The following is a 56,421-nucleotide window of genomic DNA, read 5'->3' as shown; positions in this document are numbered from 1 at the left end:
GTGGATTCCAAGAAGTAAACGTCGCGATGGGGGGCACGCTGTATCCCGAAATTCGCGATCTACCCGGGCGCGATAACCATCGCATGCCCCCCGATGGCACGTTGGATGAAAAATTTGCGCTGCGTCACAAGGTGGCATTCACGCCGGATGGCCCTTTTCAGGCGCTGATGGGGGCGCAAGACGTCATGACAAATACGCTGCACGGGCAGGGGATCAAACAGGCTGGTCCGCGTGTGGTGATCGATGGGCATGCGCCCGACGGCACGCCCGAAGCAATCTATATCGCGGATGCGCCGGGCTTTACGCTGTCTGTGCAATGGCACCCGGAATGGAACGCGGGCGATGATCCGGTGTCGCGTCCCTTGTTTGAAGCCTTTGGCGCCGCTTGTCGCGCATGGGCTGCACGTCCGGTTGCCATGGCCGTTTGACCAAAGCTGTTGCGACAACCCACCTTATGCGGCTTAAGCTGGGGGGATGTACCGCGAAACCCGTGTGAATTCTTGACACTGGTGGCCAGTCGGTTCAACGCTGCGATATGATTGATTTTCGCCCTGTTGGATATGTTATTGGTCTGCTCGTTGCGGCGCTTGGTGTGACGATGCTGGCCGCGTTGGGTGCGGATGCAATCGCGCAAAACGGGCATTGGCCGGTGTTCTTTGAAAGTGCGGTCATTACGACTTTGACCGGTGCTTTAGTGGCCATGGCTTGCGCAAACGGGCTTGCTGAGGGCTTAACGTTGCGACAGACGTTTTTGCTGACCACGCTTGTCTGGTTGACCTTGCCGATATTCGGGGCCTTGCCCTTTATGATCGGGGTGCCGCATGCCAGCTTTACCGATGCGTTCTTTGAGGCCATGTCCGGGTTAACGACGACAGGGGCGACCACATTCGACGGACTGGAAATGCTGCCCGATGGAATCAAGCTTTGGCGGGCGATCTTGCAATGGTTGGGCGGCGTTGGGATCATTGTCGTGGCGATGGTTTTCTTGCCCGAATTGCGGGTCGGCGGAATGCAGATTTTCCGATCTGAAGCATTTGATACTTTTGGTAAAATCCTGCCGCGCGCCGGGGAAATCGCCAGCAATATTGCGGTGATCTACATCGGTTTAACGGTGACTTGCGCGCTTGCCTATGGGGCGGCGGGTATGGATCCGTTTGATGCGATGGCGCATGCGATGACAACAGTTTCGACAGGTGGAATGGCCAATTACGACAGCTCGTTTGGCAATTTCGGGGCGGCGACACATTACATTGCAGTCGTATTTATGATCCTTGCGGCGCTGCCATTTGTACGCTTTGTTCAGCTTATGGCAGGGACCGCACAGCCATTGTTGCGTGACAGCCAAATCCGGGTGTTTCTAGCGATCCTCAGCATCTGCGTTTTGCTGATCACATCGTGGGTCTGGGGGCGCGAAGGCGAATTCACCGAAGTTGCATTCCGCGAAGCGCTCTTCAATGTCGTGTCGATTATGTCAGGTACGGGCTATTCCAACGCGGATTACATGACATGGGGTCCGTTCCCTGTCGTGCTGTTCTTTTTCATTGGCCTGATCGGCGGCTGTGCGGGATCAACTGCATGTTCGGTCAAAGTCTTTCGCTACCAAATCCTGTTTGCCTCGATCAAAGCACAGGTTCGCCAAATCCACTCACCACATGGCATTTTTACGCCACGGTTTGAGGGGCGGACCATCAGTGAAGACGTCATGAGTTCGGTGATGGCCTTTTTTGTGGCCTTTGTTTTACTACTCGGCGTGACGTCAGTGTTGCTCGCGATGACGGGACTCGATTTCATCACGTCGATTTCTGGGGCCGCGAGCGCAATCGCGAACATTGGTCCCGGTTTAGGGCCCGAGATTGGCCCGGCCGGGAATTTTGTGCACATCAATGATAGCGCAAAATGGGTGCTGTCCGCAGCGATGTTTATCGGACGGCTTGAGATCATGGTGGTACTGACCATTCTTTCCATCAAGTTTTGGAAAAACTGATGCCGATCGTCTAACGACTTTGCCCTTCACGTCACAACATTGACCCCGATGAGCAAAGCTGACTTTGGGATCGGCTACAGCGAATGGCGGGATTGAGCCCGAAGTGTCAGATGCAGCAAAGTGCAGGCATGACTGCTATTCACATTTCGCTAGCGCAATGATGATACCGCTCGTGTTTTACGCACCGACGTCACCCTCTGGCGTTGTGCTGCCATAGCAGCCCGAAGTCACGCCTGATCGCCTTCAACGGACAGGCGCAGAGGCCCTAATTCCTCTTGTGATTGTTGGAAAAAATTCAAGCCTTATAAGGGTATTGCGTTCCGCTCAGCAGCACGACCCAACGAGGGGAGGGCCGAAAAATAATTTATCGTCTCTGCCGCATTCTATATTCGATGGTGCGTCACGCCGGGTAGAACGTATCGCTCTTTTATGTCGGCATAAGAAGTAGGTTTAGCGTCGGCAGATGCAAGGTCACTACCATTCTCACCCTTTAGGTAGTTCCACGTATCTTGCATCTGTTGCCTAGCAGCGTTTATTTGTTCTTGATCAAGGTCAATGTCTTCTAATTGGGTACCATAAATCCCCGAAAAGTCGACCCACGTTATTTCATCTATATCCACAATGGAACGAACATAACCAAAAGCTGTGGCTTGTTGGATTTTTGTCTTCAAAGATTCTGCTGAAATAGAGTAAGCCCAAGCCATAAAGTCCACTCGATAAATTGCAAATTCGGTGGCATAAACGTAATATCGATCAATCTGAGATTCACGCCCCTCGGCCGCACCCAAAAAGGTTTGCAGGGCTTTGCTTAGCGCGTTAAAAATGCCTGCAATTACATCGTCTACGTGGCCATCGAGAAAGGAACTAATAGTCTCATCGATTACATCCGGAATACTCCCAGCGTTGTCTGATGAATAAGCGAGCGCCTGGCCTTCGCTGGCTATTATACTGGAAATAGGGATAGACTGGTCTGGACCGGTTCCAGCATCCAGTAAGAGTAATTTTATGTCACTAGCAAAGAGATCCTTTTTGGTCTCCGCCAATCCATTGAGAGCGTCTAACGCCTCTCTCTCTGCTTGGGCCAGGTCTGATGATCCGTCGATGGTATCTATTACGCTTGAAAATACAGCCATTTTTCGTTCCTGATTGCGGGTGATTAACTAAAAGTTGCACAAACACTAACAAAACAACCCACGGTTATTAAGTCGGTGTTTCAAAAGCAAGTGAATAATTTTGGTTGCTGTCGCAAACTTTTGATCCGTCGGCATAAAGGTCCCAAATCCAGCACAGGAATTAGCGACGCTTGCAGTTCAACGGACGCTCACGTAAAGGTCGGGCTTCGCATCAGTCTTCCAATCGACCATCGGGTCATTCCAAATTTCAGTTCTGTGGTTCTTCAATAAGCACTGTCAGAGTTGTCTGTTATAAATGCGGCGAACCGGATTTTGCCCGTAAGCAGACCTAAGCACAGCCGCAGCGAAAGGGCGCTTTGTCCGCAGAACAGGCATAGGAAACGGTCGCACTTATTGCTCGGCCTGGGTCACAAATGGTGTGCGTTTCTTCACCGACTACCAGCAGCTGACCAATACAGTGATATCGGCTGCGTTGCGTGTCATCTGCACTGGGCTAATCTCTGTCACTGAGTCACTGATCGTCGTCGGGATTGCGTGTGTTTCCATCAGTGCAACGATTTGTGTCGCATCAAGTGAAAAGTTGACCTCGGCGGGTAGAACTTGTGAATTGCCATCGATCCGTGGCAGCAGCATACCAATAACAGCGCCGTGGTTATCGAACACGGGACCGCCTGCATCACTTGGTTGCGGCAAAATTGACAGGCGCCCTATCCGATCATCGCCCGTCAGGCTGCGGATATCGATAACTTGTCCAAAGGTCAGGGTCGGTGCGCTCAGAACGCCATCATAGGGGTAACCCCCGACGACAACCTGATCCTGAAGGCGTGGCGTAGCAGTTTGGAAAGCGGCGGTGCCATGTGGGGTGATTTCGGTGGTTGGGCGTAAGAACGCCACACCTAATTCCACATCGCTTGCGATCACTTCGGCATCCGTTTCGCGGTCAATCGTGATGCGGTCACATTGCGCGATGACTTCAGGTGTCGTGGCGACAACACCGTCTTGGGAAACATAGAAGCCAGAGCGCGACAATGTCGGCTGACGCACCGTGAGACCGGAGACCAAATCAATGGATTGATCTTCACCGGGGGGGACGATCGCCGGATCAAGTGTGCCATCAAGACGTTCAAAGCTGGCTTTCATGATGTCGAGCACACGGGTGCGGCGTGCGTCATCGCCCGCTGGCCAAACGAGCGTAAACCCTTTGATATCGTTACCTTCTAGGCTGACCGAAGTATAGGAATGCAGATCATCGCTGATGCCTTCGATCTCAAACCCGGTGCTTGTCAGGTTGCGCGGTCCGTCTGTTGGCACGATATCCAGCACCTGCATGATTTCATACAGACCGACAAGGCGCCCCGCATCACCCGATTGCGAAATGAACAAGACTTGCGCCTGAGGTTCCGCAACACTGGGGTCAAAACGCACGAAAGGCGGCTTATATTCGGTGAAGGCGACAAGCCCTGTCGGGATTTGCATCTGGATGCCAGAGGCGTCGTCGCGCACAAGCCGTAAATCGGTGCCCTCGAGCACACTATTGTACTGTTCAAACAGTTTGGCGCGCTGGCGGGTTGTCAGAACCCCGGTAGGCTCTTCATTGTTTGCGACCTGCCAAGCTTCCATCGCAGCGCGGGTACCACGGCCAAATGATCCGTCAATGGCGGCATTGTAATGCCCGGCCCAGCGTAGTGCGACTTGCAGTTCCTCTTTCGCGGGGCGCTCCAGCGCGGCTTCGCTTGCGCGGGCCTCGGCAACGGTTTCATCACTTGGCGCGGCTAGCGGCGCTGGCGCGGCAACTTGCGTGACAGGGTCTACCGTTGCTTCCGACGTATCGGGTAGCCGCGCTGGTTCTGGCGCACGGCCCCCAATGGGCCAGTATTGCTGCTGAAAACGGCGTCCGTCTTTGACAAAGCTATCGCTTGGAATTACGCGCAGGCTCAGCAGTGTTTCCAACGCAGTTTCCGCGTTTGATTCTGTGTAGGGGCCGATAAAGATACCGTAGAACCCGTCACCCAAGTAAAAGCCGTGCACATCGTCGAGCGTGCTTGCGTATTCACGCGCGCGGGTTTGTGCGCTGGTCAATGCGGTTTGGGCTTCTACTTGAACCCAAAAATGTTCTTGTGCCGCCGCTGAAACCGTCGAAACGCTCAATAGGACAAACGCTGCAATTACTTTGATCATTTCCACTCCGAAGGCACTTTAAGACACAATACTGCATCACTGGCGCGGGATTATGTCGGGCGCAAGACTTGGCGCCATAATTTTTACACATTCCGAACATTTTTTGACAAGCCGTTGCCCAATTGACCCTTTGGGCGCAGCAGCCTATTGAACGCATAATTGTAGATGAGGGTCATCATGGCAGACAAACCACGCAGTTTTCAGGAAATTATCCTGCGGCTTCAAACTTATTGGGCCAGCAAAGGCTGTGCCATTTTGCAACCCTATGACATGGAAGTCGGCGCAGGCACGTTCCACCCGGCGACAACCCTGCGCGCGCTCGGGTCCAAAGCATGGGCCGCCGCCTATGTGCAGCCGTCACGCCGCCCGACCGATGGGCGCTATGGTGAAAACCCGAACCGTTTGCAGCATTACTACCAATATCAGGTCCTGATCAAACCCAGCCCGCCGGATTTGCAAGAACTCTACCTTGGGTCGCTCAAGGCCATCGGGATCGACGCATCCCTGCATGACATCCGCTTTGTCGAAGACGACTGGGAAAGCCCGACACTTGGCGCATGGGGGCTGGGTTGGGAAGTCTGGTGCGATGGGATGGAAGTCTCGCAGTTTACATATTTTCAACAAGTTGGCGGCTATGACTGCAAACCTGTATCCGGTGAATTGACCTACGGGCTGGAACGGCTCGCGATGTATATCTTGGGCGTGGACCACGTGATGGATATGCCATTCAACGACCCGCAATCACCAAGCCCGCTGACGTACCGCGATGTGTTCAAACAAACCGAGGAAGAATACGCGCGCTGGAACTTTGACGTGGCGGACACCGATATTCTGCTGCAACATTTCAAAGATGCCGAGGCCGAATGCCAGCGCATTCTTGAACAGCCAGCCGAAGACCCCAAAACCGGCAAACGCATCATCATGGCACACCCGGCCTATGATCAATGCATTAAAGCCAGTCATTTGTTTAACCTGCTCGACGCGCGCGGCGTGATCTCGGTCACCGAACGCCAAGCCTATATCGGTCGCGTACGGACGTTGGCCAAAGCATGCGCCGATGCATTCGTTCAAACCGAAGCCGGCGGGGCGGCAGCCTAATGTCCGGGGTTCGTATCGCAATTGTGGGGATCATCATGTCAGCATTGGTCGCGGGCGTCGCGCTTTATTACCTTCAGGTCTATGCGTATTACGTCGAAGTGGACGCCGCAGATGCGCAGGTCGAGCTGACATCTGTTGTCACAGGCGAGGCCGAGCCGATCATTTACGACAGCTTTGATGCCATCGATTCTGACAGTAGTCCAATCCGCTACCGCGCTTGTTTCACCACCGTGCTAAGCCAAGCTATGTTGACCGAAACCTATGTCATCGCGGATGAGGCGGAGCCGCGCGTCGCGCCCGGTTGGTTTGACTGTTTCGACGCTGACCAAATCGGCGCGGACCTTGAAACCGGGGACGCGATTGCGTTTTTGGGCACCGAAAACATCCACTACGGGATTGACCGCATCGTTGCCGTCTACCCCGATGGCCGCGCCTATGCGTGGCATGAAATTAACGCCTGCGGCGAGGTTGTCTTTGACGGCAATCCTGTCCCCGAAGGCTGCCCTCCAAAACCCGAAAGCCAGAACTAATGCCTGATCTGCTGATTGAACTCTTCTCCGAGGAAATCCCCGCCCGTATGCAAACGCGTGCGGCCGATGATCTGAAAAAACTGGTGACGGATGGTCTGGTCGAGGCTGGATTGACATATGCGGGCGCTGCGGCCTTTTCGACGCCGCGCCGTTTGGCATTGTCGCTTGATGGGCTGTCAGCGGAAAGCAAGGCCACCCGTGAAGAACGCAAAGGCCCCAAGGTCGGCGCGCCTGACAAAGCGATCGACGGATTTTTGCGCGGGGCAGGGGTGACACGCGAAGACCTAGAAATCCGCGACGATAAGAAGGGCCAAGTATACTTTGCCGTGATCGAAAAACCGGGCCGCTTGGCCGCCGATATCATCGCCGAAGTGCTTGAAAAAACGATCCGCAATTTCCCATGGCCGAAATCGATGCGCTGGGGTGACGGCCCGTTGAAATGGGTGCGCCCCTTACATTCAATCATCTGCATTCTGTCGGACGAGGCAGGCGCGCAGGTCGTGCCGCTTGATATCGATGGCATCACATCGGGTGACAGTACGCGCGGGCACCGTTTCCTCGCGCCGGATGCATTTAGCGTCACGGGCTTTGATGATTACGAGGCAAAGTTAAAGCGCGCCCATGTGATCTTGCGCGCCGATGAACGTGCGGAACTCATCTGGCATGACGCCACGAACCAAGCCTTTGCGCTGGGGCTTGAAGTGGTCGAGGATCGCGGATTGTTGGCAGAGGTCGCCGGGCTGGTCGAATGGCCGGTTGTGCTGTTGGGACAGATCGCCGACACCTTCCTTGGGCTGCCGCCCGAGGTGCTGCAAACGTCGATGAAAGAGCACCAGAAGTTCTTTTCCGTGCGCAACCCGAAAACAAGCCGGATTGAACGGTTTGTGACCGTCGCAAACATGGAAACCGCCGATCATGGTGCGACTATTTTGGCGGGCAACCAAAAGGTGCTGTTCGCCCGTTTGGCGGATGCAAAATTCTTTTGGGAAAACGATTTGCGTGTGGCAAAGGCGGGGATGGACCCATGGCTGGAAAGCCTGTCGAACGTGACCTTCCACAATAAGCTAGGCAGCCAAAAAGACAGGATTGAGCGCATCGCGGCACTTGCGCGCGAAATCGCACCTGCGGTTGGCGCAGACCCGGAATTGGCCGAACAAGCAGCACGTGTGGCCAAGGCCGATCTATCGTCAGAAATGGTCTATGAATTTCCTGAATTGCAAGGGTTGATGGGGCGTTACTATGCGACCGAGGCAGGACTGGACGCATCTGTCGCCGCCGCCTGCCAAGAACACTATTCCCCGCTAGGCCCATCCGACGATGTGCCAACCGCGCCTGTATCCGTAGCCGTGGCATTGGCCGATAAAATCGACACGCTGACCGGGTTTTGGGCGATTGACGAGAAACCGACCGGGTCAAAAGACCCGTTTGCGCTGCGTAGGGCTGCGCTCGGGGTTATTCGGTTGGTGCTGGAGAATTCAGTTTCGTCTAAATTACTACCTGTGTTTCAGTTAACTGTGCTGAAGCATATGGCCCGTGTGCGTGGCTCAGAGTATGCTATGATGGCCGATAAGGCGGCACTTGCTTTGATAGAGGCTGGGAAACAGAACGAAGCTGCTCGAGTTTTTGAGGCACTGCGCGCCGAGGCTGCCGACACCAGTGACGAAGAAGCGAACAAGAAGCTATTAGCGGCGATGAACGCGATGGCAGCAGACCTCCTCTCCTTCTTCCACGACCGCCTCAAAGTCTTTCTCAAGGACAAAGGTATTCGTCACGATATCATCGACGCTTGCATTGCGATGCCGGGGAATGATGATCTGACGTTATTGGTTAAACGGGCAGAGGCTTTGGCGGAAACATTGGCCACGGATGATGGTGAAAACCTTATTCAAGGGTTCAAGCGCGCCAATAACATTCTGACGCAGGCCGAAGAAAAAGACGGTGTTGAATATTCCTATGGCGCGGACATTAAATTCGCCGAAGATGACGCCGAAAAGGCGCTGTTTGCCGCCCTTGATGCCGCAGATGCAAAGATCGCGCCTGCAATGGCTGCTGAAGATTTCAGCACAGCCATGACCGCGATGGCGGCAATTCGCCCCGCAGTTGACGCATTTTTTACTGATGTGCAGGTAAACGCCGATAGCCAAGTGTTGCGTCGTAATCGCCTTAACCTCTTGTCACGTATCAGAAATCTATGCTTGTCTGTCGCTGATTTGACCAAGATAGAAGGATAGTCACAAGACTGTTAAGTTTCCTTTGCCTATTCGGTAGGCAACCCTCTATGCTGCACCGACAGTATGGGGGTTCGCCGCAGTGCAGCAAATGACAGATATCCAGCCATTGACCTTGATCACGCCCACGGCTGCGATGTCGGCGGATGTGCATGGCGGGCGGGCCAAATGCCTGCAACGGCTGATCCGCTTGGATATGCCTGTGCCTATGACGGTTGCGCTGTCTTTTGACTCTGTGCGCGAGATCGCAGTAGGGCAGATGCCGGAGATGGTGGCGTTGCTCGCCCCGTTTGGCGATGCGCCACTTTTGTCAGTGCGCCCATCCAGCCTTGATCCTGACTGGGGCGGGCCGGGTGCGATGCTGCATGTTGGCATGAATGATGCGCGCCACGCGGAATTGGTGGAACAGCTTGGCGAAGCTGAAGCGACCAAGATCTATCTGCGGTTTGTGCAGGCCTATGCGGTGCATGTGGCGCGGCTTGATCCAGACGCGTTTTATCTGCCAGACGTCGCCGATGCGGCCAGCCTAAGGGCGATGTTGGACACCTATGAGGTCGAAACAGACGAGGTGTTCCCCCAAGATGTCGGTGTACAATTGGCCGAGGTTTTGCGATCAATGGCCCGCGCATGGGATGGCACAACCGCGCGATTGCTGCGTCAGGCAAAGGGCGCCCCTATCGATGCAGGGCTGGGCCTTGTGGTGCAGGCGATGGTCTTGGGTGTCGGGCCCGACGAAAGCGGCTCTGGCGAGATTGAATTTGTTGACGCCCAATCTGGGTTGCCGCGCGTACGGGGCCGCTATCTGCCCCAAAGCAACGGCAGGCCGGGCCTGCGCGAGGCGGAAGGCGCGATTTATCTGTGCAAAGATGGTCGCGGTCCATCGCTCGAGGAATGCTGCCCTGCGGTATTCGCCCAATTGTTGGCACATGGGGCTTTGGCCCGCCAAAGGCTGCGCGAAGAGATGCAAATCAAGTTTACGTTGCGCCGTGGAGAGCTGTTTATTCTGGATGCGATCCGGGTGCAGCGGTCGTCGCGTGCCACTGTGCGGATTGCGGTTGCCTTGGCACAGGATGGCATCATCCCGCGCGAAGAGGCCGTGATGCGGGTTGAACCCGCGGCCCTGTCAGAATTGCTGCACCGTCAGGTCGACCCAAACGCCAAGCGCGATTTGATCGTGCGCGGCATTGCCGCCAGTCCGGGCGCCGCGTCAGGGCGTATTGTGTTAACTGCGGCTGAAGCCCAGGCAAGTGCTGCCCGCGGCGAAGCCTGCGTGCTTGTGCGCCGCGAAACCACCCCCGAAGATATTCGCGGCATGCATGCGGCGCAGGCTGTGCTGACCATGCGTGGCGGTGTGACCAGCCACGCGGCGGTGATCGGGCGCGGTTTGGGGCTGCCGTGCGTTGTGGGCGCGTTTGATCTGACGATTGACCGGAAGAAATCTGTGATCAGCGGCCCGGACGGGCGCAAATTTGCCAAGGGCGATGTGATTACCGTTGACGGGACCACGGGCGAAGTGCTTGCTGGCGCGCCCGCCATGCTTGAAGCTGCCCTTGATGGGGCCTTTCAGACCTTACTTGAATGGGCCGATGATTATCGTGATATCGGCGTGCGCGCGAATGCGGATACCCCTGCCGATGCCCAAGCTGCCCAGAATTTTGCTGCCGAAGGGATCGGGCTGTGTCGCACGGAACATATGTTCTTTGACGGGGATCGGTTGGGGGTCATGCGCGAAATGATTTTCGCCGAAAGCTCTGATGATCGGCGCGCGGTGCTGGATCGTTTGTTGCCGATGCAGCGTGACGATTTTGAGGCCCTGTTTACGATTATGGCAGGCAAAAGCGTTTGCGTGCGCCTGTTTGACCCGCCGCTGCATGAATTCCTACCTTCGGACAAAGCTGGCCTGCGCGATTTGGCAGAACAGCTTGCGCTGCCGCTGTCTGATGTCACCGAACGGGTGAACGCGCTGTCTGAATATAACCCGATGCTCGGCATGCGCGGTGTGCGTCTTGGGATCGCGATCCCTGAAATCTATGACATGCAAGCCCAAGCGATCTTTGAGGCGATGGTGGCAGTGGGCGAAGCAGGCGTTGATATTTCTGCAGAAATTATGATCCCGCTTGTCAGCGCGATGCGTGAAGTGGAACTTGTGAAAACCCGTGTTGATTCCGTTGCAAATGCAGTACTAAGCAAAAGCAAATCCGCGCTTAATTACCGCCTTGGCGTGATGGTTGAAACACCGCGCGCGGCCTTGCGGGCGGAAGATATCGCTGAATATGCGTCATTCCTATCGTTCGGGACAAATGATCTGACGCAGATGACCTACGGCCTGTCACGTGATGATGCGGGCCGTTTCATGTCAGCCTATGTCCAACAAGGCGTTTACGCCGAAGACCCGTTCCACACGCTGGATGTCGAAGGTGTCGGCGAACTTGTCGCGCTGGGGGCAGAGCGGGGCCGAAAAGGCCGCAAGGATGTAACCTTGTCGATTTGTGGCGAACATGCGGGCAGCCGAACGGCGATTGCGTTTTGCCGGGAACATGCGTTTGATTACGTGTCCTGTTCACCTTTCCGTGTGCCCGTCGCGCGACTCACTGCGGCGCAACTGGCGCTTACGGATCAACTTAATGCAAAATTAGCCAAATAATGTTGTTGCATTCGCTTTGAAAATGTTCTGATATTGCGTTAGATGTCGTAAGTGTCGCTATTCCGTGGCGTCTTTTGTCGCGCCCCCGTTTGAGGGGGTGGACGTGGCGATTTCTTTCCCCTAAAGACACCGACGCTTGCGTGGGGCATTGCCGCGTGGTCTCCGTGGTGGGAAAATATGACGTTTCTTAAATCAGTTTGGGTCGCGGTTGTTGCGGCATCGGTTTCCTTTAGCGCGTCAGCCGCGTTTGCGGATGAAGTTTTGGCAAGCCGCCTTGGTGCGATCCTTGGTCAAGAACGCGATGCGCTTTCTGTTGTCCCCGATAGCCGACTGAGCTTGCTGACGAGCCTCCCCCCAGCTGACGAACGTGGTGTGCAAACTCAAACTGGCGAAATCTACAACGCAGAATATCTTGCGACACAGTCCGTTGCGACGGGCGATACGCAATGGGAATGTCTGGCCGAGGCGCTATATTTTGAAGCGCGTGGCGAAAGCGTTGAGGGTCTGTTTGCCGTCGGTGAGGTGATCTTGAACCGCGTGGACAGCAGCGCCTATCCGGGAACGCTTTGCGGCGTGATTAACCAAGGAACAGGGCGTCGCTATGCTTGCCAGTTTACCTATACTTGTGATGGGCGCGCTGAAGTGATCAACGAACCACGCGCTTGGGAACGTGTGGGCAAAGTTGCGCGTATCTTGATTGATGGCGCGCCGCGCGTGCTGACTGGTGGTGCGACGCATTACCATACCAAAGCGGTGAGCCCATCTTGGGCGCAACGGTTCCCGCGCACCGCGTCAATTGGATCGCACTATTTTTACCGCCAGCCAGTGCGTACCGCGTCTAAATAGCGTCGCCATTGCTACGGCGAGTGTCGTGGCCTGCGGTTGCCCGACCCGTATTTGATCTATATGCGATCCACAATTGACGTTGATTGACGGGACGCGCCTATGACAGATGAAATCCGGCTAGCATTTGCGCATCCGAGCGAACGTGCAGAAGCCAGCAGCCAAACCCCATGTGACCGTATTTCTCTGCGCGACTATACCGTGCAGGTCGAAATCGGTGCGTTTCAGCAAGAGCGGGGGCATTTGCAGCGGGTGCGTTTCAATGTTGTCGTCGAAGTCTCGCCGCTTGGCGTGATCGACGACGATGTCGACCGTATCTTATCCTATGACAAAGTCACCGAAGCCATCGGGATCGAGCTTGAAGCTGAGCGGATCAACCTGCTTGAGACCCTCGCTGCACGTGTGGCTGAACGGATATTGCTGGAACCGCAGGCCGAACGCGTCTTTGTACGGATTGAGAAGCTGGATCGCGGCCCGTTTTCGCTTGGGGTGGAAATCATGCGCGCACGCGATGGCATCGCTGACGCGGGGCAATCCCATGTAGAGGCCCCGCATCCGCGTGTGGTCTATCTGTCTAACGGCGCTATTGCCTCGCCGCATTTGGCCGGGTGGATTGACCAGCTGTCTGATCGGGATGCCCCGTTGATTATTTGCGTCGGGTCGGCTGATGTGGCCGCGCCGCAATCGCAAAACGCGCTGGCGCAACGCCGTATTGATTTGCTCGCGATTGAACAAAACGCGTGGTTGCTCGCCAGTCGTGATCGCCGCTGTATGGTGGTGGGCACGCGGACCGAATTGGATTGGGCGATGAAGAACGATCAAATCTGTATTTGGGCGCCTTCAAAGATTGTGCTGGATGCGGTGGATGGCCCTTCGGCGAGCCCGCGTGACGCGGGGCAGCTTGTGGCGTGGTTTGCCCAAGAAATTGATGCCAAGGAACTGCTTGTTATTGGCGACGATGCGCCGACATGCTCTGTGCCGACGCGGGTGAATGACGGCCATAACAAAGTGCTGGTATGACGATCTACTACCAGCCGATTGTCCGTATGGGGGCAGATCGTGCGCTCGGCGCATATCGGCTTGCAGGGGGCGCATGTTGGTTTGATCAGGCAATTATGCGTCGCCGTGGGCAGGCGGACCAATGGATCGCAGCGGATGACATCCCGCCCGCAGTGTTGGCCCGATTGACGCGCACATCTCGCCCGATTGCAGGCATGGACATGGATCGCCCGCATTTGATGGGCATCCTGAACGTGACACCTGATAGCTTTTCTGATGGCGGGAAGTTTTGTGCCGCCGATGTTGCCGTATCCCATGCGGTTGCGATGGTGCAGGCGGGCGCGTCGATTATTGATATTGGCGGCGAAAGCACGCGTCCGGGTGCTGAAACCGTAGCTGTAGAAGTTGAAATCGCGCGCACCGCGCCTGTTATTGCGGCGATCCGCGCGCAAAGCGATCGCCCAATCTCGATTGATACACGCAAAGCACCGGTCGCACAGGCTGCGATTGCCGCAGGTGCCAATTTGGTCAATGACGTCTCTGCGCTGGCGTATGATATGGCCACCGCTGCAGTCACAGCCCAAGCCGGAGTGCCTGTCTGCCTGATGCATGCCCAAGGTGCGCCTGCCACGATGCAACAAGATCCGCGTTACGATGACGTTTTGCTAGATGTGTATGACTATCTTGCACAGCGTATCGACCATGCGGTTGCAGCCGGTATTGCGCGCGACCGCATCGTCGTTGATCCGGGGATTGGCTTTGGCAAAACGCTGGATCACAATTTGGCTTTGCTACGTGGATTATCGTTGTTTCACGCCTTGGGGTGTCCGGTACTGTTGGGCGCGTCGCGTAAAAAATTTATCGGCACGCTGGGCGGTGGGCAAGATGCCGCAGATCGCGTGCCGGGATCGGTTGCCGTGGCCTTGCACGGCGCGCGTCAAGGGGTGCAACTGCTCCGCGTTCACGATATAAGCGCCACCAAACAGGCGCTTGACCTGGAATGGGCAATCAACGGGGCAGTTTAAAACATGGCACGTAAATTTTTTGGCACGGATGGCGTGCGCGGCAAGGCAAACACCTATCCAATGACCGCCGATATGGCGTTGAAAATTGGGGCCGCCGCCGGGCGTTATTTTCGCAATGACGGCTCCAATGGGCACCGCGTCGTGATCGGCAAAGATACGCGCCTCTCTGGCTATATGTTTGAAAATGCGCTGACAGCCGGGTTGACCAGTACGGGCATGAATGTGCTGTTGCTAGGGCCTGTGCCGACACCGGCGGTTGGGCTGTTGACCACGTCGATGCGCGCAGATGTGGGGATCATGATTTCCGCGAGCCATAACCCGCATCATGACAATGGCATTAAATTCTTTGGGCCGGACGGGTTTAAGCTGTCTGATGAGGCCGAAACAGAAATCGAAGCATTGATCGAAAGCGACATCACCCCAGCGCAGGCCGAAAATATCGGTCGGGCGAAACGTGTGGATGATGGGCGGTTTCGCTATGCCGAACGGATCAAATCCACCTTCCCAAGTGGGATGCGGTTGGATGGGCTGAAGGTTGTGATTGATTGCGCCAATGGCGCCGCACACCGTGTCGCCCCCGAAGTTCTCTGGGAGCTAGGCGCCGAAGTGATCCCTGTTGGGGTGGCGCCCAACGGTTTGAATATCAATGAAAACTGCGGCTCAACGAGCCCGCAGGCGGCCGCTGCAAAAATTCTTGAAACAGGGGCCGACGTGGGTATTTGTCTTGATGGCGATGCTGACCGGGTGATGATGATCGATGAAACCGGCCAAGTGGCTGATGGCGATCAACTGATGGCGCTTTTGGCGGGGCGTTGGGCGGATCAAGGGCGGTTGAACGGCGGCACGCTGGTCGCGACGGTGATGTCGAACCTTGGGCTAGAGCGCTATCTTGATGGGCGCGGGCTTAATCTTGCGCGTACGGCGGTCGGCGACCGCTATGTGGTCGAAGCGATGCGCGCAAATGGCTGGAACCTTGGCGGAGAGCAATCGGGTCACATCGTGATGACCGATTTTGCGACAACCGGCGACGGGTTGCTTGCGGGGCTGCAATTCCTTGCCGCGATGATCGAGACGGGCAAGAAGGCGAGCGCGCTGAGCAAGAGCTTTGAAACCGTCCCGCAGATGCTCAAAAACGTGCGTTACACGGCGGGGCAAGACCCGCTTGCGGCGCAATCCGTGCAGGATGCGATTAAAGCGGCTGAAGCATCGCTGGTTGGTAAAGGGCGTCTGCTGATCCGCAAATCAGGGACCGAACCGCTGATCCGTGTGATGGCAGAATGCGAAGACGATGCGTTACTCGCGCAAACCGTCGATGGCATCGTGGCCGAAGTCGCGGCGGCCATTTAGACCGCCACGCTTTTGACGTACTAGGTTTTTGGTGCCGTGATTTCGGCCAGTAGGCTTGTAATGATATCCGGTGCCATTTTCATCGCCTTTGCGAGCCCGCCGACGAATTCCTTTTCTTTACCTGCAAAGTGTCCGTCTGCCGCAACAACAAGAAGAACGCCGCGCATCATATCAAGCTGTTCTTCTTTGCTGCATCCTTTGATTAAGGCGCTATAACCCGCATCGTTCAGGCCTGTGTTCGCAAGGTCGGTCATTTGTTTTACAGTGTCTTCAGAAAACACCTCGCCGGTCATTTGCTCTGCGACGGATTTGATCGTTGCGATCTCTGATGGATCAACGCGCCCATCAGCTTTTGCGGCGTGGCACATCGCGTCAAGAATTGCTTTTGCCCCCCGCGATCCATTTGCCATCAACGCCAATCGCTGTTTCTTGCGCGCGGCTGCTTTCGCTGCCTTGAGTGCGGCAAAGATCAATAGCAGGCCAATCGCGCCGAAACCCCAAAAGCCGCCGGCGATTTCTGCAAGCGATAGTTTTGGCACCGATGGGATATCCGTATCGATCACGCCTGCCGCTTGGGCAAGTTTAAGTCCTTCGGCGTCAAAATCATAATAGCTATCGGTCTGACAGCCGTTTTCAGCGATTGCATAGCCTTGCATCGAGCGCCAGAAGTTGACGAAAATAACGGATTTAGTTTCCACCAAGTGACACAGTGCGAGTGGTTTATCAGGGGTGCCTAATTCGGTTGGTGCAACAAACAATAGCTCTTGTGCCGTGGAATAACCACCACCGCGCCGGGCCTCGGCTTGTGTAGCGAATGAGGTTAATAGAAATGCGGCCATAAGGCCTGTGAATAAAGATCGCATAATTGGCTCCGATTGTTTCTTGAGTGCCAATTGCAGGGCGAAATAGGGCCTTAATATGACGGATTGTTGCGAATTTTGCTATATGGGTAAGAATTTCTTTAGACTTTTCCATTGGCTGACCATAAGTCCACACATGATCAGACCTAGGGCTGCGAAAAACCGCCATGGCAGGGCTTCGCTTAGGATCAGTGCGCCAAATATCATTGACCAGACAGGCACTTGGTAGTTCACCAGCGTTAAGAATATGCTGCCCGCAGACCGGATCACGGTGACACGGATCAGAGCTGCAAGAGCGGTCGGCACGATGCCCAAAAATACAATCGCCATGGTGGTTGTCGTGTCCGTCGCGCGCGGCACCCCCTCGACCATCAGCATTGCTGGGATCAGGGCGCATGCGCCGACAACCAGCAAAAGCGCGGTCATGGTGATGGGGTCGATGGGCGGGCAGCGGCGGGTCATGATGCTTGAAACAGCATATGAAAGCGCCGCAAGCAGACAGGCAATTTGCCCCAATGGCTCCATCCCGGTGCCGACCCGCAAAACCCCAGGGCCAATCAACACGGCGGCCCCCACGAACCCCAACAGTACCCCAAGACTATTGCGCAAATCCATCTTTTCATCCGTGAAAACATGTGACAGCGGCAACACAAACAGCGGTAACGCGGCCATCGAAATCCCGGCAAATGCCGAAGGAACAAATTGCTGCCCCCAGCTGAGCAAGGCAAAGGGGATTGCCGTGTTAAGCAGGCCGATCACCAGCAAATATTTGATCATCCGCGGCGTAAATTCAGGCAATGGCCTCCGCATCACCCCCATAAACGAAAGCAGCGCAAGCGCGCCCAATGTGGTGCGCGCGCAGGCGACTGTTAGCGGACCGTAGCCGCCCAACGCGATGGTCACGACCATAAACGTCCCACCCCATATCAAGCCGAGCGCAAGAATGGAGAGCCAGTTTGAAAGGCTGGGTTGGGTGGTCATTTCCGGAGGTCCGATCACAGATGTAATTGGTTGCTATCAGTGGGGGCCTGCGCGCGATCATGCAAGCCATAGTCGCGCGAAACCGTTGCGATCCGGATACGGTAGTCTGCGAATACCCCTGACCGGCCCGCAGATTGGCTTTCGCGATGGGCTTTGCTGTTGCGCCATGCTGCGACGGCATCTTCGTCTTCAAAAAACGACAGTGACAAGAGTGTGTCAGCGTTTGCGAGGCTTTGGAACCGTGTCACCGAAATGAAGCCGGGGATCTTTTCTAAAAGCGGACGCAGTTTTGCCGCATGATCCAAATAGGCCTTCTTTTGTCCCTGCGCTGGGGTAACTTCAAATATCACGGCGATCATTTTGATACCCCATGCGGAAGAGAGGCGCAGCGTAAAAATGTGCGATCTTCGCGCTGGATGAATTTTTCTTTTTGGGCGAATTCATAGTTTTCGCGCCCAAGCGGGTCAGCGCTCAGCCGTTCGCGGTAGGTCTCATATGCGGCAAGCGACGGGATATTATAGATGCCGTAGGCAAGCGTTGATGAACCTTCATGTGGGGCGTAGTAGCCGATAAGGTCGGCGCCATTGCGTGGAATGGCTTGCCCCCAATTGCGCGAATAGGTTTCGAACTGTGCCTTTTTTGTAGGGTCGATTTGGTAGCGAATGATGCAGGTCAGCATGTGTATCTCCTTTGTTGATACGCTGTTGTAGCCTGTGGATTTCCCTAGATGCTTCGGCTACGGTCGAAGTATGAAAGAAGGTCCCGACATCTCCCGCGTTGCCACGCTGATTGGCGATCCCGCCCGCGCAAATATATTGACCGCGCTGATGACGGGCGTGGCCCTGACCGCAACCGAATTGGCCGTCGAGGCCGGGGTGACACCTCAAACCGCCAGCGGCCATTTGGCCAAACTGGTTGATGGCGGGCTGCTGCAGGTGCGCAAACAGGGGCGGCACAAATACTTTGCCTTGGCGCATGGTGATGTTGCTGTGGCGCTCGAAAGCTTGATGGGGTTGGCCAGCGACATGCGGCGCACACGCACGGGCCCCAAAGATCTCGCCTTACGGCGTGCGCGTGTGTGCTATAATCACCTTGCGGGGCAAATGGGTGTAAAAATGTTCGCTAGTTTGACGCAGCGTGGATTTCTGCGGGATGATGTCGATGCGCCAGTCCTGACGGATACCGGACGCGCCTTTGTCACCGAATTTGGGGTGGACCTCGCCGCGCTGGACGCAATGCGTGCACCGCTCTGCCGAAGCTGTCTGGATTGGAGCGAACGTCGCACACATTTGGCCGGATCACTGGGGCGCGCGATGCTCGCGCGGATGGAGGAACGTCGCTGGGTTCAACGCGACAATCAGAGCCGGGCATTGATTTTCAACGCGCAAGGAACCACCGCGTTTGAGGGCGCATTCCCAGTCGAGTGATTTCATGCAAAAGGGGCCAGCGTTTCCGCCAGCCCCACGTCATCCAACATAAGTCAGATTAGTTCTTTGCTTTGTCGACCATTTTGCCTTCGGAGATCCAAGGCATCATTGCGCGCAGTTTTGCACCAACCTGTTCGATCTGGTGCTCGTCGTTGGCACGACGAGACGCTTTGATTGTTGGCTGACCAACAGCGTTTTCGAGCATGAAGTCACGCACAAATTTACCAGACTGAATGTCAGCAAGCGATTCTTTCATCGCTTTCTTCGTGGCTTCATATGGTAGGATGCGTGGGCCGGTGACGTATTGGCCGTACTCAGCTGTGTTCGAGATGGAGTAATCCATGTTCGCGATGCCGCCTTCATAGATCAGGTCAACGATCAGCTTGGTTTCGTGCAGGCATTCAAAGTAAGCCATTTCAGGCTCGTAGCCAGCTTCAACAAGTGTTTCAAAGCCCATGCGGATGAGTTCAACGATACCGCCGCACAAAACAGCTTGCTCACCAAAGAGGTCAGTTTCGCATTCCTGACGGAAGTTGGTTTCGATAATGCCGGAACGACCACCGCCGATGGCAGAGCAGTAAGACAGACCGATTTCTTGGGCTTTGCCAGATGCATCTGTGTCAACCGCGATCAGGCAAGGTACGCCGCCGCCTTTGGTGTATTCGCCGCGCACAGTGTGACCTGGGCCTTTTGGCGCCATCATGATCACGTCGATGCCTTCTTTTGGCTCAATCAGGCCAAAGTGGACGTTCAGGCCGTGCGCGAACGCAATTGCGGAACCCGGCTTGATGTTGTCGTGGACGTACTTTTTGTAGGTTTCAGCCTGCAATTCATCGGGCATTGTGAACATGATCACATCACACCAAGCAGCGGCTTCTGCGATGCCCATAACTTTCAGGCCTTCGCCTTCGGCTTTGGCTTGGCTTGGGGAGCCTTCGCGCAGCGCAACAACAAGGTTCTTTGCGCCGGAATCACGCAGGTTCAACGCATGCGCGTGACCTTGTGAACCATAGCCAAGAATAGCCACTTTTTTGTCTTTGATCAGGTTAACATCGCAATCGCGATCGTAATAAACGCGCATATCCGCATCCTTCATTAAGTTTGTCCTGCATGGTTTATGGGGCGCGTTGCAGCGAATTGCGAGCGTTGATTTTTGAGTATTTCGAGAAAAGAGAAGATTGTTATGCGTAAATTCCATATATATACATAAATCTATGCTTGATGATGTTGACCGCCGTATTCTGCGTCTTTTACAAAGTGACCCGACGCAGCCTTTGCCTGACCTTGCCGCACATGCGGGGCTCACACCTGCCCGGGTGACGCGCCGTTTGGACCGGATGCGTCAAGAGGGAGTGCTGATAGGCCAGCGGGCGATCATTGATTGGCGGGTGCTGGGCTATGCGATTGAGGTGAGCCTGCGCGTGACCTTGGACAAAACCGTGCCACGTGCATTTGATGAATTTATGGCCGCGGCGCGCAATGTGCGGGCCGTGATTGAAATGCAAACGTTTTTGGGGCGTGTCGATGTGCGGCTATCACTGATCGCCCGTGACTTGCCCGATTATCAACGGATCTACCGCGATGAAATTCTGACCCTACCACATATCGCGGACATTGAGGCCCTGATGACGGTTGCCCAAGTCAAACATGATGAAAGCCTGCCGCTATGAATTTGGATGATATTGACCGCGCGCTGTTGCGTGCCGTGGCGATCAATGCGGGTCAATCGACGACGCAGCTTGGCCAAAAACTAGGCCTGAGCCAACCCGCGACATGGCGCAGGTTGCGCAGGCTACAAGACGCAGGCGTCATTGCGGGACGGCAGTTGATGCTTGATGCCGAAAAAGTCGGCTTTGGTGTGACCGTGTTTTTGGGCGTCAAATTGGCGACAAAGGGGCGGATCAGCCTTGAGGATTTTGAACGGGCGGTGTCAGCGATCCCTGAGGTCCAGTTGGTCGAACATGTTTTGGGGCTATACGATTATCGCCTGCGCGTGGTTGCCCGTGACCTTGCAGATTTTGAACGGGTTTTGCGCCGCCGCGTTATGACGCTACCGGGTGTTGGTAACGTCGAAGCCAATGTCTTGCTGTCCGAAGAACGGCTACCGGGTCCGCTTTAGCCTCCGACGCCCAGCCCCATTTCCATCAACCTGCGCCGGACGGGCGAAAGCCCATAAAGCATCTTAATCCCTTGTGCGCGCAAATCTTGTGTGAACGCGCCGCCAGCAATTGATGCGCGGTTGAGCGCATCAATCCCTGCGATCCGCAGCTTAATGTCACTATGTCGCGCGCGCGCATATCGGTCTAGCATCGTCCGGTCACCCAATGTGTCAGGTGCCGCCAGCGCAAGATCAAGCAGGCACGCCATATCACGCAGCGACATATTTAGTCCCTGCGCGCCGATTGGTGGCATGACATGGGCCGCTTCGGCAACAAGCGCCATCCGCGGACCAGTGATTTCATCGGCGATCTGGCTAATGATGGGCCAAACGCTGCGCGGCGATGCAAGCGTTAGCGCGCCATTGATCCCGGCCGAGCGGTCGTTGGCAGCCGTTTCAAATGCGGGGACGTCCAATTGGCTTAGCCGCAACGCCTCTGGCCCGCTTTCCATCCAGACCACGGCGGAACAGGGTTTGCCATCATGATCAGGCAGAGGCACCAAGGTGAACGGGCCACCCGCGCGGTGAACTTCGGTGGATATATTGTTATGGGGTGCGTCGTGGGTGACGGCGAATGTCACGGCCTTTTGGCCATAACGTTTTACGCGGGCGGAAATGCCAGCGGCGAGACGAACCGCAGAGTTGCGCCCATCCGCGCCGACCACAAGACGCGCATCCAATTGGCGGCCATCTGAGAGGGTAACGATGGCCGAATGATCCCGCGCAAGCATGGATTTGAAACCTGTGCCGGGCATGAAATCAACATTGGGCAGCGCATCAAGCCGCGCCACCATTTCACGGCGCAGCAGCCAATTGGGCAGGTTCCAGCCAAATGGTTTGTCTGAAATATCGGAGGCATCAAAATCGCGGGTGATATGCGGCTCCGCAGCTGCGTCCACGATGCGCATGATCTGTAAGGGGGCTGCAAATTCAGCGAGCCGCACCCATAGCCCCGCGTCGTTTAGAAACTGTTGGGCGGGCTGCAGGAACGCGGTCGTGCGCAGATCAGCGCCGCGCGCGTTTTCAGCCGTCACGGGGGGCATTGGATCCGCGATTGTGACGTCGAACCCCGCTGTGCCAAAGGCGGCTGCGGCGGTCAGACCAGCGACCCCGCCGCCCGCAATGAAAATATCAGTTGATTTGCGTTTCATGCTTTAGACATAGGCCGATGCAGGCCGCCCGAAAAGGGTTAGCGCGTCACCTGCGACAAGAAAGCCGTCAGATCATCGGTGCCATGGTGGACATATGCGGCATCCAGCGGATCTGCGTGGACATGCACGGTGCGCATTCCCAAATCATGTGGGACCACAAGATTGCGCGCTTCGTCCTCGAACATGGCTGCTGTGGTCGGTATCACATCTGCGCGTGCGAATACGGTGACAAAGCTTTGTGCGTGTGGTTTGGGGGTAAGAGCCGCCTCTTCAATGCCAAATACAGCGTCAAACGCATGTGTCAGTCCACGTGCCTTGAGAACCCGCGCGGCGTGGTTGTTTGATCCATTCGTATAGACAATTTTGCGACCGGGTAGGGTGCCAATCGTTTCGGCCAGCTCTGGATCAGGCGTCAGATGCGAAATATCTATGTCGTGGACATCGGCAAGAAAATGATGCGGATCAACGTCATGTTCTTCCATCAATCCCGCCATGGTCGATCCATGGCTGTGCCAATAATCAATCGCCAATTGCGCGGCGCGACCGGCATCAAACCCTGTGACACGCATGACGTAGTCCGCAAATCGCGGATCCATCAGCCCAAACAGATCAGCCGACGGGTGATATAACGTGTTGTCGAGATCAAAAACCCACGTATCGATATGTTCAAAATGCTGCGCTACCATGCGTGGACAGTAGGCGCCTGTTTTCGGCAGCGCAATCGGTTTGGCTTGATTGCAGGGCGCGGGCAGGGGTAGTGTCAGCGGATTAAGAAAGGCCAACGCCATGCATGACCCGCGCGCGACCCAAAAAGATGCTTACGCTCTTATCCTTGAGGCAATTGATAGCCATGTCTATAAGCCCGGAGATCGTCTGGTCGAAAGCGAATTGGCCGAGCGGTTCGGTGTCTCGCGCACGCCAATTCGCGAGGCATTGCAAAGACTTGAGACTCAATCTTTGCTGGCGCGTGATGGGCGGTCGCTGATTGTTGCCTCGCTTGATCACACGCAATTGTCGGAACTTTATGTGGTGCGCGGAGAGCTTGAGGGCTTGGCTGCAAGGCTGGCCGCGCGCCATGCGGCACCCGAAGAAATTCGGGTTTTGCGCAACATGCTAGAAGAAGACAAGAAACTTGTCGGTGACCCGCTTGCGCTGAGCCGCGCCAACCGCCGGTTTCATAAACAAATTCACCTTGCCTCGCATAACCGGTTTTTGGTGCGGCAGCTTGATTTGGTTCACCGGTCGATGGCGCTTTTGGCGACAACATCGCTTGCGGCCGAAGGGCGTGGCGCGGAAACACTTGATGAACATGCTGAAATCGTTGCGGCGATCGAGGCGGGTGATGGCGATGCCGCATACCGCGCGCTGCGCGACCACATTTCTGAGGCCTTTGTTACCCGCCTGAAACTGGATGCAAAGGCGGTTGAAGCGGCGGAGTAGGCGTTTGCCAACTACTTGGGAGCAGGACCCCATGCGTGGTCTTATCCCAATAAAATGGCTTCGTGAGCAGTTCAAATATGCCCTTATAGGCGGCAAGCGCCCCAAGCGGAAAATAGAGCGTCAGGCTAAACGCCCATTTGAACAGCCAGCGCTTTTCTGCCTTGTGTAATGCGATATAAGCAACGAGCCAACCGATCACCTCGGACGAAAAGAACAGCCCTGCAAGTGTCCAAAATACCCATGATGGCAGAACGGACGAGAGAGGGTGGCCGAAGCCCAGAGCTGGCAGCCAGAATGACCACAAAAGCGGCGCGAGCACAAATTGAGAGAGGGTGCCCAGAAACAAGAGCTGCACCCCAAAAAACCGCCATGCCCCGAGATCCCGCCAAAGCCGCAGCGGATCACGCATATGCACGAGATAGGTGATCGCATAACCTTTGAGCCAGCGTGAGCGTTGTTTGACCCAAGGCCATGCGCGTCCATTTGCTTCTTCTTCGGTGACGGTGTCGATCAGGCGGGTGCGGTATCCGTGCCGGGCAAGCCTGATCCCAAGGTCGGCGTCCTCTGTGACATTGTGCGCGTCCCAACCGCCAAGCGCATGCAGCGCGTCACACTTGAAAAACAACGTTGTTCCGCCCAAGGGCAAGGCAAGCCCAAGACGCTGTAGACCGGGCAAGATCACCCGAAACCAACTTGCATATTCGATTGTAAAACAGCGGGTTAGCCAATTTGCGGATGCGTTATAATAGTCAAGCTTGCCCTGCAGGCAGACCACATCGGGGGGCGCATTGGCAAAGGCATTTGCGACCTTGTGCAGTTGATCGGGGGCGGGCGCGTCTTCGGCGTCCCAAACACCGATGATGTCTCCGCGTGCAAAATCGAGTGCGTAGTTTAATGCGCGTGGCTTGGTCTTTATGCGCCCGGTCGGTACGGTGATTGCACGGATGCCGCGCGGCAAAGTCGTGCGCCCTAATGTGGCGCGTGTGGTTTGGTCATCGGCTTCAAGGACCAGACAGATATCAAGCAACTCGCGCGGATAATCTAATGCCGAGAGACGCGCCAAAAGATGCTCTGCAATTGCGGTTTCATTGTAAAGCGGGACAAGCATAGTGATCGTGGGCAGCCGCGCGGGGATGACGCTATTGGCTGGGGCTGGGGCTTCGCGCCAGCCAATCACTGCGGCCACCAGTTTGAGCGCCGTGGTTAAGAAAAGCGTGATGACAGCCCAAGCGGTCAGCAGTGCCACAAGCAGAACGGGTGTAAAGACGGCGCAGACCAATGCGCAAATGCTGAAAACCACCCCTACTGCAAGCGCGCGCCGGGGCGCCCAATTGCGACAGCTTTCGCGATCAATCGTTTTGGTTTCCGCGCGTGCGACAAGGGTTTCTTCACAAAGTTGGCTAAGCGCGCGGTTCAAATGTTCTTCGGTGGTGATCGCCATGCGAACGCGCCCGAAGTGGCTGTGCAGCAGGGCTTGGTCTTGATGAAAGGTTTCGGGTCTAGCGGTTAAAACGACGGTTTCACTGCCAATGCTGCGCCACGGCAGTACCCCCATCTGCAGACATTTTTCAGCGCCAAAACGCGCAATCAACGTTGGGTCGGGCGCGTCCGTGACCGGGTTGATATATTGCGCGCCGCGTTCCGAGGCCTGGGCCTGTGCGACGGCATATTGCGACACACCCAATCCACGGTTGAAAACATCGGCTACAGCCATTCCGCGCTGAAACGCCGTGGTTTGCGCGCGATCAGCCATATCTGCCGTGACATGCCCACGGTAGACAAGCTCTTGGCACAGAAAACTGCGGGTTTTCGTGCTTGGGTCGGGGGATTGTCGCGTTTGTTGCTGCATGATCTAACTTTGGTCAGTGTCCAAAGCGATCATGCAGGCGGATGGTTAATGTGCCGTTAAGAAGAGCGCGGCGGCTTAGGCGTCCATTGCGGCAGCGAACCGCTCAAACAGGTAGTAACTGTCTTGCGGGCCGGGGCTTGCCTCTGGGTGGTATTGCACGCTGAATACGGGGCGGCCTGTCATCTTGATGCCGCAGTTGCTGCCATCAAAGAGCGAGACATGCGTTTCAGCCACGCCAGCAGGCAAGGTCTGTGCATCAACTGTAAACCCATGGTTCATAGAGGTAATTTCAACCTTGCCGGTTTCTTTGTCTTTGACCGGGTGGTTGGCGCCGTGATGGCCGTGGTTCATTTTGATCGTCTTTGCACCCAGTGCCAGCGCCAGCATTTGGTGGCCCAAGCAGATCCCGAAAACGGGGATATCTGCATCCAAGACACCTTTGATCATTGGGACTGCATAGGCACCTGTCGCGGCCGGATCGCCGGGACCGTTGGACAAAAAGACACCATCGGGGTTCAGGGCAAGCACGTCTTCAGCCGTGGCTGTCGCGGGCAAGACGGTCACATCGCAGCCGGCACTTGCAAGGCAGCGCAGGATATTACGCTTTGCCCCGAAATCGACGGCGACAACCTTGTGGCGGGGGGCTTCTTGTGTGCCAAACCCATCAGGCCAAGCCCAGCGCGTTTCATTCCAGCTGTAAGATTGCGCGCAGGTTACGTCCTTTGCCAGATCAAGCCCTTCGAGGCCTGCGAAATCACGGGCCTTTTGGACCAATGCGGCGATGTCAAAGTTACCATCTGGATCATAGGCAAGGGCGACATGTGGCGCGCCTTGCTGGCGAATTGCGCGGGTCAAGCGGCGCGTATCGACGCCACCCATACCGATCCGGTTGCGGCTTGATAGCCACGTCGTCAAATCTTGGGTCATCCGCCAGTTCGAAGGTTCTGTCGGGTCCCATTTTACGATCATGCCTTGGGCAATTGGGTCTGCGTGTTCATCATCTTCTGGGGTGACGCCCGTGTTGCCGATATGCGGGAAGGTAAAGGTCACAACTTGCCCTGCATATGACGGATCGGTCATGATTTCCTGATAGCCTGTCATAGCAGTGTTAAAGCAAAGCTCGGCGATTGTTTCGCCGGCAGCCCCAAATCCAACCCCGTAAAAGATCGTGCCATCCGCGAGCGCCAAGCAGGCTGTTGGTTTCTGCGTCATCCCATGTCTCCGATCAGTCAAATTGGGCCGGGTTTACGAGGGCTAGCGAGCCGGGTCAAGGCTGTATCGCAGCCTTTGAAACAAGGGGTGACGTTGGATCACATTGTCTTGTCATACGCTAACGGGCGCGGTAAGGTGGCCTTTCGTTTTATAGCTTCGTGATCGGGAAAACTCATGAACATGCGCGACCGGGTCGGTACGGCCCTTAAGGAAGCAATGAAGTCGAAGGAGGCTGACCGCCTGTCGACATTGCGGCTCATCAATGCAGCCATCAAGGATAAAGACATCGCGTTGCGGGGCACCGTCAACGAAGAAGGCGGCGTGAGCGATGACGATATTCTAGGTATTCTGGGCCGGATGGTTAAGCAGCGCCAAGAAAGCGCGCGCGCCTATGAAGAAGGTGGGCGGCTTGAGCTGGCGGAAAAAGAATTGTCGGAAATCAAAGTGATAGAAGATTTTCTTCCGCGCCAGCTATCTGAAGAAGAAGCTTTGGATGCGGTTGACGCTGCGATCAAAGAAGCAGGTGCCGATAGCATTCGCGATATGGGCAAGGTCATGGCTGTGCTTAAGGGGAAATATACAGGTCGGATGGATTTTGGCAAAGCCGGACCAGCGGTGAAAGCGCGGCTTGGCTAGCGGCGCTCCCGAAACGCGCGCCGCAACGCATCATAAAGGGCGGCACGTTCCGCAACATCAAGGAACGTGCCCAACTCCACCTCGCGGTCGCCACCACGCAGGGTGATATAGTTTTCGACAGGTCCGCCTTTGGGATGGAAATGCACGGTGACCCAATAGCGGTTCGCCTGCCATTCCAGTATTTCCCCACTGGGATTGTAGCGAGTCAAGCGCGCGGTCGTGGAATCAACCGATAGCTCTTCCAAAACTTCTCCGCGCCGATAGCTGATATGAAGCGCCCACCAAAGCCCAGCGAACATCAGTGATACGAACGGCAAGATAACCCAAAGTGCGCCTGAACCGACAATGGCAAGCATTGGCAACAAAACCAACGCAGCCGTGCCGCCCATAAAGATCACAAAATCTTTGCGCAAAAGGGATCGATAGGCCCAAAGCGACAAGCGCCAGTTTTGCACCGTAGGGCTGGGGGGAGGTGACAATTCGTAAGGCATGTTAGCTACTGTCGATACGGGCTGGGCGCGGAACCGGTAAGCCTGAGGTTTAGATTTACAAGACTATTGTGTCGCAGGTGATACTTGATGACGAGGCGCATACACTCAGGTTTGATCAACTTTTTGGTGGGTTGCGTGAAAGCCTCTTTCTGTCGCGCGCTTGCCAAAACGACGAGAATCCCGGCAATGCCTAGCGCAATCGCGTGTGTTAAAGGCGCTCGTCATCTATAAACCTCACTTGTTGCCATCGGGCGCCAAACTTCCACCGCAGCGACATCCGTTCCAGAAGCCCGCTAAGCTGTTTTGCAGGTCGGACCAGCTCAATCTTAAGCCTAGCCAATCCTAAAGGGTGAAGTTTGGAACGACCAACGCGTGCGGCTTTGCGTTCTTGCTCCAGGGTAGACAGCTCCGCTTCCTGGGGCATGTGCGGGTTGTTGGCTGCCGCCCATTGTTGCACTGCGATCGCTGGTGTGAGCTGCATATTCGAAACGCGGGGTAAAATTTTGTGGCGTGGATCAAAGATTGCAATATCTACAGGAACGCGCATTTCTGACGGGGCATTCAAAAACTCTTGCGCACAGGAACGAGAAATTATGTATCCAGCTGTGCTAACTGCTTTGGTATGGACCTTTTTAAGGACGAACGAAGTGTCACCCACCTTCTGCGGTCCCGACAGCATTGCGCCTGCTGGTAAAGTATCAATCTTTATGATGTCGGCGCTGCTAGGCACCCAGCTGAGATCAGCAAGCAAAGTTGCGGCCTTGGGTGCAAGTTTTACATCATCTTCAAAAACAACAACATGCGTGTGATCGCTGTCAACGATAGATTGCCAAGCTTTGCGGTGGCTCAGAAAGCACGCAATCTCGCCCTTGGTCAAGACGCGGTTTTCTTTTTTCTGTGGGTTTAGCGCCGCGACTTCCGTGTCTGAAAGGTGCCGTCCATCGACAGCATTTACCCGGCTGGCGGCGATATCAAGCGCTCTGAAGGTGTCTTGCATATGCTGATTGCGCGCAGGCGAACGGTCAAGATTGATATAAATACAATGTGGTGTTGTCATCAGTTGCACCTGCGAACGGAAAAATAATTTGGGGCCATAAAAACTGCAAAGGCCCCGCAATTTTGCGGGGCCTTTGGTTAGTGTTACCCGCAGCTTAATGTGCCGGTGTTTTGTCCCAGTCTTCCTGCTTTGGAAGGGTCTCAAACGTGTGCTCTGGTGGTGGGCATGGCAATGTCCATTCCAGCGTATCCGCAAATTCGTTCCATGGGTTGTTTTCTGTCACGCGCTTACCCTTGGTCAATGTGTAGACCAAGACGCCGATGAAGAAGACGAACGAAGCGAAAGACAAGAATGCACCCCAGCTGGACACAAGGTTCCATGTTGCAAAGGCGTCTGGATAGTCGATGTAACGGCGTGGCATACCCTGACGGCCCAAGAAGTGCTGTGGGAAGAAGGTCAGGTTTGCGCCGATAAACATCATCCAAAAGTGCACGTGACCCGCCCATTCCGGTGCCATACGTCCAGAGAACTTTGGCAGGTAAAAGTAGATACCTGCAAAGATCGAGAACACGGCACCCAGCGACATCACATAGTGGAAGTGCGCCACAACATAGTAGGTGTCATGGTAAACGCGGTCGACGCCAGCCTGTGACAGAACGATCCCTGTAACCCCACCAACGGTGAAGAGGAATAAGAACCCAAAGGCCCAAAGCATCGGTGTTTTCAGCTCAATCGAACCGCCCCACATGGTCGCGATCCAAGAGAAGATCTTAACCCCTGTGGGCACCGCGATGACCATCGTTGCTAGCATAAAGTAGGATTGCTGTGTCAGCGACATCCCAACGGTGTACATGTGGTGCGCCCATACGACGAACCCAAGCACACCAATCGCAACCATCGCATAAACCATCGGCAGGTAACCAAAGATTGGTTTGCGCGAGAACGTTGCGATGATGTGGCTGATGATGCCAAAGCCGGGAATAATGATGATGTACACTTCGGGGTGACCGAAGAACCACAAGATGTGCTGGTACAAAATTGGGTCGCCGCCACCTTCCGGTTGGAAGAACGTGGTGCCAAAGTTGATGTCTGTCAGCAACATTGTGATCGCGCCAGCCAGAACGGGCAGGGCCAAAAGGATCAGCCAAGCGGTAACAAAGATGGACCATGCGAACAGTGGCACCTTATGCAATGTCATGCCGGGCGCACGCATGTTCAGGAATGTCGTGATCATGTTGATCGCGCCAAGGATTGAAGAGGCACCTGAAAGGTGAACCGCAAAAATGGCCAGGGACATTGGCAGCGCGACACCGGGTTGTGTTGAAAGCGGTGGGTACAGAACCCAACCGGTCCCGGCACCAAAACCACCGTTCCCGTTCGGGGCAAGCAGCGATGCAATCCCAAGCGATGCACCGGCAACAAACATCCAGAATGACAGGTTATTCAACCGTGGGAATGCCATGTCAGGCGCGCCGATTTGTAGCGGCATCAAATAGTTACCAAAGCCACCAAAAAGGGCTGGAATAACCACGAAGAACATCATCAGAACGCCGTGATATGTGATCATCACGTTCCAAAGATCGCCGTCTGGCGTGCATGTTGCTGCGCTATCCGCGACAAAACGCGCGCCTTCAACACACATGTATTGCACACCTGGGTGCATAAGTTCGAGCCGCATATAGACGGTGAACAAGACGGATACAAACCCGAGCGCACCTGCTACAAACAGGTACAAGATCCCGATATCTTTATGATTTGTCGACATAAACCACCGGGTAAAGAACCCCCGGTCGTCGTGATGTTCATCGCCGTGGATGGCTGCATCTGCCATTGTGGCTCTCCTCGTGTTGGCTACTTTTCGACGGCCCCGATTCCGAAGAATGACGCACGTTTGGGCTGGTTCTAATCGGTTGGGTGTAAAGGAGCAATAAAAGAAGCGTGTTAGCGAGTGGGTTAAATTGGCGCAGCCTATTGTTTTTAGGCTGGCCTTAACCGTTTTGCCGCTTGCACAGAAAGACGCCCGACGCATTGCTGCGCCGGGCGTCCAATGATTTCCATCGCTTGCGGGGGTTACGCGCGCGGGCGGATCCAGATTTCAACGCGGCGGTTTTGTTCGCGCCCTTCGTCTGTTTCGTTGCACCCGACTGGTGCAATCGGCCCGATCCCAAAGCTGCGGACGGCATCGCCATCAAGGTAGCCGGGGTTATCCAATAGCAGCACATCTTTGACCGAATCTGCCCGGCGTTCAGACAGCGCGAGGTTGGCTTCGAGCGATCCGTAAGAGTCGCTGAACCCAAACACGAGGACTTCGTAGCCTTCGTATTCATTGGAGCGCACGATCTCAGAGATCCGCGAAATGTCGCTTTCGGCTTTGCTGTCCAACGTGGCGTTGCCACTAAGGAACCGCAATGATGTCGAAATGCGACGCGCGTTTGATGCTTCGTTGAAATAACTGCGCATCACGTTGTTCGATGCCCGATCAGCATCACCTGCCAGAACAGTCGAAAGCAAACGCGCACCTTGGTCTTGCATCGGAACGATTTGCAACTGCTGTGTGACCAACCCACGTGACGCGATCGATTCTTGTCCTGCGTCTGTGGGGATATATTGGCTGACGTTGCGCGCGAATTCTGACGTCGTGCCAGACGCCAGCGCGTAGTGATACCAGCGCAGTGCCAGCGGGTGCTCTTCGGTTTGGATCGCAAAATCTGAGTTATCAACAAAGATGTTGCAGGCCGTAGCGAGGTTCAGTGCTTTGACTCCATCTGCTTGCGAACGGTACAAAATACCAAACCCGGTTGGATCCGCTGCGACCGCCGCATTGAGCGCGTCAGCGGTGGCGTGGATCGTGCCGTTGCCCATCGCGTTGACCCCGGTAAAGCCCCGCGCATTCAGCTGCGCACCAAGTGATTCATTACTGGCAAGCGTGTGCAATGTAATGGCCTGCGGAGACCCGCCAAGCTGCGACCAATGCGTGATATCCCCATTGATAATCGATTGGATCGACCTGAAATCGATGACATCGATACCATTGTCTTGGCTCACCACGAAACTGATCGCGTCCAGACCGATAATCTCTTCAGTGAGAACTTCAGAGATATCAGTGACTTCACGGCCAACTGCGGCAGAAACATCTGCTGGTGTTGCCCGACCACGTGTTACAGCAAATTGGCTTTCGCCCGCGACCAACGCCTTGATGGCACCTGCTGTATCCATGGATTGCATGTTGACGCTTGAGACTTCGGCACCGCGCGCATCGCCGACCAGTAGACCGGGGAGACCGCCATTGCTGCTGAACTGTTGCGTCAGGTTGAAATCCTTGGCGGCAGTGTAATCGCCAACAATCGCGGCAACAAGGCTTGCGCCATCCGCACCGGGAACGGTCACGACAAAACGGTCACTGTCGCTTGCTGTACCGGGGCAGGCGGCCCCTTCGCAGGACGCGAATTCGCGTCGCACGGTTAGGCTGCCGGTTTCGGTTTCAAGGACGTATTCGGTGTTCGTAAAGTTTAACAAACGGCCGCTCAGCGTGATTTCACCATCGGTGCTTGTCAGGGTCACGACGTCAGTCTCAGTGACCGTGTCGCTTGCGTCAGTTGGGCATTCGGCGCCTTCGCAGGTTGCAAATTCGCGCCGGATCAGCAGTTCGCCTGTTTCTGTCTTCAGAACATAGGCGTCGTCGGTCACATCAAGCAGTTCGCCGGTCAAAGAAATCGTGCCATCGGTCGTTGTTAGAACGACGTCAGCCAGCGCCGGTGTCGCGACCATTAAGGCCGCAGACAACGCCAAGTGTGAAGCCATACTTTTTTGAAATAAACGTGCCATATCTTAACCTTCTGAGGGATACACAGAGGAAATCCCATCCACGTAGTAGTTCATTGTCAGCAAGCTACTGTCGCTCGCAGTCTCACCCGGAGCCAGCCAACCTGACCCATCTTGCAGGCGGACAGGGCCGGTGTAGGCGTGCTCTTGGCCTGAAGAGAGGCGCTGAATGACGTCTTGCGTCTGCAACACTGTGCGGCTCGGTAAGGTTTCGAGTAACGGCGCCATGGCGACCATCTGTTCGCCCAGACCGCCCCAAGTGTCCTTGGATTCCCATGTGCCATCTAAGAATTCACCAATTCGTTGCACGTAATACGGGCCCCAGTTGTTGATCATCGATGTCATGACAGCGTCGGGTGCATAGTGGCTCATGTCAGACCCTTGGCCAAAGCTGTAAATGCCCTTTTCCTGCGCTGCCTCAACCACAGCGGTGGAGACCGTGTGCTGCATCAGCACGTCGGCGCCGTTTTCGATCATCTGGCGCGCGACGGCACCTTCTTGTTCATAGTTGTACCAAGTGTTGAGCCAAGAAATGTCAAACACGATATCAGGGTTCACTGATTTTGCAGCTAGGTAGGCGGCGTTGATCCCGCGGATCACCTGTGGAATAGGATATGCGCCGACGTAACCGATACGGTTGGTCTTCGACATTGTCGCGGCCAAGAAACCTTCGACGGCACGGCCTTCGTACCAGCGGGTGTTATATGTCGCGACGTTGGCAGCGCGGATGTAGCCCGCACAGCTTTCAAAAATGACATTCGGGTTGGCTTGCGCAACTTCGATCGTCGATTTCATGTAGCCGGCTGATGTCGTAAAGATCATTTCATAGCCGTCGTCGACAAGTTCTTGGAACTTCTCTTTGTCGCCATTGCCCCATTCGGCAACCTCGTGGAACGCATCGATCTGCGCGCGATCTCCGTAAGCTGCACGCGCTTGTTCCAGCCCGCGCACGTGCTCATAATCCCATCCGACGTCGCCGCCCGGTGCAAACAGCAGCGTAAACGCGATTTTGCGTTTGTTCAGTGATTGCGCGTAGGCAGGGCTGAAGACTGTGGAGCTTACCGCAGCTGCAGTAAGGCCCATAGCCTTGCGTCTGTTAATGTCTTTCATCAACGATCTCCGACGTTTAGGAATGATTTTCTTAGCGGAGGGCTCCGCAATATTTTTTTACCAACAGGTAAAACTGGACAAAAATAAGTTCACGCTAAGGCGCTCATAAGGCGCATGTAAGCCGGTAAAATCTACCGGTTTTTATGAAATCACTAAAATTTGACACTTACCTAAATAAAAGCGCAAAAAATGAGCTGTTAACCCTTCTGGTTGTCGAATTGGCAGCGCCAATGACTGCAAAATAATTTTTATCAAATGTTCAGATTGCAAATAATTTTGCATCAAAATCTGTCGCTTACGTAGGTCCCTTGCGTCGTCGAAGGACAGTTTCTAGTGCCAACACCTAGTTTTGCGGTGCGCAGCCGAATCAATCGGAAGGCCATCTGAACGCTCATCACGACTTAGATGCTGGCCGATCAACATTTTTCCAAGCTGCTTAAACATGTCCTGTCTGGTGGACCCCGGTCGCCAGACGAGCACCACCCGACGCGGACATGCATCCGGCAGGGGGGTGAGCTGTATCTGCGCACCGCTGACAACGCCTGCATCGACGGCAAGATTAGGGAGCAGCGTGATCCCCAATCCTTCGGACACCATGGCAATCAAAGTCGTCAGGCTTGTTGCGGCAAAACTGTCTTCGGCAGTGGTAATCTGTCCGGGATAGGCCGCAAGCGCATGGCGCTGCAGGCAGTGACCTTTTTCAAGCAACATCAACTGGCCGCTTTGGTTCAGTGCTTTGGCGGCATGTGGTATTGGGGCACCTGCCGGCGTCGCCAACTGATACCCATCTTCAAACAGCGGCAATATCTCAAGCGCGCCAGTCTCAAAGGGTAAAGCAATCAGGATCAAATCCAACCGGCCTGCGTTGAGCCCCTCAATCAAGCTTTCCGTCATTTCTTCGCGCAAGAAAACGCGCAGCTTGGGAAAGGCATCTCGGATCGCGGGCAGGGCGTGTGGCAACAGGTATGGCCCGATTGTCGGAATAGCGCCTAGCTTTAAGTCACCTTCAAATGGGTTGCGATGGGCCTTTGCCAACGTTTCGATCTCGGCTGCATCCAGCAATAGTTGGCGCGCCCGATGGGTGACCTCTGTGCCAATCTGCGTGAGCATGACACTGTGGCGGGTGCGTTCAAACAATTGGACGCCTAACCGGTCCTCTAGTTCTTTGATGCCCGCGCTCAGCGTGGGTTGGGTAACAAAACACATCTCGGCGGCGCGTGAAAAATTCAGCGTGTCTGCGACTGCGGTCAGATAGCGCATTTGTCGAAGCGTAATCATTTATAGATTTCCTCTATTACCAACAGAGTTATATTCAATTTCACCTATAAGAGTCCAGCGCCTATCTATGTCTTAACGAAACGTAGACATAAGGAATGCAGACATGACTGACCAAACCCAACCCACCGGTGCCCGCCTGAATGAAGCCGCCCCTGCCTTTGACGCGCCGACCACGCATGGCCGCAAAACGCTTGAAGACTATCGCGGTAAATGGCTGGTGCTTTTCTCGCACCCAGCCGATTTCACACCGGTCTGCACCACAGAATTCATCGCCTTCGCGAAAAAGCAGGATGATTTTAATGCCCGCAATACCGAACTTTTGGGTCTATCGATCGACAGCCATTACAGCCACATCGCGTGGATGCTGAATATTAAGGAAAAGTTTGGCGTTGAGATCAAATTCCCGATCATTGCTGACCTCAATATGGCGGTGGCCCAAGCCTACGGAATGATCCAGCCGGGCGCTTCCGACACCGCAGCGGTGCGGGCAACGTTCTTGATCGATCCCGAAGGCGTGCTGCGCGCGATGGTTTACTACCCGATGACCGCAGGCCGGTCGGTGGATGAAATCTACCGGCTGCTGGTCGCCATGCAAACCGCAGATGAAAATAGCTGTGCGATGCCTGAAAACTGGAAAACTGGTGATCCAGTGATCGTGCCAACCCCAGCCACGCCAGAGGCCGCAATGGCCCGACCAGGCGAAGGGTATGATACCGTAGATTGGTATTTTTCAACCCGCGAACTTTGACGGTCAGGCGGGCCGAACTGGCCCGCCCCTACATCCAACGGTCTGCATTACGTAGCCCGACCACGCAATACCTGAAAGAGGAGACCACAATGCGTAATCCCATCGTAAAGGGCTTTTGGGACGCACCGACCGGAAGCTGGCAATATGTATTCCACGACCCCGACACCATGAAAGGGGCTATCGTCGATCCCGTGTTGGATTTCGATCCGCTGGCCGGGGCGACATCAACCAAAAACGCCGAACGTTTGTTGGACTATGTGCGCGAAACGGGCATCGATCTTGTCTGGGTTCTGGACACGCACCCGCATGCCGATCACTTTTCGGCAGCCCCTTGGATCAAGGCACAAACGGGCGCGTCCACGGCAATTGGTGAAAAGGTCACCGGGGTGCAAACGCTGTGGCAAGGTATCTATAATCTGCCTAACGATTTCCCGACGGACGGCAGCCAATGGGATCGCTTGTTTGCCGATGGCGACGTATTTATGGTAGGCAATGTGCCTGTGAAGGTGATGTTTTCGCCGGGTCATACCTTGGCGTCGATCACCTATGTTGCGGGCGATGCGGCCTTTGCTCATGACACGCTGATGATGCCCGACAGTGGCAGTTCGCGCGCGGATTTTCCGGGTGGTAGCTCGGCTGATCTCTACGCCAGTATTTCCGCGATCCTCGATTTGCCGCAAGATACGCGGGTTTTCGTGGGGCACGACTATGCCCCTGGACGCGATGACGCCTGCGAGGCGAGTGTTGCTGAACACCGGGCTGCGAATATCCATTGGAAGGACGCCCCAACCGAGGCCGAATACCGCGCGGTGCGTGACGCCCGCGATGCGACGCTGGCATTGCCCAAACTGATGTTGGCGGCTTTGCAGGTCAACATGCGCGGCGGGCGGTTGCCAGATGCCGAAGATAACGGGCGCGCGTACCTGAAGGTTCCGTTGAATTACTTCGCAAGTCGCTAAACGCGGTTACATTAACGCTGATGACGCCATTCGGTTGGCGTCATCCCACTTTGGCGTCGAAATGCCGCCACAAAAGCCGATGGGCTTGAATAGCCCAAAGTGCCCGCCAACGCAGTACTGCTTTGCCCCTGCTGCAATCCTTCAAGCGCCAGTACAAAACGCATCCTGTCCCGCCATTGCCGCCACGTCATGCCTGTTTCTTGCAAAAAAAGACGGCTGAGCGTGCGTTCGCTTGTGCCTGTTGATCGCGCAAGCTGGCTTAGGCTTGCGGACAAGCGCGGGGTTTCCATCACACGGGTCATGACGGCAGCAACACGCGGGTCACCGCTACCAGGCAGATGAAGATCTGGACGCTCTAGCCGTGTAATCTCGTCCAAGGCCACCCAGCCCAACCGCCGTAACTGTGCTTGTGGCACGGGGTCAGATTGGGTCATCCGTCGCGCAATGCCGCGCATCAGGGGCGTGGCGCGCAAAACGGTTGGCGCGGCTGGCATAACAATTGTGTCGCCAAACTTGGCGTGTAACTGAAAGGCTTGGAATTCGATTTGTGTCGCGGTCTCTACCATAGGCATTGTTCCTGCTGGCAGCCAAATGCCGAAGCGATCAGGGATAAACCACCGATCTTCGCCGACCTCGACGCGCATCAACCCATCAAAACAAAACAGCACCAGCGCTCGGGCGCTATGCGGCGCAACATCGGCACCTTTGGGGAGTAGGCCTGACCATGCGACCACGGGCAGGCGGGTACTTGGCGGAAAAACGACATCATTTGGCATTTTGTCGCTCTAGCACGCAGTTTGGGCCTGCGGTAGTGCAGGAATACGCTACATATAAGAGGCCCCGATGATCCGATTAAAAGAAACTGTTTTTGCCGTCGCGCTTGTTTTGGCGGTTTGGGCATCGATCATGCACCCGGCGGGTATGACCACAGATCAGGGAATGACCTTTGGTATCGTTCTGATCACGTTGGCACTTTGGGGCACGGGGTTGGTGCCGGGGTATGTGGCGTCGACGTTTTTGTTTGTTGCGTTGATCCTGACCGGGCTGTTCGCGCCGCAGGACGTTTTTTCCAGCTTTGCGTCGACTGCGATCTGGTTGGTCGTGGCCGGATTTGTCATTGGGGCCGCGATTACGCATTCGGGGCTTGGGGCACGGTTAGGCGCGTTGGCGCGGCCGCATCTGTCCAAAAGCTATGCCGCATTGATCGGTGGCCTGATGATATTGGGGATGGGCTTGGGTTTTGTCATGCCTTCGTCGCTTGGTCGGGCGGCCGTTCTTGTGCCTGTTGGCATGGCGCTCGCAGATGCGCTGGGCCTTGAAAAAGGCTCGTTGGGGCGCACTGGCGTTGCCGTGATCATCGCGGTTGGGACCAATATGCCAAGCTTTGCGATCCTCCCTTCAAATATTCCCAACATCATCTTGTCGGGCGTGGCCGAGCAATCATTGGGCGCGCATTTCAGCTATGCTGACTATCTATTGCTACACTATCCGATATTGGGGATCGTTAAGTCGGCTGCCATCGTCGGGCTTGTCTTGTATTTCTTTCCGGCCAGTGTCGCAGTGATCGCTGAAGCCCCAGCGCCGGTTACCGGATCCAGCCGCCGCCAATGGGTGCTTTTGGCGATCTTAATGGTGACGTTGGGCTTTTGGTCAACAGATCAGTTGCATGGGATTAATGCGGCTTGGATTGGGTTGGCGACAGCGCTGGTACTGATGGTGCCGCAACTGGGGTTTGTACCGCCGCCAGTTTTCAAAAACGCAGTCGATTTTTCGATGATCTTGTTTGTTGCAGGGGCGCTGACACTGGGCACGGTGGTGAATGCCAGCGGTTTGGGCGATATCATTGCCCATGCGGTCTTGCAGGTTTTACCATTCCAGCAGGGCAGCGATTTTTTGAATTTTATCTCGCTATCACTGCTTGGCATGGTCACGTCGCTTTTCACAACCGCGCCGGGGGCACCTGCCGTTTTGACGCCGCTTGCCCCTGAATTGGCCCAAACCACCGGGTTCACGATCAACACGGTATTAATGACGCAGGTGATTGGCTTCTCGACCGTGCTGTTTCCCTATCAGATCGGGCCTTTGATCGTTGCAATGGGGCTTGCGGGCGAAAACACGCGCCATTTGCTCAAGATTACGCTGTCGCTTTTTGTGGTTACGATACTGGTGTTGCTGCCGCTGGACTATCTTTGGTGGATGCTTTTGGGGAAATTCTGATGAAGATTGGTCGTGCAAAATTAGATTTTTAGAGGGTCCCCGGCAGTTGGTTTACACGCGCCAACCCTTTCAGGAGCCATATGCAACAGTTCAATCAGGCCGCAGTTCCCCATGACCAAATCCGCCAAGGTGACACCGTCCAATGCGTGATAGAACGCTTCAATCGCGCGTTCGATATAGCTGCGCAATCTACATGTCGCGACCAGAGGACAGGTGTTGGTGTCCGCGTCAAAACATTCTGCAAAGGGAACACCGGCTTCGAACACCCTGAAAACCTCGCCCATCGAAATCTGCGCCATGGGGCGGGCCAAACGCAACCCGCCATTGCGGCCACGCGTGGCTGTAACAAAACCGTTAATGTGCAACATGTTAACCACCTGCAAAAGGTGATTGCGCGACGCATTGCAGCGTTCGGCAATCTGCGCTGTGCGCAGAACGGTGCCTTCGTTTACGGCGCAGGCCATCAACAGGCGGGCCGCTAGATTTGTTCGGGTTGTCAGGCGCATATTGGTCTTTTCGATTTTAAATGTTAGCCGTCTATGCCACGCAAAACTGTCGACGTATTTGATCGAGATCAGATGGCTTCGGCGGACAATAGAATATCTGACATCTACGAATCAAGTTTATAGGTCGCCGCTTGCCTGCCCAAGATCTTTCAGAACCGCAAACGACCGCCAAGAAACCCGCGAAGGGTTGGTTGGCACCAGGACACCAAAATCAACGAAAAGCGGCGCGGCTTGCCGTCATCGCGAGCCTGATTTGGCCATTTCAGGCGTGGTTGGTGGCCTTTGCTTTGGGTGGGCTGTTGACCGGAGAAACCGTATCGGCGGCGTTTGTTGCCGTGGGGTTCATTGCGCTTGGCCTTCTCCGGGCTGTTTTGGGCTACATGTCCGAAAAGCATGGTGAAAAGGCTGCGATCAAGGTGATCCGCGCGGCGCGTGCCCAGATCGTTGGGCGCGAAGCAAAGCGCGCAGAGGCCTGTGATTTTTGTGGCGCGGGCAGCATTGCGGCCCTCGCGGGCGAAAAACTAGATCTGTTGGCCCCATTCATCATCCGCTATGCCCCCGCGCGGGCGCGGGTCATGGTGGTCCCGCTGGTCATTTTGGCCCTTGCCGTCTGGCAATCATGGGCCGTCGCCGTGATCTTTGTCATCTCTGGCCCGTTGATCCCTGTCTTTATGGCGCTGGTGGGCATGGCGGCAAAGGAGGCAAGCCGCGATCAAATGGCAGAGGTCGGCACCTTGAACGATCTTTTGGTCGAACGCTTGTCAGCCTTGGTCGATATCCGCCTGCTCGGGGCACAAGATGCTGTGCTGTCGGGGTTCGAAACGCAGGCCCAAGGGCTGCGTCAACGGACAATGGCAGTGCTAAGGGTCGCGTTTCTATCGTCCACCGTGTTAGAGCTTTTTGCCGCGATTGGCGTGGCGATGATTGCCGTTTACGTTGGGTTTTCTTTACTAGGGGCATTGGAATTTGGGGCTTGGGGCGGCGCGGTGACGCCGCAGGCAGGGATATTCCTGCTTTTGCTTGCGCCGGAATTTTATCAGCCCCTGCGTGATCTCGCCGCTGCTTGGCACGATAAGGCTGCGGCGGATGCGGTGCTTGAAGAACTCAGCGCTTGGGATCGCACAGATACACAATCGCTGATGGGGCTGGGTGGCCCCTCTGCGCGCCTTGATGGGCCAGCAAGCGTTGAACTGCATGGCGTGGCATTACATGGCGGGATTACCCTGAATGATTTTGATATTCGGGCCGGCGAAACGGTGGCGCTTATGGGGGCAAGCGGTACGGGAAAAACATCGACACTGCGGGCCATCGCTGGATTGGTTCAGCCGGTTTCGGGCAAGATCATGGTTGCTGGGCATCCGCTGAACAGCGAGACTGCCGATCCTTGGCGCGCGCGGATAGGTTGGATGCCACAAGCGCCGCATTTTCTAAGTGCGAGCCTGCGCTATAACCTGACGCTTGGCGATGGGGGTGACCCGACCGATGCGCTGAAACAGGCGGCTGTCATGGATGTTGTCACGGGTTTGCCCCATGGTCTGCATACGCGGCTGGGCGAAACGGGCGGCGGCCTGTCTGGCGGCGAGGCCCGACGGGTGACGCTTGCCCGCGCGATCTATAGTAAACCAGATATTATTTTGGCGGATGAACCGACCGCCGATTTGGATGCGCAAACGGCTGCCGCCGTTACCGAAGGTTTGCTGGCACAGGCCGCCAAAGGCGTCACGTTGATCGTGGCGACCCATGATGCGGCGCTTGCTGCAAAGATGGACCGGATCATCACGATTGGGGGTGCGCAATGACCGCCCTTTGGACGATTTTTAAGCTGATCTTGCGCGCGCAGCCTGCGGCGCTGTGGCGTGGCGCGGTGCTTGGGTTTGTGGTGCTTGTGATGGGGGCCGCGCTATTGGGGCTGTCGGGTTGGTTTATCACGGCTGCGGCTGCTGCGGGGCTTGCAGGTGTCGGCGCGGTCTTTGATGTGTTTCGACCCTCCGCGATGGTGCGATTCCTTGCGCTGGGCCGGGCGGCGGCGCGCTATGGCGAACGTATTTTAACCCATGACGCGACATTGCGTGCGCTCGAAGTGCTGCGAATGCGGTTGCTGGCCGGTCTGATGGTTGCGCCTTACCCACGGATGGTGCGTATCCGTGGCGCACAGGCGCTGAACCGTCTAACGGCCGATGTCGATGCGCTTGACGGGGTTTCGTTGCGGTTGGTCTTGCCTGTGATCGCAGGGCTTGTGACGCAAATATTGGCTTTTGTGATGCTGTGGTGGCTGGTGAGCCTGCCCATCGCATTGTGGATTTTTGCGGGCTATGTGATGGGCGCGCTTGTGATCGGCTGGAAAGCCACACATAAGACGGCGCGTCTGTCGCGCCGGGCAGAGGCCGCCGGGCAGGCGTTTCGCGCCCGGCTCATTGATATGATCCACGCGCGCCGCGATTTGGCCGTTCATGGGCACCTGACGGTGCAGGCGGATGATGTGGACGACGCGGACACACGCCGTTTGGCGCTGCAACTCCAACAAGAACAATTCGGGCGCGTTTCTGGTGCTGCCTTTTCAATCCTTGGCACCGTGGTTGCAGGCGGAACGCTGTGGATTGGCATCGCGATGGTGCAGGCTGGGGCGATTGCGCCCGCCTTTGCGGCGCTTGGCTTTTTTGCAGCTTTGGCTCTGGCGGAAACTGTTGCCCCGCTGCGCCGCGCGGCCAGCGACTATGGGCGCATGGCTGAAGCCGCGCGGCGCGTGGCGCGCGATGTCGCAACACCGCTGCCTGAAACTGGCGTCGCAAAGGAAACCACCGGGGCGTTGCAGATCAATGCGGTTAGTTTGACCCGCCCGCAGTCAGACGCACTAATCTTCAACGACCTGAGCCTGAACATCCAAATGGGCGAAACGGTCGCCCTGACCGGCAAAAGCGGGGCAGGCAAATCAACACTGCTTTTGGCTATCGCGGGGCTGCATCCCGTCGCGCAAGGGCAAATCAAAATCGGTGACCTGCGGGTGACAGACATGGATGAAGCATCCCTGCGCAATCACGTCACGCTCTTGCCCCAACGCAGCGTCTTGATGCGGGGCACCGTGCGCGAGGCGCTTTGCCTTGTTGCACCAGATTGCGACGACGCCGCCTTGTGGCGCGTGTTGGAAACGGTGCAATTGCGGGTATTGCTGGACCAGCGCGAAGGGCTCGACACAATGGTCGGCACCCAAGGGGATGCGCTATCGGGCGGGGAGGCGCGCCGCCTGACCTTGGCACGCGCGCTTTTACGGCGCCCAGATTTGCTTTTGTTGGATGAACCGACAGAAGGATTGGACGAAAAAACCGGGCGGGCTGTGTTGCAAGGCATCCGCGGCACGCTTCCGAACGCTGCTATCCTCATTGCTGCGCACCGCGACATAGAGACCCAATTCGCAGATCGCACTTTTGCGCTCCAATAAGTCAGATTAAAGATACCACTTATTGACTTGGATCAATGCTCGTTCTGCGCCGGGCGCTAGAACATCACCATAATGAAATTTCGGGCAGGGGATGAATCCCCCTGCGTGTTGGAGAAAAGACATGGAATTTGGGATCGTAGAGCTGTCGCGCCTGCAATTTGCAGTGACAGTGATGTATCACTTCCTCTTTGTGCCGCTGACGTTGGGTCTGTCGATCCTCGTGGCGATCATGGAAACGGTTTACGTGATGACGAACCGCCCAATCTGGCGGCAAATGACAAAATTCTGGGGCATGCTATTTGGCATTAACTTTGTGCTAGGCGTCGCGACCGGAATCACGATGGAATTCCAGTTCGGGATGAACTGGTCCTACTACAGTCACTACGTTGGTGACATCTTTGGTGCGCCGCTGGCGATTGAAGGTTTGATGGCCTTCTTCCTTGAAGCGACGTTTGTCGGGCTGTTTTTCTTTGGCTGGGACAAACTGAGTAAAGTCGCGCATTTGGTCGTGGCATGGCTTGTCGCCATTGGATCGAACTTTTCGGCGTTGTGGATTTTGATCGCGAACGGCTGGATGCAAAACCCGGTTGGCGCGGAATTTAACCCGATGACCATGCGCATGGAGATGACGAATTTTTTCGAAGTGCTGTTCAACGAAGTTGCGCAGGCCAAATTCGTTCACACTGTTTCTGCGGGTTATGTCACGGCGTCGGTCTTTGTGATTGGCGTTTCGGCTTGGTACCTGCTGCGGTCGCGCCACATTGAACTTGCGCGTCGATCATTGACAGTTGCTGCGGCCTTTGGTCTGGCCTCGGCGTTTTCGGTTGTCTTGTTGGGCGACGAATCTGGGTATTCGGCGACGCACAGTCAGAAAATGAAGCTCGCCGCGATTGAGGCCATGTGGGAAACCCATGATGCGCCAGCGCCGTTCAACCTTGTTGGTTTTCCTGACCAAGAGGCCCGCGAAACCCATTATGCCATCGAAATTCCTTGGGCGATGGGGCTGATCGGAACGCGTTCTTTGACGACAGAAATTCCGGGGATCAACGATCTTGTTGCGACTGCCGAAGACCGGATTCGTTCAGGTGTTATTGCCTATGACGCTTTGGTCGAAATCCGCGAAACCCGCGAAGCCACTGATCCCGCCATTTTGGCGCAGTTCGAAGATCATTCGGCTGATCTGGGCTTTGCCTTCTTGCTGAAACGCTATGTCGATGACCCGCGTGATGCGACAGAAGAGCAGATCATTCAGGCTTCCAACGACACGGTGCCACAGGTGTGGCCGCTGTTCTGGGCTTTCAGGATCATGGTCGGGCTTGGCTTTGGGTTTATCGCAACGATGGCGTATTTCTTCTACCGCGCCTCGTTCAAGGGGATGAACTTTCCACGGCCAGCACTGCATCTAGCGGTCTGGATGATCCCAGCCCCGTGGATTGCCGCGGAATTGGGCTGGTTTGTCGCTGAATACGGCCGCCAACCTTGGACAGTGGACGGCGTGTTACCAACCGCAATGTCGGTTAGCGCGCTTTCGATGACAGAGGTCGCCCTGACGCTTGCTGGCTTTGTGATCTTCTACACAATCTTGTTCATCGTCGAGATGGGTCTGATGCTGAAATACATCCGCAAAGGTCCTTATGAAGATGTTGAAGCAACCGAGGCTTGGAATAAGCGGCACACCGACCGGCTGTCTGGTCGTCGCAATGCCGATGCCATCACCCGCCCTGATGCAACACCTGCGGAGTAATAGAGATGATCCTGCATGACTTAATGAGCTATGAACTCTTGCGCGTGATCTGGTGGGGCCTTCTTGGGGTTTTGCTGATCGGCTTTGCACTGACGGATGGGTTTGACATGGGCGTTGGGGCGTTGCTCCCGTTTGTGGCGAAAGCGGATGTTGAACGCCGCGTGGCAATCAACACCATCGGCCCGGTTTGGGAAGGGAACCAAGTTTGGTTCATCCTTGGGGGCGGTGCGATCTTTGCCGCTTGGCCACCGCTTTATGCGCTCAGTTTTTCGGGTTTCTATCTGGCGATGTTCGTTGTTTTGGCTGCGTTTATCGTGCGCCCGGTGGCGTTCAAATACCGGTCCAAGCGTGAAGATCCGCGCTGGCGGGCGACTTGGGATTGGGCCTTGTTCGCCTCTGGCGCTGTGCCGGCCCTGCTTTTTGGTGTCGCGGTTGGCAATGTGATCCAAGGCGTGCCGTTCCATTTCACCGATGACCTGATGCCGATTTATGAGGGCGCATGGTACATGAAATTCATCGGCCTGCTTGATCCGTTTTCGATCTTGGCTGGGCTCGTGTCTTTGTCGATGCTGATCATGCACGGCTCTGCTTGGCTGACGCTTAAGGCCGAAGGCAAGGTCCAAACCCGCGCCCGTGCGATCGGATCTATCGCGGCGCTTGTCGCCGTTGGGACCTATGTGTTGGCGGGGCTTTGGCTGGCTGTTGGGGTCGACGGTTTCGCGACCGTTGGCGAAGTAGTAACTGACGGCCCATCCAACCCGCTGCATTCCGAAGTGGCACGGACAAGTAGCTGGCTTTCCGCTTATGCGGATCGCCCGTGGATCGCGATTGCGCCAATCATGGGGATCGCGGGTGGGTTGCTAACCTTCCTAGGCCTGCGTGCAGGGCGCGAAGTGTCGACGCTGTTGGTCTCGAAAATGGCCATCTTTGGGGTGATCTCTTCGGTTGGGCTGACAATGTTCCCGTTCATCATGCCGTCTTCCAGCGACCCGCAATCTTCGCTGACGGTCTGGAACAGCTCTTCGTCGCATCTGACGTTGTTCGTGATGCTGGTCGCCACGGTGATCTTTATGCCGATCATCCTGATGTACACGGCTTGGGTCTACAAAGTCTTGTGGGGCAAGGTCACCGAAGAAGATGTCACCGATAACTCTAGCTCACTTTACTGAAGAAAGGACACGCTATGTGGTATTTTGCATGGATCCTCGGGCTTCCTCTTGCTGCGATCTTCGCCGTGATGAACGCGATGTGGCTTGAAATGAAGGAAGACGAAAAGATCATCAACGATGATCAATCGCGCGAAGAGTGAAATCAACAATGGTGCCATCGGGACGCATCGCGCGTTCCCGGTGGCATCCGTTCAAACTGAGAAACTGTGGACAATTTAATGTCAGTTCCCACCCCATCACACGACAGCCCAAACAGACTTGAAAACTATCCGATCACGCTTTTTGCGATTGGGATGGGGATGATGGGGCTGACGCTTGCCCTGCACGCAGCCGAGACAAGCTATGGCGCAGGCCATGGCATTTCAACTGTTATGCTGGCGGTGTCTATCGCGATGCTGGCCGCAATTGCGGGCGGCTATACGGCTAAAGCAATATGGCACCCGCAAAAGGTCGCCGAAGAATGGCGGCATCCGGTCAAGATCGCCTTTTTTCCGGCGGTCTCAATTTCGTTTCTGTTACTTTCCACCGCCTTGGTCGATCTGGCCCCGGGCATCGCCAAACCACTGTGGATATTGGCAACTGCTTTGCAGGGTATTCTTGCGCTATGGGTGATTGCTGCATGGATAGGGCACCGGCCATTTAAACCCGCGATGATGACGCCCGCTTGGTTCATCCCGGCGGTTGGCAATGTCATTGTACCGCTTGCTGGGGTGCGTCTGGGCTATGTTGAATCTTCATGGCTGTTTTTTTCCGGCGGTTTGGTTTTTTGGGTGGTCTTGCTGACGCTGGTGATGAACCGGTTGATGTTCCACGATCCGATGCCGGGGAAAATGGTGCCAACATTAATGATCCTTGTTGCACCGCCCGCCGTCGCATTTAGCGCTTGGATGCAGTTGAACGGTGGCGCTGTTGGGCCGTTTGGTCACTTCCTTTTAAGTGCGGCCTATGTCTTTGCCTTGCTTGTCGTGACACAGGTTAGCAAATTGCGCGAACCTGCCGTTCGCCCTGTCATGGTGGGCGCTTTCGTTCCCGATTGCCGCGCTTGCAATTGCCAGCTTTGGCTATGCGCGCGTGGCTGAATCCGCTGCGCTTCAGACCATAGGTGCGGCGCTCTTGGCGCTACTGATCATTGTCGTCGCGGTCTTGATTTGGCGCACGGCTAAAGCAATCCGCGCGGGTGAAATCTGCATTCCTGATTAACTAAATTCTTAAGGATACGAAAATGAACCTACTGAAACTCCCAGCCGCGGCCGCTCTTACACTCTGTTTTGCGACGGGTGCGCAGGCCGATGACCCCAATAAGCTGATCACCATTTTGACATCACCGGAGCCACAGACACAGTTGATGGCCATGGTTTTGACTATGAACGCGATGGGCGCAGGGGCAGAGGCTGAAGTGCTGCTTTGCGGTCCTGCCGCTGACATCGCGCTTAAGGATGCGCCAGCGGCTACAACAGCGGGGCAACCTCCGCGTGATGCGAGCCCGCAGGGGCTGATGCAGATGGTTATGGCAAGCAACGATCTGAAAGTGCAGGTCTGCGCGATCTACCTGCCCGGCTTGGGCGCCGATGCTTCCGTTTTGATCGATGGTGTGACCGCCGCAGCGCCTGACGCAATGGGGGCTGCCATCGTCGCGGACGAAACGACTGTGATGAGCTTCTAAAGCATATCACTGCCGCCGCGCCAATCTGTCGTGGTGGTGCAATTAGGGGAGAAATGAGATCATGAAAGAATTATTCGAAACCACGGCCTCGCGCCGCGCCTTTATGGGTCTGTTCGCGGGCGGTGTCGCTGCCGCCGCAGTACAGCCTGCGGTCGCGCAAGCGGTTCAGACCAGCGCACGTATTGTGATTATCGGGGCAGGGGCTGCGGGCACATCGCTTGCGAACCGCTTGGTTGAACGGCTTGATGGTGCGGACATCACCATTCTCGACCCAAGTGCGACGCATTTGTACCAACCTGGCCTGTCGCTGGTCGCCGCTGGGCTGAAACCGTCCAGCTACACGGAATCCCAAACTGCTGATTGGTTGCCATCTGGCGTGTCCTTAATCACCGAGGCCGCCGCCGCAATCGACCCGGTTGCAAAAACCGTTGGCACATCTGGCGGACAGACGCTGGCGTATGATTTCTTGGTTGTAGCCCCCGGTCTGGTGCTGGACCACGATGCTATTGAAGGATTTTCGCTTGATATGGTTGGGTCCAACGGCATTGGGGCGCTTTATGCAGGCCCGCAATATGCCGCGAAAACGTGGGAAGCCGCTTCAAAATTCGCTGAAGAAGGCGGTGTTGGCCTGTTCACCCGTCCCGCGACCGAGATGAAATGCGCCGGTGCGCCGCTTAAGCACACGTTTTTGATTGATGATATCGCAAAACGGACGGCGGGCGAAGGCAAGCATGAAATTCACTATGCCGCCAATAACAATTCACTTTTTGGCGTGCCAATCGTGTCCGAAAAAGTGCGGATGCTGTTCGAAGATCGCGGCATCACCGCGCAATATAGCCATGTGCTCAAATCCGTTGACGCAGGTGCCAAAATCGCGACCTTTGCGACGCCCGAAGGCGATGCAGAAATGGAATATGATTACTTGCATGTTATTCCGCCGCAACGCGCACCTGACGTGATCCGCGAGTCTGGGCTAAGTTGGGCCGATAAATGGACCGATCAAGGCTGGGTTGAGGTTGACATGAAAACCCTGCGCCACTTGCGCTATCCCGATATATTTGCGCTGGGTGATGTGGCGGGCGTGCCAAAGGGCAAAACCGCGGCTTCGGTCAAATGGCAGGTGCCTGTGGTCGAAGATCATCTGGTCGCAGCCATCAATGGGAACGAAGGCACTGCCATCTATGACGGCTACACCTCTTGTCCGCTGATTACCCGTGTTGGGCGCGCGATGTTGATTGAATTTGATTACCGTAACAACCTGACACCATCATTCCCCGGCGTGATTGCTCCGCTCGAAGAGCTGTGGATCAGTTGGTTGATGAAAGAGGTCGCGCTTAAGGCGACATATAACGCAATGCTACGCGGCAAAGCCTGAGGAGGAGGCAAGATATGGAACAATTAACTTTTGGAACTTTGATCGCAGTCTTTGAGGAAATCTTTGGTGGTGTGCTGTTCTGGCTTATGGTCGTTGCCGCTGTTTTGGTGACGGTTGCCTATCTCTATGTGTTGGTGCGTGACAGATCTGTGTCGATGCGTAAATTTCTGTTGGCACAGCTTTCCATGCCCATTGGGGCGGTGGCCGCGGTGGTGTTTGTGCAGGTCATGACCCACTCGCAATTGCGCGATATCGGTGGACCCGTCGATCTGATTGTTGTGCTGGGAATTGCAGTAGTTGGCGCCATTGGCATGGCCATTCTTGTCTATACCGCGCAGTCTTTGCTGCGTGGAAAATCGGAATAAGTGGTTGCTACAGATAGGCGGGTGTCGCGAGATGACCCGGCTATCTGATCCTAACACCTTGCTGTTCGAGGGTGGTTTGCACCTGTGCAATGTCGACCGCCTCAAACCCGCAATTGCTTTGCACAGATAATGCGGCGGCGACGCCTGCGCCTTGGCCGACAACGGCACAGCACGCCATATTGCGCGTTGCCGCATGGGCGATCCGATCACCACCAATCGCGCGCCCGGCCACAATCAGATTCTTGACCGACTTCGGCAACAGCGCACGGTAGGGGATATGCATATACCGGCCTGTTGTTGGGATAATTAGCACGCCATAGCCGTCAATAAATTCAGGATAGATCCCAATCGTGTCGTCAAAACGCGCCTCATGGCGGACGTCCGTTTCGGTCATATTATACTGGGCATCAAGCTTGCGCGTATCTCGAATGCCGATGGACATGCCAAAATTGCGCAGCCGCGCATCGGCGCAGCCAGCCGTATATTTTTTAAGCGCGTCAATTGCATGCATTGCCTGACGGCGGCCTTCGATTTCAAATTGGGTCATGCTGTCAGGATCCGTGCCATCGCACCCCGCTAAATGGACCAAATTCATATAGGTTAGCTCACCGCTATCATGTAGCGCGCCCCAAGTGCCGCCGATTGTATTTAGGTGCGCAGGGATAACCCCGTCTTCGATCGCGCGCGCAAAGGGTTTGCCAAGGAACGGCGAAAACATATCGTCTTCCTTCCCGTCCGTCTCAACAACCCATTCGCCAGTGGACCAATCCTTATAGGTTTGCGGGTCGCGGTAGACGCCAGACAAAAAAGCGGTTTTGTCGACACCGGCAAGGTGAAACATGACACTGGCGGCTTGCATATCTTCAACTGGTGTTTTCTTTGTCGGGGCACCTGCGCGATGGGCAATGTCGGCGTCGCCAGTCGCATCGATCACACGTTTTGCCAAAATCGCTTCGCGGCCGGATTTGGATTCGACGATCACGCCCGTGATTGTATCGCCTTCCATAATTGGCGCGACAAATTGGCGGTGCAGCATGGGGTGAATACCCGCTTCTTGGACCAATGCATCGGCCACAAGTTTGAACCCCTCACTGTCGAGCTCATAGCTGAGCGATTGGCTCTCTGGGACGGCCGCGCCCATCTGCTTGGCGCGTTGTTCGAATTCCCAGCCGATCCCGCCGGCCTCTATGGTGGCTTCGTGGCGGTACCAAGCAAAGCCCTCAACCCCAACCACGGTGATATTTCCGCCAAAACACCCGAAACGTTCCAACAGGGTGACCGAGACACCACAGCGCGCAGCCGCCAATGCCGCCGCCAACCCACCGGGGCCAGAGCCAACAACAAGCACATCTGTTTCATGGATCACCGGCGTTTGGCGCGCAGGTTCAGTGATGTTTTGGACTGGCATGATCTGTCTCAATTGAAAAAGTAGGCTACGAAATCTGAGAGGGGCGCATTGATCTGCGCGTCGCGCGACGTTGCCCCGAATTGCAAAGGGGCCGCAAGCGCTAAAATACTTCAATAGATCGTCTGGCGGAATGTGTTGGTTGTTTTAAGGCAATAGGCGTGAAGCCTTGTCGTTACATTTCGACATCGAGGCGTGTTGAGGAGGCAGCTTGGACCTATCGATTTCCATATTCAACCATAGATCGTATTTTCCGGTTGTCTGTTGCTCCTGCCACAGGGTATTTTGAATTCCTACCCAAAGGGTGCCGGGCAACGAAATTTGTTAAGGTATTTTGGTCGACACTGCTCATTTTGCCAACTGAGGTAATCGCGTTAGAGGACATAGTATTGGAACAAGAAAAGAATGCAATTGACCGATTTATTGAGTTTACAAATAGCGGTCGGCATAGATCTGAGGAATTGCCTTCGGATATTGCGGAAGGCATGAACGAATGGCTCTATGAACGGGCTCAACAATACGAGTATCCCCTTCGTCCACCTTGGGAGGAAATGCCTCATATTCCTTTCGGGAGTATTGGCTGGAGAATGGGCCCCGGCGAAGATTATTGGACGGTGTTCTTGGAGTGGGCGCGTTCTCTGACGGGCGATGAGTATGTTTCATATGTCCATCTAAATAAAGAGCCTGATAGCTGGGAGGGCTTTTATGAACTCGTAAGACCTATATTTCGATCTGGAGAGTGAAACGGCCATATTGAGTTTGTTGCAGATAGCGGTAAGCAAAATTGTAGCCTAAGGTGGAAGAGGTTGAAACGTTCCATGTCAGTCCGATCGAAATACGCAATTATGGCAGCGCGACGGTCACGCCCTCACTGGTCGCCGATGGTCAGCCTGATGGGGGACTTCAATAGAGATTTAATCAAAAATTTGAAGACATGGCAAACAATGTAGAAGGATGGGAGTGACTACTAATGATTCCTGTAATGTATTGATAAAAGTAAATAATATTTCGGAACGTGATGCACGTATCATTGAAAACTTTTTGCGTATTTGTTCGGAGCAAGGAGTGCAGGTAGAACGTTGTTTTATTGGTGACGATAAAAGTTTCGCTGAAAGGCTGCCAACGTATCAACTTGAAGACTGCGAGTGTGTGCTACGTGAAGAAAATGTTTGGCATGTCTTTTACGTCGAAAAGGGCAATAAGGTCGCTAACTCTTGGCACGAGGGGTTAAGTGACGCTCTTAAACAGGTATGGATGCGGCTGACTGAAGACCCCGGCCCATGGAAATTCACCTAGGCTCTAAGCGCCTGCCTCTGCGATGGAGCATAACTACCTCTGTTCGGGGCCATTGCTGCGAAGAATGTCCTAGACGCAGGCATTCCTTCAGCGGTCGAAGGTTCTCGACCGCTGAAGGAACTCACTGGTCAATTGCTTGCGGCCTAAATCCTACAATCAACTGTCGCAGTCCAAGGGCTGCGCCTGCAAAAATGGCGGCGAAGGTGATGGGCGCGCTGAATGCCAGAACCGAAAACGCGGAGAGCCCTTGTCCAATGCTGCAGCCAACAGCGATGACCGCGCCGACCCCCATTAATCCGGCCCCTAGGATTTGCCGCCGCAATTCTCTGGGATCTTCGCAGGCTTCCCAGCGGAAATGGCCTTTTATTAGGCTACCCAAGAACGCGCCGACCCAGACCCCGGCGACAGACCCGATACCAAAGGACAACGTCTGCCCCGAAGCGGTCATGCCGTAGAGGATGATTTCGCCGACGGGCGCTGAGAATGTGTGCGATTCAACTGGCACCCCATCAAATCCCGTTTCGTGTAGATAGTTCATTCCAACCCATGCGCTGATGATTGAGACACCCACAGCAACGGCCCAAAAGACAGAAGATGTGCTGCTGCGCAGGTTGCGGCCCGAAAGGGCAGTTCCAACGATTACAAGACCGATCACGATCCCGATGAGCGCAACAGATATGCCTGTAGCGTTGCCCAGTGCATGTGCGATGCCAGGTAGCGCCTGGTCACTTTGTACCGTGGGGAACACCGCGACCCGTGCCCAAGAAAGCGGACCAGACATGGTCGCATAGGCGCTGATGCCCATGACAAGAACGATCACAAAGGATCTTAGATCGCCGCCGCCCAGCCGGGCGAGTGCACCATAGCCGCAGTTGCCGGCCATCGCCATCCCATATCCAAAAAGACCACCGCCCACGATGCTCGCCAAGGGGATCCATTGTTGCGAAAGGTAGAAAGAATGCGCCGGGTTAAACAAGCCAAACCCAACGAGGGTAAAACTACCGATCACGGCAGTCCCAATTGCGAGGACCCACATCCGCATGCGTAGATCGTTATCACCGTAGAGGTAATCTTCAATTGCCCCCAAAGTGCAGAACCGACCAAGTCGCGCAGCAAGACCAAGTAATACGCCACCAAATAGACCAACTAACGCGGCAATATTTGCCTCGCTCAATACGTCAAGCATCGGTGTCCCCCCTATGTTGGTTAGCAACACCTCCTCGCGTTGCTAATTCATGTTGACCGGCGACGCCTCCTCGCGTTGTCGATCAGTCCGTGTTGCAGAACAACTCGTACACCAGTCCGATTATTTTCCGAGACCGGTCATCATTCAAGCTATAATAAATTGTCTTGCCTTCGCGCCTTGGGCGCACGAGCCCTTCAAGCCTTAATCGGCCAAGTTGCTGGGATACGGCGGCTTGCCGGGCCGACAAAAGCGTCTCTAGCTCGGTCACAGATTTTTCGCCATTGACCAGATGGCACAAGATCATCAATCGGCCTTCGTGGCTGATTGCCTTTAGGTAGTTCGTTGCAACCGTCGCATTATCCATCATCCGATCAAGATGTTCATCGTCAAGCATGTCGTCGAAAACTGGAAGTGTCATAAGCTGATCTAGCCTTATTGGTCGCAAGAAGTGTTGCTTTCTGTTTATCGCATTGCAATTAGGATCAAAGCCAACACCGTGCAACCCCATAGGTTTTGGGCTTTTCCTTGCCGAAAACGGTCGTTTTTTTTACGATTTGCTGATTTTTAACTCAAATGAGCCCTTCTTTTTCGAGCATCATGCCGAGCAGACCCCAAAAGAAGTCCTCTTCGGGGTAACCTTCGATTCTGCTTTGTTCAACGCCATCAACAAGCAAGATGAATGTCGGCGTGAAATTCACGCGGCGCTCAAGTGTGATGTCGTCGGGTGTCGCCTCCAGAATGTTGATACGACGTAACGGGGCTGCTTGCCCTTCAGAGGTCTTTGGGTAGATCGGGCCAATTTCATTGTGCCAGCGCGCGCACCACATACATCCGGGTTCCTCGGCCATCACAAGGGTTGCTTGTGCACAAGCAGGGCCGGCAAAAAGCGCCGCTGCCAGTGGCATTGCCAGCGCAAACGAAAACAAAGCTGTAGTCAAACGATTAAACATTCAATAAACTTAATATGAATTGAGGTCGCGATCAAGGGAGGTAGGTTAATGCTTGATATTAGTTATCTAGGGGCGGCGATTGCCGGCTTGTTGTCGTTTTTCACGCCCTGCGTCCTACCAATGGTGCCGTTCTACCTGTGCTATATGGCTGGCCTATCAATGAACGAACTGCGCGCTGACACAGCAATTAGCAGCGCCGTGCAAAGACGCCTTGTCGTTTCGGCCGTGTTTTTTGCATTGGGGGTGACAACTATCTTTGTGTTGCTGGGTATGGGCGCGACTGCGATCGGCCAGACCTTTGGGGCATGGCGCGATACCCTGCGCTATGTCGCGGCAGCCGTCTTGCTTTTGTTTGGTTTGCATTTCTTAGGCGTCGTTAAAGTGCCGTTGCTTTACCGTGAGGCTAAATTCGAAAGCACGGCAGGAGCTTCGACTGTTCTTGGGGCTTATCTGATGGGACTTGCCTTTGGCTTTGGGTGGACGCCTTGCGTCGGTCCAGCCCTTGCTGCGATTCTCATGGTCGCCAGCGGCATGGGTGACATCTGGCAAGGTGGTTTGCTGCTGCTTGTCTACGGACTGTCAATGACCGCACCTTTTGTGATCGCCGCACTTTTCGCGCGCCCATTTTTGGGGTGGTTGCAGCGCAACCGCCAATACCTGAAGCACGTAGAACGCGTCATGGGCGCCATGTTGATTTTGTTCGCCGTGCTGATCGCAACCAACTCTGTCAATTACATCGCCCAATGGATGATTGAAGTCATGCCCGTATTTGGAAACTTTGGATAGGAGACGCCCCCATGATTTTTCGCAGAACACTGATTCTTGCAGCGCTCGTTATTGCTGCTCCGCTCTTTGCTGCCACGCTCGGAGATGACGGGCTGCACAAGGCCGATTGGATGCGCGAAACCTTCAAGGACTTGCGTGAAGATCTTGAAGAGGCAAACGCTGAAGGGAAGCGGTTGTTGGTGATCATTGAGCAGCGCGGATGCATCTACTGCACAAGAATGCACGAGGAGGTATTCCCGACACCTGAAATCACCGCCGCCCTGAATGACATGTATTTTGTTGTTCAGATCAACATGTTCGGTGACGTTGAGGTGACCGACTTTGACGGCACGACCTTGCCTGAAAAAGAGATGGTCCAGAGGTGGAATGCGCTATTTACGCCAACCATGATGTTCTTCCCGACAGAAGTCCCAGAGGAGGCAACGGCAACCGAAGCAGCGGTGGCTATTATGCCGGGGGCTTTTGGGCGCTGGACGACTTTGAACCTGCTCACCTGGATTGCCGATGAAGGTTACCTAGGCGACGAGAGTTTTCAGCGCTATCACGCGCGGATCATTCAAGAGCAGGGAATTATTGAGTGAAATCAATGCGTAAATATAAACATTCAAATAATTGATTTTATTGTTGCGAGTCCCGGATTGCGTGGGCTACGGTATACCGAAGATATTTGTGGTTCAGGGAGGGGTCATGAAGCGGTTACTAATCACATGTGCAGCCATTGCTACGGCAACAGTTGCATCCTCGGAGGAAGTTGCTCCTGAGGAAGTTAATTTCAGCGAATATGGTGAATTGGAAGTGTCCCTGTCAGGGGTTGCGGGTGACGCAGCTGCCGGGCTTGAGATTATGGTTTCACGCGGTAAGGGCAACTGCATTGCTTGCCACCAAGTGTCGGCTCTGGAAGAGCATCCATTTCATGGCGAAGTAGGGCCCACACTGGATGGCGTGGGTGAATATCGCACAGAGGCTGAGCTTCGTGGGATCGTCGCAAATGCCAAAATGACATTCGAAGGGTCCATTATGCCTGCGTTTTATCGCACAAGCGGCTTTATTCGTCCGGGCGATGCCTACACCGGCAAAGCTGCCGAAGGCGAACTCGCACCATTGCTGACTGCGCAAGAGATCGAAGATGTGGTCGCTTACCTGTTAACTTTGAAAGACTGATCTGTTTCGAAACAGACACCGAGGAGAAAAAATG

The 56,421-nt window shown here is 55.2% G+C and carries 57 protein-coding genes (2 of these 57 running past the window's edge); 34 read left to right on the top strand and 23 right to left on the bottom strand.

Features of this window, described 5'->3' with window-relative positions:
* Positions 1-428 carry the 3' portion of a gamma-glutamyl-gamma-aminobutyrate hydrolase family protein gene (locus Yoon_RS02885; RefSeq protein ID WP_238109945.1) on the top strand. It extends 337 nt beyond the left edge of the window, so only the last 428 of its 765 coding nucleotides appear in the window; the start codon falls outside the window, past its left edge; its stop codon occupies positions 426-428.
* Between the two features lie 107 nt (positions 429-535).
* The gene (locus Yoon_RS02880) at positions 536-1,984 is read left to right on the top strand and encodes a TrkH family potassium uptake protein (RefSeq protein WP_238109944.1); all 1,449 of its coding nucleotides are present in this window, start codon (positions 536-538) and stop codon (positions 1,982-1,984) included.
* A 383-nt stretch (positions 1,985-2,367) separates the two neighbouring features.
* Here the strand turns inward: Yoon_RS02880 and Yoon_RS02875 are convergent, their stop codons facing one another.
* Together Yoon_RS02875 and Yoon_RS02870 are read right to left on the bottom strand one after the other, a co-directional pair.
* Positions 2,368-3,117 (bottom strand): hypothetical protein, encoded by a 750-nt coding sequence (locus tag Yoon_RS02875; RefSeq protein WP_238109941.1) that lies wholly within the window; start codon positions 3,115-3,117, stop codon positions 2,368-2,370.
* A 435-nt stretch (positions 3,118-3,552) separates the two neighbouring features.
* The gene (locus Yoon_RS02870; protein WP_238109940.1) at positions 3,553-5,295 is read right to left on the bottom strand and encodes a trypsin-like peptidase domain-containing protein; all 1,743 of its coding nucleotides are present in this window, start codon (positions 5,293-5,295) and stop codon (positions 3,553-3,555) included.
* A 177-nt stretch (positions 5,296-5,472) separates the two neighbouring features.
* Here Yoon_RS02870 and Yoon_RS02865 point away from each other — a divergent pair, with 177 nt between their 5' ends.
* From Yoon_RS02865 to glmM, 8 genes are all read left to right on the top strand, one after another.
* On the top strand, positions 5,473-6,393 hold the full coding sequence (locus tag Yoon_RS02865) for a glycine--tRNA ligase subunit alpha (RefSeq protein ID WP_238109938.1): 921 nt from the start codon (positions 5,473-5,475) through the stop codon (positions 6,391-6,393).
* Complete coding sequence (locus Yoon_RS02860; protein ID WP_238109936.1) at positions 6,393-6,923, top strand: DUF6446 family protein; 531 nt, start codon at positions 6,393-6,395, stop codon at positions 6,921-6,923. Before Yoon_RS02865 ends, Yoon_RS02860 begins: the two co-directional genes overlap by 1 nt.
* Positions 6,923-9,154, top strand: a complete 2,232-nt coding sequence (gene glyS / locus Yoon_RS02855) for a glycine--tRNA ligase subunit beta (RefSeq protein WP_238109934.1) — start codon at positions 6,923-6,925, stop codon at positions 9,152-9,154. The genes Yoon_RS02860 and glyS overlap by 1 nt, the downstream gene beginning before the upstream one ends.
* 88 nt (positions 9,155-9,242) lie before the next feature.
* Entirely contained in the window at positions 9,243-11,795 is a 2,553-nt protein-coding gene (locus Yoon_RS02850; protein ID WP_238109932.1) for a putative PEP-binding protein, read from the top strand.
* A gap of 177 nt (positions 11,796-11,972) precedes the next feature.
* Positions 11,973-12,641 carry a cell wall hydrolase gene (locus tag Yoon_RS02845; RefSeq protein ID WP_238109930.1) on the top strand — a complete coding sequence of 223 codons (669 nt, stop codon included), beginning with the start codon at positions 11,973-11,975 and terminating at the stop codon, positions 12,639-12,641.
* A gap of 99 nt (positions 12,642-12,740) precedes the next feature.
* Positions 12,741-13,658: a dihydroneopterin aldolase gene (locus Yoon_RS02840; RefSeq protein ID WP_238109928.1), complete on the top strand. Its 918-nt coding sequence runs from the start codon at positions 12,741-12,743 to the stop codon at positions 13,656-13,658.
* Positions 13,655-14,662 carry a dihydropteroate synthase gene (gene folP / locus Yoon_RS02835; protein WP_238109926.1) on the top strand — a complete coding sequence of 336 codons (1,008 nt, stop codon included), beginning with the start codon at positions 13,655-13,657 and terminating at the stop codon, positions 14,660-14,662. The genes Yoon_RS02840 and folP overlap by 4 nt, the downstream gene beginning before the upstream one ends.
* A gap of 3 nt (positions 14,663-14,665) precedes the next feature.
* A complete protein-coding gene (glmM, locus tag Yoon_RS02830; RefSeq protein WP_238109924.1) occupies positions 14,666-16,009 on the top strand; it encodes a phosphoglucosamine mutase in 1,344 nt (447 codons plus the stop codon).
* Positions 16,010-16,029: 20 nt separating this feature from the next.
* Here the strand turns inward: glmM and Yoon_RS02825 are convergent, their stop codons facing one another.
* From Yoon_RS02825 to Yoon_RS02810, 4 genes are all read right to left on the bottom strand, one after another.
* Complete coding sequence (locus Yoon_RS02825) at positions 16,030-16,872, bottom strand: DUF533 domain-containing protein (RefSeq protein WP_238109922.1); 843 nt, start codon at positions 16,870-16,872, stop codon at positions 16,030-16,032.
* Positions 16,873-16,950: 78 nt separating this feature from the next.
* Positions 16,951-17,850 carry a DMT family transporter gene (locus Yoon_RS02820; protein ID WP_238109920.1) on the bottom strand — a complete coding sequence of 300 codons (900 nt, stop codon included), beginning with the start codon at positions 17,848-17,850 and terminating at the stop codon, positions 16,951-16,953.
* A 14-nt stretch (positions 17,851-17,864) separates the two neighbouring features.
* Positions 17,865-18,209: an antibiotic biosynthesis monooxygenase gene (locus tag Yoon_RS02815; protein ID WP_238109919.1), complete on the bottom strand. Its 345-nt coding sequence runs from the start codon at positions 18,207-18,209 to the stop codon at positions 17,865-17,867.
* Positions 18,206-18,529: an NIPSNAP family protein gene (locus tag Yoon_RS02810; protein ID WP_238109917.1), complete on the bottom strand. Its 324-nt coding sequence runs from the start codon at positions 18,527-18,529 to the stop codon at positions 18,206-18,208. Before Yoon_RS02810 ends, Yoon_RS02815 begins: the two co-directional genes overlap by 4 nt.
* Positions 18,530-18,599: 70 nt before the next feature.
* Here Yoon_RS02810 and Yoon_RS02805 point away from each other — a divergent pair, with 70 nt between their 5' ends.
* Entirely contained in the window at positions 18,600-19,277 is a 678-nt protein-coding gene (locus Yoon_RS02805; protein WP_238109915.1) for a helix-turn-helix transcriptional regulator, read from the top strand.
* Positions 19,278-19,335: 58 nt separating this feature from the next.
* On the opposite strand, the gene ilvC is transcribed toward Yoon_RS02805, so the two are convergent.
* Complete coding sequence (gene ilvC, locus Yoon_RS02800; RefSeq protein ID WP_113775756.1) at positions 19,336-20,358, bottom strand: ketol-acid reductoisomerase; 1,023 nt, start codon at positions 20,356-20,358, stop codon at positions 19,336-19,338.
* Between the two features lie 133 nt (positions 20,359-20,491).
* Between ilvC and Yoon_RS02795 the strand changes: the two genes are divergently transcribed.
* Together Yoon_RS02795 and Yoon_RS02790 are read left to right on the top strand one after the other, a co-directional pair.
* A complete protein-coding gene (locus Yoon_RS02795; RefSeq protein ID WP_238109913.1) occupies positions 20,492-20,947 on the top strand; it encodes an Lrp/AsnC family transcriptional regulator in 456 nt (151 codons plus the stop codon).
* The gene (locus Yoon_RS02790) at positions 20,944-21,396 is read left to right on the top strand and encodes an Lrp/AsnC family transcriptional regulator (protein WP_238109911.1); all 453 of its coding nucleotides are present in this window, start codon (positions 20,944-20,946) and stop codon (positions 21,394-21,396) included. Before Yoon_RS02795 ends, Yoon_RS02790 begins: the two co-directional genes overlap by 4 nt.
* Here Yoon_RS02790 and Yoon_RS02785 read toward each other — a convergent pair.
* Together Yoon_RS02785 and Yoon_RS02780 are read right to left on the bottom strand one after the other, a co-directional pair.
* Complete coding sequence (locus Yoon_RS02785; protein ID WP_238109909.1) at positions 21,393-22,586, bottom strand: UbiH/UbiF family hydroxylase; 1,194 nt, start codon at positions 22,584-22,586, stop codon at positions 21,393-21,395. The genes Yoon_RS02790 and Yoon_RS02785 overlap by 4 nt on opposite strands.
* Positions 22,587-22,624: 38 nt before the next feature.
* Complete coding sequence (locus Yoon_RS02780; protein ID WP_238110000.1) at positions 22,625-23,272, bottom strand: pyrimidine 5'-nucleotidase; 648 nt, start codon at positions 23,270-23,272, stop codon at positions 22,625-22,627.
* 100 nt (positions 23,273-23,372) lie between these two features.
* Here Yoon_RS02780 and Yoon_RS02775 point away from each other — a divergent pair, with 100 nt between their 5' ends.
* Positions 23,373-24,026, top strand: coding sequence for a GntR family transcriptional regulator (locus Yoon_RS02775; protein WP_238109907.1), 654 nt, complete (start codon positions 23,373-23,375; stop codon positions 24,024-24,026).
* On the opposite strand, the gene Yoon_RS02770 is transcribed toward Yoon_RS02775, so the two are convergent.
* Positions 23,980-25,875: a glycosyltransferase family 2 protein gene (locus tag Yoon_RS02770; protein WP_238109906.1), complete on the bottom strand. Its 1,896-nt coding sequence runs from the start codon at positions 25,873-25,875 to the stop codon at positions 23,980-23,982. The two genes, Yoon_RS02775 and Yoon_RS02770, sit on opposite strands and share 47 nt — an antisense overlap.
* A 75-nt stretch (positions 25,876-25,950) precedes the next feature.
* Positions 25,951-27,087, bottom strand: a complete 1,137-nt coding sequence (gene carA, locus Yoon_RS02765) for a glutamine-hydrolyzing carbamoyl-phosphate synthase small subunit (protein ID WP_238109905.1) — start codon at positions 27,085-27,087, stop codon at positions 25,951-25,953.
* Between the two features lie 174 nt (positions 27,088-27,261).
* Here carA and Yoon_RS02760 point away from each other — a divergent pair, with 174 nt between their 5' ends.
* Positions 27,262-27,723: a GatB/YqeY domain-containing protein gene (locus Yoon_RS02760; RefSeq protein WP_238109904.1), complete on the top strand. Its 462-nt coding sequence runs from the start codon at positions 27,262-27,264 to the stop codon at positions 27,721-27,723.
* Here Yoon_RS02760 and Yoon_RS02755 read toward each other — a convergent pair.
* From Yoon_RS02755 to Yoon_RS02730, 6 genes are all read right to left on the bottom strand, one after another.
* On the bottom strand, positions 27,720-28,214 hold the full coding sequence (locus tag Yoon_RS02755; RefSeq protein WP_238109903.1) for a DUF2244 domain-containing protein: 495 nt from the start codon (positions 28,212-28,214) through the stop codon (positions 27,720-27,722). The two genes, Yoon_RS02760 and Yoon_RS02755, sit on opposite strands and share 4 nt — an antisense overlap.
* Positions 28,215-28,422: 208 nt before the next feature.
* Entirely contained in the window at positions 28,423-29,271 is an 849-nt protein-coding gene (locus Yoon_RS02750; protein WP_238109902.1) for a glycosyltransferase family 25 protein, read from the bottom strand.
* 94 nt (positions 29,272-29,365) lie between these two features.
* Positions 29,366-31,042: a cytochrome c oxidase subunit 1 gene (locus Yoon_RS02745; protein WP_238109901.1), complete on the bottom strand. Its 1,677-nt coding sequence runs from the start codon at positions 31,040-31,042 to the stop codon at positions 29,366-29,368.
* Between the two features lie 239 nt (positions 31,043-31,281).
* Positions 31,282-33,036, bottom strand: coding sequence for a phosphate ABC transporter substrate-binding/OmpA family protein (locus Yoon_RS02740; RefSeq protein WP_238109900.1), 1,755 nt, complete (start codon positions 33,034-33,036; stop codon positions 31,282-31,284).
* 3 nt (positions 33,037-33,039) lie between these two features.
* Positions 33,040-34,143, bottom strand: coding sequence for a BMP family ABC transporter substrate-binding protein (locus tag Yoon_RS02735; protein WP_238109898.1), 1,104 nt, complete (start codon positions 34,141-34,143; stop codon positions 33,040-33,042).
* A gap of 330 nt (positions 34,144-34,473) precedes the next feature.
* The gene (locus Yoon_RS02730; protein WP_238109897.1) at positions 34,474-35,421 is read right to left on the bottom strand and encodes a hydrogen peroxide-inducible genes activator; all 948 of its coding nucleotides are present in this window, start codon (positions 35,419-35,421) and stop codon (positions 34,474-34,476) included.
* 103 nt (positions 35,422-35,524) lie between these two features.
* Here Yoon_RS02730 and Yoon_RS02725 point away from each other — a divergent pair, with 103 nt between their 5' ends.
* Together Yoon_RS02725 and Yoon_RS02720 are read left to right on the top strand one after the other, a co-directional pair.
* Complete coding sequence (locus tag Yoon_RS02725; protein ID WP_238109895.1) at positions 35,525-36,169, top strand: peroxiredoxin; 645 nt, start codon at positions 35,525-35,527, stop codon at positions 36,167-36,169.
* An 89-nt stretch (positions 36,170-36,258) separates the two neighbouring features.
* Entirely contained in the window at positions 36,259-37,128 is an 870-nt protein-coding gene (locus Yoon_RS02720) for an MBL fold metallo-hydrolase (protein WP_238109892.1), read from the top strand.
* Positions 37,129-37,139: 11 nt separating this feature from the next.
* Here the strand turns inward: Yoon_RS02720 and Yoon_RS02715 are convergent, their stop codons facing one another.
* Positions 37,140-37,904: an AraC family transcriptional regulator gene (locus Yoon_RS02715; protein ID WP_238109891.1), complete on the bottom strand. Its 765-nt coding sequence runs from the start codon at positions 37,902-37,904 to the stop codon at positions 37,140-37,142.
* Positions 37,905-37,971: 67 nt separating this feature from the next.
* On the opposite strand from Yoon_RS02715, the gene Yoon_RS02710 reads away from it, so the two are divergent.
* On the top strand, positions 37,972-39,345 hold the full coding sequence (locus tag Yoon_RS02710) for an SLC13 family permease (RefSeq protein WP_238109889.1): 1,374 nt from the start codon (positions 37,972-37,974) through the stop codon (positions 39,343-39,345).
* Positions 39,346-39,365: 20 nt separating this feature from the next.
* Here Yoon_RS02710 and Yoon_RS02705 read toward each other — a convergent pair whose 3' ends face one another.
* On the bottom strand, positions 39,366-39,851 hold the full coding sequence (locus tag Yoon_RS02705) for an Rrf2 family transcriptional regulator (protein WP_238109887.1): 486 nt from the start codon (positions 39,849-39,851) through the stop codon (positions 39,366-39,368).
* A gap of 131 nt (positions 39,852-39,982) precedes the next feature.
* Here Yoon_RS02705 and cydD point away from each other — a divergent pair, with 131 nt between their 5' ends.
* From cydD to Yoon_RS02660, 10 genes are all read left to right on the top strand, one after another.
* A complete protein-coding gene (cydD, locus tag Yoon_RS02700) occupies positions 39,983-41,650 on the top strand; it encodes a thiol reductant ABC exporter subunit CydD (protein ID WP_238109886.1) in 1,668 nt (555 codons plus the stop codon).
* Positions 41,647-43,287 carry a thiol reductant ABC exporter subunit CydC gene (cydC, locus tag Yoon_RS02695; protein ID WP_238109885.1) on the top strand — a complete coding sequence of 547 codons (1,641 nt, stop codon included), beginning with the start codon at positions 41,647-41,649 and terminating at the stop codon, positions 43,285-43,287. Before cydD ends, cydC begins: the two co-directional genes overlap by 4 nt.
* Positions 43,288-43,408: 121 nt before the next feature.
* Positions 43,409-45,031 carry a cytochrome ubiquinol oxidase subunit I gene (locus Yoon_RS02690; RefSeq protein ID WP_238109884.1) on the top strand — a complete coding sequence of 541 codons (1,623 nt, stop codon included), beginning with the start codon at positions 43,409-43,411 and terminating at the stop codon, positions 45,029-45,031.
* Positions 45,032-45,036: 5 nt separating this feature from the next.
* Positions 45,037-46,200 (top strand): cytochrome d ubiquinol oxidase subunit II, encoded by a 1,164-nt coding sequence (gene cydB / locus Yoon_RS02685; RefSeq protein ID WP_238109883.1) that lies wholly within the window; start codon positions 45,037-45,039, stop codon positions 46,198-46,200.
* A 14-nt stretch (positions 46,201-46,214) separates the two neighbouring features.
* Positions 46,215-46,340, top strand: coding sequence for a cytochrome bd-I oxidase subunit CydX (gene cydX / locus Yoon_RS02680; RefSeq protein ID WP_238109882.1), 126 nt, complete (start codon positions 46,215-46,217; stop codon positions 46,338-46,340).
* A gap of 78 nt (positions 46,341-46,418) precedes the next feature.
* Positions 46,419-47,279, top strand: a complete 861-nt coding sequence (locus tag Yoon_RS02675) for an SLAC1 anion channel family protein (RefSeq protein ID WP_370642084.1) — start codon at positions 46,419-46,421, stop codon at positions 47,277-47,279.
* Entirely contained in the window at positions 47,194-47,400 is a 207-nt protein-coding gene (locus Yoon_RS17970) for a hypothetical protein (protein ID WP_370642091.1), read from the top strand. The genes Yoon_RS02675 and Yoon_RS17970 overlap by 86 nt, the downstream gene beginning before the upstream one ends.
* A 22-nt stretch (positions 47,401-47,422) precedes the next feature.
* Positions 47,423-47,863: a hypothetical protein gene (locus Yoon_RS02670; protein ID WP_238109881.1), complete on the top strand. Its 441-nt coding sequence runs from the start codon at positions 47,423-47,425 to the stop codon at positions 47,861-47,863.
* Between the two features lie 61 nt (positions 47,864-47,924).
* Positions 47,925-49,238 (top strand): NAD(P)/FAD-dependent oxidoreductase, encoded by a 1,314-nt coding sequence (locus tag Yoon_RS02665; protein WP_370642083.1) that lies wholly within the window; start codon positions 47,925-47,927, stop codon positions 49,236-49,238.
* A 14-nt stretch (positions 49,239-49,252) separates the two neighbouring features.
* Entirely contained in the window at positions 49,253-49,603 is a 351-nt protein-coding gene (locus Yoon_RS02660) for a DUF5368 domain-containing protein (protein ID WP_238109879.1), read from the top strand.
* A 40-nt stretch (positions 49,604-49,643) separates the two neighbouring features.
* On the opposite strand, the gene Yoon_RS02655 is transcribed toward Yoon_RS02660, so the two are convergent.
* Positions 49,644-51,011, bottom strand: a complete 1,368-nt coding sequence (locus Yoon_RS02655; protein WP_238109877.1) for an FAD-dependent oxidoreductase — start codon at positions 51,009-51,011, stop codon at positions 49,644-49,646.
* A 386-nt stretch (positions 51,012-51,397) separates the two neighbouring features.
* On the opposite strand from Yoon_RS02655, the gene Yoon_RS02650 reads away from it, so the two are divergent.
* Together Yoon_RS02650 and Yoon_RS02645 are read left to right on the top strand one after the other, a co-directional pair.
* Positions 51,398-51,751, top strand: coding sequence for a hypothetical protein (locus tag Yoon_RS02650; protein ID WP_238109875.1), 354 nt, complete (start codon positions 51,398-51,400; stop codon positions 51,749-51,751).
* A gap of 217 nt (positions 51,752-51,968) precedes the next feature.
* The gene (locus tag Yoon_RS02645; RefSeq protein WP_238109873.1) at positions 51,969-52,304 is read left to right on the top strand and encodes a hypothetical protein; all 336 of its coding nucleotides are present in this window, start codon (positions 51,969-51,971) and stop codon (positions 52,302-52,304) included.
* A gap of 121 nt (positions 52,305-52,425) precedes the next feature.
* Here the strand turns inward: Yoon_RS02645 and Yoon_RS02640 are convergent, their stop codons facing one another.
* The 3 genes from Yoon_RS02640 to Yoon_RS02630 all read right to left on the bottom strand — a co-directional run bounded on the left by Yoon_RS02640 (position 52,426) and on the right by Yoon_RS02630 (position 54,440).
* Positions 52,426-53,490: a YeeE/YedE family protein gene (locus Yoon_RS02640; protein WP_238109871.1), complete on the bottom strand. Its 1,065-nt coding sequence runs from the start codon at positions 53,488-53,490 to the stop codon at positions 52,426-52,428.
* An 82-nt stretch (positions 53,491-53,572) separates the two neighbouring features.
* Positions 53,573-53,908 (bottom strand): helix-turn-helix transcriptional regulator, encoded by a 336-nt coding sequence (locus Yoon_RS02635; RefSeq protein ID WP_238109869.1) that lies wholly within the window; start codon positions 53,906-53,908, stop codon positions 53,573-53,575.
* Positions 53,909-54,059: 151 nt separating this feature from the next.
* Positions 54,060-54,440: a hypothetical protein gene (locus tag Yoon_RS02630; RefSeq protein ID WP_370642082.1), complete on the bottom strand. Its 381-nt coding sequence runs from the start codon at positions 54,438-54,440 to the stop codon at positions 54,060-54,062.
* 48 nt (positions 54,441-54,488) lie between these two features.
* Here Yoon_RS02630 and Yoon_RS02625 point away from each other — a divergent pair, with 48 nt between their 5' ends.
* From Yoon_RS02625 to soxY, 4 genes are all read left to right on the top strand, one after another.
* On the top strand, positions 54,489-55,226 hold the full coding sequence (locus Yoon_RS02625; protein ID WP_238109867.1) for a cytochrome c biogenesis CcdA family protein: 738 nt from the start codon (positions 54,489-54,491) through the stop codon (positions 55,224-55,226).
* An 11-nt stretch (positions 55,227-55,237) separates the two neighbouring features.
* Complete coding sequence (locus Yoon_RS02620) at positions 55,238-55,807, top strand: thioredoxin family protein (protein ID WP_238109865.1); 570 nt, start codon at positions 55,238-55,240, stop codon at positions 55,805-55,807.
* A gap of 106 nt (positions 55,808-55,913) precedes the next feature.
* Positions 55,914-56,387, top strand: coding sequence for a sulfur oxidation c-type cytochrome SoxX (gene soxX, locus Yoon_RS02615; RefSeq protein WP_238109863.1), 474 nt, complete (start codon positions 55,914-55,916; stop codon positions 56,385-56,387).
* A gap of 31 nt (positions 56,388-56,418) precedes the next feature.
* Positions 56,419-56,421: the beginning of a thiosulfate oxidation carrier protein SoxY gene (gene soxY, locus Yoon_RS02610; RefSeq protein WP_238109861.1), read on the top strand. It continues 414 nt past the right edge of the window; the window shows 3 of its 417 coding nt (coding positions 1-3); its start codon is at positions 56,419-56,421; its stop codon lies off the right edge, out of view.

The organism is Yoonia sp. I 8.24, from assembly GCF_022096995.1.
Lineage (GTDB): Bacteria > Pseudomonadota > Alphaproteobacteria > Rhodobacterales > Rhodobacteraceae > Yoonia.
Note: the sequence above shows the minus strand (reverse complement) of the source record. Positions and strands in the feature narration are given on the sequence as shown.

Excerpts from the sequence above, each read along its gene's own strand:
- Yoon_RS02880 (WP_238109944.1), top strand. The coding sequence starts at position 536 with ATGATTGATTTTCGCCCTGTTGGATATGTTATTGGTCTGCTCGTTGCG.
- Yoon_RS02875 (WP_238109941.1), bottom strand. The coding sequence starts at position 3,117 with ATGGCTGTATTTTCAAGCGTAATAGATACCATCGACGGATCATCAGAC.
- Yoon_RS02870 (WP_238109940.1), bottom strand. The coding sequence starts at position 5,295 with ATGATCAAAGTAATTGCAGCGTTTGTCCTATTGAGCGTTTCGACGGTT.
- Yoon_RS02865 (WP_238109938.1), top strand. The coding sequence starts at position 5,473 with ATGGCAGACAAACCACGCAGTTTTCAGGAAATTATCCTGCGGCTTCAA.
- Yoon_RS02860 (WP_238109936.1), top strand. The coding sequence starts at position 6,393 with ATGTCCGGGGTTCGTATCGCAATTGTGGGGATCATCATGTCAGCATTG.
- glyS (WP_238109934.1), top strand. The coding sequence starts at position 6,923 with ATGCCTGATCTGCTGATTGAACTCTTCTCCGAGGAAATCCCCGCCCGT.
- Yoon_RS02850 (WP_238109932.1), top strand. The coding sequence starts at position 9,243 with ATGACAGATATCCAGCCATTGACCTTGATCACGCCCACGGCTGCGATG.
- Yoon_RS02845 (WP_238109930.1), top strand. The coding sequence starts at position 11,973 with ATGACGTTTCTTAAATCAGTTTGGGTCGCGGTTGTTGCGGCATCGGTT.
- Yoon_RS02840 (WP_238109928.1), top strand. The coding sequence starts at position 12,741 with ATGACAGATGAAATCCGGCTAGCATTTGCGCATCCGAGCGAACGTGCA.
- folP (WP_238109926.1), top strand. The coding sequence starts at position 13,655 with ATGACGATCTACTACCAGCCGATTGTCCGTATGGGGGCAGATCGTGCG.
- glmM (WP_238109924.1), top strand. The coding sequence starts at position 14,666 with ATGGCACGTAAATTTTTTGGCACGGATGGCGTGCGCGGCAAGGCAAAC.
- Yoon_RS02825 (WP_238109922.1), bottom strand. The coding sequence starts at position 16,872 with ATGCGATCTTTATTCACAGGCCTTATGGCCGCATTTCTATTAACCTCA.
- Yoon_RS02820 (WP_238109920.1), bottom strand. The coding sequence starts at position 17,850 with ATGACCACCCAACCCAGCCTTTCAAACTGGCTCTCCATTCTTGCGCTC.
- Yoon_RS02815 (WP_238109919.1), bottom strand. The coding sequence starts at position 18,209 with ATGATCGCCGTGATATTTGAAGTTACCCCAGCGCAGGGACAAAAGAAG.
- Yoon_RS02810 (WP_238109917.1), bottom strand. The coding sequence starts at position 18,529 with ATGCTGACCTGCATCATTCGCTACCAAATCGACCCTACAAAAAAGGCA.
- Yoon_RS02805 (WP_238109915.1), top strand. The coding sequence starts at position 18,600 with ATGAAAGAAGGTCCCGACATCTCCCGCGTTGCCACGCTGATTGGCGAT.
- ilvC (WP_113775756.1), bottom strand. The coding sequence starts at position 20,358 with ATGCGCGTTTATTACGATCGCGATTGCGATGTTAACCTGATCAAAGAC.
- Yoon_RS02795 (WP_238109913.1), top strand. The coding sequence starts at position 20,492 with ATGCTTGATGATGTTGACCGCCGTATTCTGCGTCTTTTACAAAGTGAC.
- Yoon_RS02790 (WP_238109911.1), top strand. The coding sequence starts at position 20,944 with ATGAATTTGGATGATATTGACCGCGCGCTGTTGCGTGCCGTGGCGATC.
- Yoon_RS02785 (WP_238109909.1), bottom strand. The coding sequence starts at position 22,586 with ATGAAACGCAAATCAACTGATATTTTCATTGCGGGCGGCGGGGTCGCT.
- Yoon_RS02780 (WP_238110000.1), bottom strand. The coding sequence starts at position 23,272 with ATGGTAGCGCAGCATTTTGAACATATCGATACGTGGGTTTTTGATCTC.
- Yoon_RS02775 (WP_238109907.1), top strand. The coding sequence starts at position 23,373 with ATGCATGACCCGCGCGCGACCCAAAAAGATGCTTACGCTCTTATCCTT.
- Yoon_RS02770 (WP_238109906.1), bottom strand. The coding sequence starts at position 25,875 with ATGCAGCAACAAACGCGACAATCCCCCGACCCAAGCACGAAAACCCGC.
- carA (WP_238109905.1), bottom strand. The coding sequence starts at position 27,087 with ATGACGCAGAAACCAACAGCCTGCTTGGCGCTCGCGGATGGCACGATC.
- Yoon_RS02760 (WP_238109904.1), top strand. The coding sequence starts at position 27,262 with ATGAACATGCGCGACCGGGTCGGTACGGCCCTTAAGGAAGCAATGAAG.
- Yoon_RS02755 (WP_238109903.1), bottom strand. The coding sequence starts at position 28,214 with ATGCCTTACGAATTGTCACCTCCCCCCAGCCCTACGGTGCAAAACTGG.
- Yoon_RS02750 (WP_238109902.1), bottom strand. The coding sequence starts at position 29,271 with ATGACAACACCACATTGTATTTATATCAATCTTGACCGTTCGCCTGCG.
- Yoon_RS02745 (WP_238109901.1), bottom strand. The coding sequence starts at position 31,042 with ATGGCAGATGCAGCCATCCACGGCGATGAACATCACGACGACCGGGGG.
- Yoon_RS02740 (WP_238109900.1), bottom strand. The coding sequence starts at position 33,036 with ATGGCACGTTTATTTCAAAAAAGTATGGCTTCACACTTGGCGTTGTCT.
- Yoon_RS02735 (WP_238109898.1), bottom strand. The coding sequence starts at position 34,143 with ATGAAAGACATTAACAGACGCAAGGCTATGGGCCTTACTGCAGCTGCG.
- Yoon_RS02730 (WP_238109897.1), bottom strand. The coding sequence starts at position 35,421 with ATGATTACGCTTCGACAAATGCGCTATCTGACCGCAGTCGCAGACACG.
- Yoon_RS02725 (WP_238109895.1), top strand. The coding sequence starts at position 35,525 with ATGACTGACCAAACCCAACCCACCGGTGCCCGCCTGAATGAAGCCGCC.
- Yoon_RS02720 (WP_238109892.1), top strand. The coding sequence starts at position 36,259 with ATGCGTAATCCCATCGTAAAGGGCTTTTGGGACGCACCGACCGGAAGC.
- Yoon_RS02715 (WP_238109891.1), bottom strand. The coding sequence starts at position 37,904 with ATGCCAAATGATGTCGTTTTTCCGCCAAGTACCCGCCTGCCCGTGGTC.
- Yoon_RS02710 (WP_238109889.1), top strand. The coding sequence starts at position 37,972 with ATGATCCGATTAAAAGAAACTGTTTTTGCCGTCGCGCTTGTTTTGGCG.
- Yoon_RS02705 (WP_238109887.1), bottom strand. The coding sequence starts at position 39,851 with ATGCGCCTGACAACCCGAACAAATCTAGCGGCCCGCCTGTTGATGGCC.
- cydC (WP_238109885.1), top strand. The coding sequence starts at position 41,647 with ATGACCGCCCTTTGGACGATTTTTAAGCTGATCTTGCGCGCGCAGCCT.
- Yoon_RS02690 (WP_238109884.1), top strand. The coding sequence starts at position 43,409 with ATGGAATTTGGGATCGTAGAGCTGTCGCGCCTGCAATTTGCAGTGACA.
- cydB (WP_238109883.1), top strand. The coding sequence starts at position 45,037 with ATGATCCTGCATGACTTAATGAGCTATGAACTCTTGCGCGTGATCTGG.
- cydX (WP_238109882.1), top strand. The coding sequence starts at position 46,215 with ATGTGGTATTTTGCATGGATCCTCGGGCTTCCTCTTGCTGCGATCTTC.
- Yoon_RS02675 (WP_370642084.1), top strand. The coding sequence starts at position 46,419 with ATGTCAGTTCCCACCCCATCACACGACAGCCCAAACAGACTTGAAAAC.
- Yoon_RS02670 (WP_238109881.1), top strand. The coding sequence starts at position 47,423 with ATGAACCTACTGAAACTCCCAGCCGCGGCCGCTCTTACACTCTGTTTT.
- Yoon_RS02665 (WP_370642083.1), top strand. The coding sequence starts at position 47,925 with ATGAAAGAATTATTCGAAACCACGGCCTCGCGCCGCGCCTTTATGGGT.
- Yoon_RS02660 (WP_238109879.1), top strand. The coding sequence starts at position 49,253 with ATGGAACAATTAACTTTTGGAACTTTGATCGCAGTCTTTGAGGAAATC.
- Yoon_RS02655 (WP_238109877.1), bottom strand. The coding sequence starts at position 51,011 with ATGCCAGTCCAAAACATCACTGAACCTGCGCGCCAAACGCCGGTGATC.
- Yoon_RS02640 (WP_238109871.1), bottom strand. The coding sequence starts at position 53,490 with ATGCTTGACGTATTGAGCGAGGCAAATATTGCCGCGTTAGTTGGTCTA.
- Yoon_RS02635 (WP_238109869.1), bottom strand. The coding sequence starts at position 53,908 with ATGACACTTCCAGTTTTCGACGACATGCTTGACGATGAACATCTTGAT.
- Yoon_RS02630 (WP_370642082.1), bottom strand. The coding sequence starts at position 54,440 with ATGTTTAATCGTTTGACTACAGCTTTGTTTTCGTTTGCGCTGGCAATG.
- Yoon_RS02625 (WP_238109867.1), top strand. The coding sequence starts at position 54,489 with ATGCTTGATATTAGTTATCTAGGGGCGGCGATTGCCGGCTTGTTGTCG.
- Yoon_RS02620 (WP_238109865.1), top strand. The coding sequence starts at position 55,238 with ATGATTTTTCGCAGAACACTGATTCTTGCAGCGCTCGTTATTGCTGCT.
- soxX (WP_238109863.1), top strand. The coding sequence starts at position 55,914 with ATGAAGCGGTTACTAATCACATGTGCAGCCATTGCTACGGCAACAGTT.